50 protein-coding genes, 2 tRNA genes and 2 pseudogenes (1 of these 54 cut by a window edge) are annotated in these 56,740 nt (G+C 70.3%); 19 read left to right on the top strand and 35 right to left on the bottom strand.

The genetic code is table 11. The features are described 5' to 3' along the window. Positions 1-18 carry the end of a rod-determining factor RdfA gene (gene rdfA / locus DJ69_RS01665; protein ID WP_099254010.1) on the top strand. Its footprint begins 609 nt before the window's first position, so the window shows 18 of its 627 coding nt (coding positions 610-627); the start codon falls outside the window, past its left edge; the stop codon is at positions 16-18. A 580-nt stretch (positions 19-598) separates the two neighbouring features. Here the strand turns inward: rdfA and DJ69_RS19145 are convergent. From DJ69_RS19145 to DJ69_RS01650, 3 genes and pseudogenes are all read right to left on the bottom strand, one after another. Further along, positions 599-1,011: pseudogene (locus DJ69_RS19145) on the bottom strand (alkaline phosphatase PhoX); the annotation flags it as partial. A 175-nt stretch (positions 1,012-1,186) separates the two neighbouring features. Next, positions 1,187-1,261, bottom strand: a tRNA-Glu gene (locus tag DJ69_RS01655). A 121-nt stretch (positions 1,262-1,382) separates the two neighbouring features. Next, complete coding sequence (locus tag DJ69_RS01650) at positions 1,383-2,447, bottom strand: M28 family peptidase (RefSeq protein ID WP_099254009.1); 1,065 nt, start codon at positions 2,445-2,447, stop codon at positions 1,383-1,385. A 114-nt stretch (positions 2,448-2,561) separates the two neighbouring features. Here DJ69_RS01650 and DJ69_RS01645 point away from each other — a divergent pair, with 114 nt between their 5' ends. After that, on the top strand, positions 2,562-3,698 hold the full coding sequence (locus DJ69_RS01645) for a zinc-dependent metalloprotease (protein ID WP_099254008.1): 1,137 nt from the start codon (positions 2,562-2,564) through the stop codon (positions 3,696-3,698). A gap of 13 nt (positions 3,699-3,711) precedes the next feature. On the opposite strand, the gene DJ69_RS01640 is transcribed toward DJ69_RS01645, so the two are convergent. Continuing rightward, the gene (locus DJ69_RS01640) at positions 3,712-4,206 is read right to left on the bottom strand and encodes a CBS domain-containing protein (RefSeq protein WP_099254007.1); all 495 of its coding nucleotides are present in this window, start codon (positions 4,204-4,206) and stop codon (positions 3,712-3,714) included. Between the two features lie 134 nt (positions 4,207-4,340). Continuing rightward, positions 4,341-4,494 (bottom strand) — tRNA-Met (locus tag DJ69_RS01635). A 194-nt stretch (positions 4,495-4,688) separates the two neighbouring features. Here DJ69_RS01635 and DJ69_RS01630 point away from each other — a divergent pair. Then, positions 4,689-6,065 (top strand): DUF7115 domain-containing protein, encoded by a 1,377-nt coding sequence (locus DJ69_RS01630; RefSeq protein ID WP_099254006.1) that lies wholly within the window; start codon positions 4,689-4,691, stop codon positions 6,063-6,065. Positions 6,066-6,149: 84 nt separating this feature from the next. Next, positions 6,150-7,361: a mechanosensitive ion channel family protein gene (locus DJ69_RS01625; protein ID WP_245851443.1), complete on the top strand. Its 1,212-nt coding sequence runs from the start codon at positions 6,150-6,152 to the stop codon at positions 7,359-7,361. 22 nt (positions 7,362-7,383) lie between these two features. Here the strand turns inward: DJ69_RS01625 and mutL are convergent, their stop codons facing one another. Both mutL and mutS read right to left on the bottom strand, forming a co-directional pair. Continuing rightward, positions 7,384-9,084: a DNA mismatch repair endonuclease MutL gene (mutL, locus tag DJ69_RS01620; protein ID WP_099254005.1), complete on the bottom strand. Its 1,701-nt coding sequence runs from the start codon at positions 9,082-9,084 to the stop codon at positions 7,384-7,386. After that, a complete protein-coding gene (gene mutS, locus DJ69_RS01615; protein ID WP_099254004.1) occupies positions 9,074-11,929 on the bottom strand; it encodes a DNA mismatch repair protein MutS in 2,856 nt (951 codons plus the stop codon). Before mutS ends, mutL begins: the two co-directional genes overlap by 11 nt. 94 nt (positions 11,930-12,023) lie before the next feature. Between mutS and DJ69_RS01610 the strand changes: the two genes are divergently transcribed. Continuing rightward, complete coding sequence (locus DJ69_RS01610; RefSeq protein WP_245851440.1) at positions 12,024-12,749, top strand: hypothetical protein; 726 nt, start codon at positions 12,024-12,026, stop codon at positions 12,747-12,749. A 101-nt stretch (positions 12,750-12,850) separates the two neighbouring features. Continuing rightward, entirely contained in the window at positions 12,851-13,414 is a 564-nt protein-coding gene (locus DJ69_RS01605) for a J domain-containing protein (RefSeq protein WP_099254003.1), read from the top strand. 27 nt (positions 13,415-13,441) lie between these two features. Here the strand turns inward: DJ69_RS01605 and mobA are convergent, their stop codons facing one another. Beyond that, positions 13,442-14,131 (bottom strand): molybdenum cofactor guanylyltransferase, encoded by a 690-nt coding sequence (gene mobA / locus DJ69_RS01600; RefSeq protein ID WP_099254002.1) that lies wholly within the window; start codon positions 14,129-14,131, stop codon positions 13,442-13,444. A gap of 145 nt (positions 14,132-14,276) precedes the next feature. Between mobA and pdxS the strand changes: the two genes are divergently transcribed. The 8 genes from pdxS (at position 14,277) to DJ69_RS01560 (ending at position 21,397) form a co-directional block, all read left to right on the top strand. Further along, a complete protein-coding gene (gene pdxS, locus DJ69_RS01595; RefSeq protein WP_099254001.1) occupies positions 14,277-15,185 on the top strand; it encodes a pyridoxal 5'-phosphate synthase lyase subunit PdxS in 909 nt (302 codons plus the stop codon). 143 nt (positions 15,186-15,328) lie between these two features. Continuing rightward, a complete protein-coding gene (locus DJ69_RS01590; protein WP_099254000.1) occupies positions 15,329-15,922 on the top strand; it encodes a DJ-1/PfpI family protein in 594 nt (197 codons plus the stop codon). Between the two features lie 22 nt (positions 15,923-15,944). After that, positions 15,945-16,733: an Nmad3 family putative nucleotide modification protein gene (locus DJ69_RS01585; RefSeq protein WP_099253999.1), complete on the top strand. Its 789-nt coding sequence runs from the start codon at positions 15,945-15,947 to the stop codon at positions 16,731-16,733. Between the two features lie 246 nt (positions 16,734-16,979). Then, entirely contained in the window at positions 16,980-17,933 is a 954-nt protein-coding gene (locus DJ69_RS01580; RefSeq protein WP_099253998.1) for an ABC transporter substrate-binding protein, read from the top strand. A 3-nt stretch (positions 17,934-17,936) separates the two neighbouring features. Beyond that, a complete protein-coding gene (locus DJ69_RS01575; protein WP_099253997.1) occupies positions 17,937-18,800 on the top strand; it encodes an ABC transporter ATP-binding protein in 864 nt (287 codons plus the stop codon). Beyond that, positions 18,797-20,113, top strand: a complete 1,317-nt coding sequence (locus tag DJ69_RS01570; protein WP_099253996.1) for an ABC transporter substrate-binding protein — start codon at positions 18,797-18,799, stop codon at positions 20,111-20,113. Before DJ69_RS01575 ends, DJ69_RS01570 begins: the two co-directional genes overlap by 4 nt. Then, complete coding sequence (locus DJ69_RS01565; RefSeq protein WP_099253995.1) at positions 20,079-20,858, top strand: ABC transporter permease; 780 nt, start codon at positions 20,079-20,081, stop codon at positions 20,856-20,858. Before DJ69_RS01570 ends, DJ69_RS01565 begins: the two co-directional genes overlap by 35 nt. Before the next feature lie 125 nt (positions 20,859-20,983). Then, the gene (locus tag DJ69_RS01560; protein WP_099253994.1) at positions 20,984-21,397 is read left to right on the top strand and encodes a DoxX family protein; all 414 of its coding nucleotides are present in this window, start codon (positions 20,984-20,986) and stop codon (positions 21,395-21,397) included. 20 nt (positions 21,398-21,417) lie between these two features. On the opposite strand, the gene DJ69_RS01555 is transcribed toward DJ69_RS01560, so the two are convergent. The 5 genes from DJ69_RS01555 to DJ69_RS01535 all read right to left on the bottom strand — a co-directional run bounded on the left by DJ69_RS01555 (position 21,418) and on the right by DJ69_RS01535 (position 25,499). Continuing rightward, complete coding sequence (locus tag DJ69_RS01555; RefSeq protein ID WP_099253993.1) at positions 21,418-22,494, bottom strand: CNNM domain-containing protein; 1,077 nt, start codon at positions 22,492-22,494, stop codon at positions 21,418-21,420. 88 nt (positions 22,495-22,582) lie between these two features. Then, positions 22,583-23,905: a histidine--tRNA ligase gene (hisS, locus tag DJ69_RS01550; RefSeq protein ID WP_099253992.1), complete on the bottom strand. Its 1,323-nt coding sequence runs from the start codon at positions 23,903-23,905 to the stop codon at positions 22,583-22,585. Between the two features lie 86 nt (positions 23,906-23,991). Then, complete coding sequence (locus tag DJ69_RS01545; RefSeq protein WP_099253991.1) at positions 23,992-24,447, bottom strand: DUF892 family protein; 456 nt, start codon at positions 24,445-24,447, stop codon at positions 23,992-23,994. 104 nt (positions 24,448-24,551) lie between these two features. After that, the gene (locus tag DJ69_RS01540; RefSeq protein ID WP_099253990.1) at positions 24,552-25,145 is read right to left on the bottom strand and encodes a DUF7411 family protein; all 594 of its coding nucleotides are present in this window, start codon (positions 25,143-25,145) and stop codon (positions 24,552-24,554) included. Beyond that, a complete protein-coding gene (locus DJ69_RS01535) occupies positions 25,146-25,499 on the bottom strand; it encodes a DNA-binding protein (protein WP_099253989.1) in 354 nt (117 codons plus the stop codon). A gap of 123 nt (positions 25,500-25,622) precedes the next feature. Here DJ69_RS01535 and DJ69_RS01530 point away from each other — a divergent pair, with 123 nt between their 5' ends. Next, on the top strand, positions 25,623-26,729 hold the full coding sequence (locus DJ69_RS01530) for a 60S ribosomal export protein NMD3 (RefSeq protein WP_099253988.1): 1,107 nt from the start codon (positions 25,623-25,625) through the stop codon (positions 26,727-26,729). A 90-nt stretch (positions 26,730-26,819) separates the two neighbouring features. On the opposite strand, the gene DJ69_RS01525 is transcribed toward DJ69_RS01530, so the two are convergent. Next, positions 26,820-27,011 carry a UPF0175 family protein gene (locus tag DJ69_RS01525; RefSeq protein ID WP_099254016.1) on the bottom strand — a complete coding sequence of 64 codons (192 nt, stop codon included), beginning with the start codon at positions 27,009-27,011 and terminating at the stop codon, positions 26,820-26,822. A 377-nt stretch (positions 27,012-27,388) separates the two neighbouring features. Next, positions 27,389-29,302 (bottom strand): helicase C-terminal domain-containing protein, encoded by a 1,914-nt coding sequence (locus DJ69_RS01520; RefSeq protein WP_099253987.1) that lies wholly within the window; start codon positions 29,300-29,302, stop codon positions 27,389-27,391. Positions 29,303-29,405: 103 nt separating this feature from the next. On the opposite strand from DJ69_RS01520, the gene DJ69_RS01515 reads away from it, so the two are divergent. Then, positions 29,406-31,475 (top strand): AMP-dependent synthetase/ligase, encoded by a 2,070-nt coding sequence (locus tag DJ69_RS01515; protein WP_099253986.1) that lies wholly within the window; start codon positions 29,406-29,408, stop codon positions 31,473-31,475. Positions 31,476-31,523: 48 nt separating this feature from the next. Here the strand turns inward: DJ69_RS01515 and DJ69_RS01510 are convergent, their stop codons facing one another. The 10 genes from DJ69_RS01510 to DJ69_RS01465 form a co-directional block, all read right to left on the bottom strand. Further along, on the bottom strand, positions 31,524-32,834 hold the full coding sequence (locus tag DJ69_RS01510) for a tRNA (N(6)-L-threonylcarbamoyladenosine(37)-C(2))-methylthiotransferase (protein WP_099253985.1): 1,311 nt from the start codon (positions 32,832-32,834) through the stop codon (positions 31,524-31,526). Between the two features lie 112 nt (positions 32,835-32,946). Further along, entirely contained in the window at positions 32,947-33,264 is a 318-nt protein-coding gene (locus tag DJ69_RS01505; RefSeq protein ID WP_099253984.1) for a helix-turn-helix domain-containing protein, read from the bottom strand. 107 nt (positions 33,265-33,371) lie between these two features. After that, a complete protein-coding gene (locus DJ69_RS01500; RefSeq protein ID WP_099253983.1) occupies positions 33,372-35,918 on the bottom strand; it encodes a hybrid sensor histidine kinase/response regulator in 2,547 nt (848 codons plus the stop codon). Between the two features lie 113 nt (positions 35,919-36,031). After that, positions 36,032-36,901 carry a succinate--CoA ligase subunit alpha gene (gene sucD / locus DJ69_RS01495; protein ID WP_099253982.1) on the bottom strand — a complete coding sequence of 290 codons (870 nt, stop codon included), beginning with the start codon at positions 36,899-36,901 and terminating at the stop codon, positions 36,032-36,034. Then, a complete protein-coding gene (gene sucC, locus DJ69_RS01490) occupies positions 36,898-38,043 on the bottom strand; it encodes an ADP-forming succinate--CoA ligase subunit beta (RefSeq protein WP_099253981.1) in 1,146 nt (381 codons plus the stop codon). The genes sucD and sucC overlap by 4 nt, the downstream gene beginning before the upstream one ends. A 143-nt stretch (positions 38,044-38,186) precedes the next feature. Next, complete coding sequence (locus tag DJ69_RS01485; RefSeq protein WP_099253980.1) at positions 38,187-39,596, bottom strand: class II fumarate hydratase; 1,410 nt, start codon at positions 39,594-39,596, stop codon at positions 38,187-38,189. Positions 39,597-39,796: 200 nt separating this feature from the next. Beyond that, positions 39,797-40,120, bottom strand: coding sequence for a BolA family protein (locus tag DJ69_RS01480; protein WP_099253979.1), 324 nt, complete (start codon positions 40,118-40,120; stop codon positions 39,797-39,799). A gap of 96 nt (positions 40,121-40,216) precedes the next feature. Continuing rightward, positions 40,217-41,200 (bottom strand): DUF4382 domain-containing protein, encoded by a 984-nt coding sequence (locus DJ69_RS01475; RefSeq protein WP_099253978.1) that lies wholly within the window; start codon positions 41,198-41,200, stop codon positions 40,217-40,219. Between the two features lie 268 nt (positions 41,201-41,468). Continuing rightward, positions 41,469-42,569 carry a copper-containing nitrite reductase gene (nirK, locus tag DJ69_RS01470; RefSeq protein ID WP_099253977.1) on the bottom strand — a complete coding sequence of 367 codons (1,101 nt, stop codon included), beginning with the start codon at positions 42,567-42,569 and terminating at the stop codon, positions 41,469-41,471. 195 nt (positions 42,570-42,764) lie between these two features. Further along, positions 42,765-43,424 (bottom strand): helix-turn-helix domain-containing protein, encoded by a 660-nt coding sequence (locus tag DJ69_RS01465; protein WP_099253976.1) that lies wholly within the window; start codon positions 43,422-43,424, stop codon positions 42,765-42,767. Between the two features lie 368 nt (positions 43,425-43,792). Between DJ69_RS01465 and DJ69_RS01460 the strand changes: the two genes are divergently transcribed. After that, positions 43,793-46,375 (top strand): heavy metal translocating P-type ATPase, encoded by a 2,583-nt coding sequence (locus DJ69_RS01460; RefSeq protein ID WP_099253975.1) that lies wholly within the window; start codon positions 43,793-43,795, stop codon positions 46,373-46,375. 53 nt (positions 46,376-46,428) lie between these two features. On the opposite strand, the gene DJ69_RS01455 is transcribed toward DJ69_RS01460, so the two are convergent. From DJ69_RS01455 to DJ69_RS01430, 7 genes are all read right to left on the bottom strand, one after another. Next, positions 46,429-47,118: a hypothetical protein gene (locus tag DJ69_RS01455; RefSeq protein WP_099253974.1), complete on the bottom strand. Its 690-nt coding sequence runs from the start codon at positions 47,116-47,118 to the stop codon at positions 46,429-46,431. 85 nt (positions 47,119-47,203) lie between these two features. Continuing rightward, the gene (locus tag DJ69_RS01450; protein WP_099253973.1) at positions 47,204-48,928 is read right to left on the bottom strand and encodes a cytochrome c oxidase subunit I; all 1,725 of its coding nucleotides are present in this window, start codon (positions 48,926-48,928) and stop codon (positions 47,204-47,206) included. 1 nt (position 48,929) lies between these two features. Continuing rightward, positions 48,930-49,472, bottom strand: a complete 543-nt coding sequence (locus DJ69_RS01445; RefSeq protein ID WP_099253972.1) for a cupredoxin domain-containing protein — start codon at positions 49,470-49,472, stop codon at positions 48,930-48,932. Between the two features lie 7 nt (positions 49,473-49,479). Beyond that, positions 49,480-49,635, bottom strand: a complete 156-nt coding sequence (locus DJ69_RS18150) for a hypothetical protein (protein ID WP_180271691.1) — start codon at positions 49,633-49,635, stop codon at positions 49,480-49,482. Positions 49,636-49,776: 141 nt separating this feature from the next. After that, positions 49,777-51,138 (bottom strand): heme o synthase, encoded by a 1,362-nt coding sequence (locus tag DJ69_RS01440; RefSeq protein WP_099253971.1) that lies wholly within the window; start codon positions 51,136-51,138, stop codon positions 49,777-49,779. A gap of 135 nt (positions 51,139-51,273) precedes the next feature. Beyond that, entirely contained in the window at positions 51,274-52,599 is a 1,326-nt protein-coding gene (locus DJ69_RS01435; protein WP_099253970.1) for a 5'-deoxyadenosine deaminase, read from the bottom strand. An 88-nt stretch (positions 52,600-52,687) separates the two neighbouring features. Further along, complete coding sequence (locus DJ69_RS01430; RefSeq protein ID WP_099253969.1) at positions 52,688-53,086, bottom strand: SHOCT domain-containing protein; 399 nt, start codon at positions 53,084-53,086, stop codon at positions 52,688-52,690. A 119-nt stretch (positions 53,087-53,205) separates the two neighbouring features. Between DJ69_RS01430 and DJ69_RS01425 the strand changes: the two genes are divergently transcribed. Further along, the gene (locus tag DJ69_RS01425) at positions 53,206-53,853 is read left to right on the top strand and encodes a non-canonical purine NTP pyrophosphatase (protein ID WP_099253968.1); all 648 of its coding nucleotides are present in this window, start codon (positions 53,206-53,208) and stop codon (positions 53,851-53,853) included. Positions 53,854-53,869: 16 nt separating this feature from the next. On the opposite strand, the gene DJ69_RS01420 is transcribed toward DJ69_RS01425, so the two are convergent. The 3 genes from DJ69_RS01420 to DJ69_RS18145 form a co-directional block, all read right to left on the bottom strand. Then, positions 53,870-55,210 carry an aminotransferase class III-fold pyridoxal phosphate-dependent enzyme gene (locus DJ69_RS01420; protein ID WP_099253967.1) on the bottom strand — a complete coding sequence of 447 codons (1,341 nt, stop codon included), beginning with the start codon at positions 55,208-55,210 and terminating at the stop codon, positions 53,870-53,872. 233 nt (positions 55,211-55,443) lie between these two features. Beyond that, positions 55,444-55,719 carry a PadR family transcriptional regulator gene (locus DJ69_RS01415; protein WP_004046948.1) on the bottom strand — a complete coding sequence of 92 codons (276 nt, stop codon included), beginning with the start codon at positions 55,717-55,719 and terminating at the stop codon, positions 55,444-55,446. A 373-nt stretch (positions 55,720-56,092) separates the two neighbouring features. After that, on the bottom strand, positions 56,093-56,239 hold the full coding sequence (locus tag DJ69_RS18145; protein ID WP_180271692.1) for a hypothetical protein: 147 nt from the start codon (positions 56,237-56,239) through the stop codon (positions 56,093-56,095). Between the two features lie 197 nt (positions 56,240-56,436). Between DJ69_RS18145 and DJ69_RS01410 the strand changes: the two are divergent. Continuing rightward, positions 56,437-56,740 (top strand): annotated as a pseudogene (locus DJ69_RS01410) (DNA primase catalytic subunit PriS); the annotation flags it as partial.

Here is a 56,740-nt window from a genome sequence, read left to right as displayed (position 1 = left end):
GGCGACGGCGACGAGTGAGTCGGCGATCGGTTCGCCGGATCGGGAGTTCGGCGCTGACTGCGTCAAGCTATCATCTTCACATATAGTATATAAATCTTATAGGTATCGCCACAGAAGGTGGCATCGAACCGCGCACCGCAGCCGTCGACTCCCCCTGCCCCGCCAGGTGAACCGTCGTTCGAGATCGACCGCGTCGGGTCACGCCGCGCATCGCGATCCATCTTCCGTATCCGAATTGCTCTCGGGAGTCGAACTGTCCAACTCATGGAGTGGAACGGTGATGGTGGGCCGGTGACGCGTCGGACGGGTCGTCGGAGCCGCGTCCCGACGGATCGCCGCTCCGCCACGGCGAACCGCCGGTCGCGACCTGCGTCTGTTCCCGTCAGTCTCGTCGCTGGGCGCCGGCGGCTGCTACGATTCCGGTGGCGATCAGGGGCAGGACCGGCGAGCGCGGCACGTCGTTCGCCGTGGACTCGGCGCCGGCCCCGTCCGCCGCGGAGCCACCGGTCGACTGGTCGGCGTCGCTTCCGGCGCCGCTTTCGGCGACCGTCACCGTGCCCGGCTGCGTGGCGGGGGTGAAGGCGCTCCCGTCGTCCGCGTCCTGGCTGATGAAGACCCGCGAGATGCAGCCGGGACTGTTCACCCAGTTGGTGAACAGGTACTCCTCGGTTCCCTCCTCGTCCGTCGCGACGAACCGGTTACAGTCGGGGTTCGTCGCCGCGGCGCCGTACTGCGTCCCCGCGAAGTCGTCCTGGTTGATGTCGGTGCCGTCCGGGGTCTGCGCGACGCCGAGCAGCTCCTCGCCGCCGTCGATCGGCTCGCGCCCCCGAACGAGGGTCTCGTAGTCGCCGGCCTTGGACCGAACCCGGCGCTGTTTCGCTTGGGTGTCGGGGATCCCGACCTCCGGGAAGTCGTCGTTGTTCCCGTCACCTCCGCTCCGAAGGCCGCCGTCGAGAGGCGCTTGAGATCCCCTTTGCCGCTCGGGACACCGGGCGTCTCACCCTCCGGTATATTTGAAACCTATTGTGGGTATATACCGCTCGGATCGACAACAGAGACGGGCGGCCGCCGTGCGGTCCCTCGGATCACGCGGGTTACCGACGCTCCAACTCGCATCGACCTCCGGCAAGCGGCGTCGGTGATCGCGGTATCAGTTCACACGCACAGAACGACGACGGCAAAAGGATGCTCCGGCTGGGATTCGAACCCAGGTCATCACCGTGAGAGGGTGATATGATTGGCCGGACTACACCACCAGAGCGCGCGTCCGTTCGACGCAATTACCGGTATGGCAGGATATTGTAAAACAGTTCCGTTTCAACCCCGCCGTGCCCCGGTTTACCGTGCCCAGTTGTCTCGCTGCCGCCGGCGTGACGCGTCGCTCACACGTCCACTGCGAAGGGGGCGGCGTCGACGGCACCGTCGGCGATCGCGGCGAGGAGATCGGCCACGGCGTCGAGGTCGCTCGTGTCGATCACCTCCACCGGCGTGTGCATGTACCGGTTCGGGATCGAGATGTTGAGCGACGGGACCCCCCCGCGGGCGGTGTAGAAGGCGTCGGCGTCGGTGCCGGTCCGCGACCCGGCCGCCTGTAGCTGAACGTCGATGCCGTCGGCGCCGGCGGCGTCGCGCGCGAGATCGACGAGGACCGGGTGATTCGCGCTCCCGCGACCGATCACGGGGCCGGCGCCGAGTTCGACCGGCCCCCGGTGTTCGCTGTCGACGTCTGGATTGTCGGTGGCGTGGGTGACGTCGACGGCGACGAACGCGTCCACCGCGTCGAGGTCGACGCCGACCATCTGGGCCCCTCTCAGTCCGACCTCTTCTTGCACCGTGGAGACGGCGTAGACGGTCGCCTCGGCGTCGCGCTCCGCCGCCCGCCGGAGCCCCTCCGCGGCCGCCCACGTGCCGGTTCGGTTGTCGATCCCGCGGGCGGCGATCCGGTCGCCGACGAGCTCTTGAACCTCGGTCGAGAAGGTGACGGGGTCCCCGATCTCGACGTGTTCGCGGGCCGCCTCGGCGTCGGCCGCGCCGATGTCGACGAACTGCTCGGCGATCTCCTCGTATTCGTCCTCCGAGCGGTCGCGCAGGTGGATCGCGGTCTGCCCGATCACGCCCTGGACGGGCTCGTCGGCGTGGACGGTGACGTGCTGGCCCTTCGAGACGGTGCGGTCGGAGCCGCCGATCCGGGCGATCCGGAGGAAGCCGTCGTCGAGCACGTCGCGGACGATGAAGCCGATCTCGTCGGCGTGACCCGTCAGCGCGATGGTGGGCGCGTCGGGATCGCCCTCGTGGACGGCGACGGCGTTGCCGTAGGCGTCGACGGAGACCTCGTCGGCGAACCCGCGGACGTAGTCGGTCCAGACTCGCTGGCTCGGCGTCTCGAAGCCGGACGGGCTGGCGGTCGCGAGCAGATCGTCGAGGAACGCTCTGTGTGCGTCGCGCATACGCTCGCTGATCCGGGGAGTCGCAAGAAACCGCCGATACCGGGCAGCGCGACGGGCTCGCTCTCCCCTCGCAACCGACACAAGGGACTTGAGGCGCGCCCCCCTCCGGTCCGTATGGACATCCTCCGAAGCCTCCGGACCGTCTCCGAGGCCAGCGGGCCGGGCGTCGTCGACTGGGAGCGGGCCGCGGCGGCCGCGAAGGCGAGCACCGATCCGGGCTCGCTCGCGCTCACCGACGCGGATCGCGCGGGGTACGCGACCGACGTATGCGACGCGCGCTCCCGGCTTCGCGAGGTCGCCGGGATCGAGTTCGACGTGCCCGACATGATCGAGGTGCAGCACCGGCACCACTGGATCGACGCCAGCGTCGACACGTTTCGGAACGTGATGGCGCCGATCGAGGCGGCCGCGACCGGGCGCGACGACGCGTCGGTCGGCTCACCGACTTCGCCGACCGGTGGTATCTCCGAGTCGACCGGCGGGATCGTCGAGCCGACCGGAGGACCCGCAGGGGTGCCGGGCGGCGACCTCACGCGCGGGTTCGCCCGGGACCTCTCGCGGATCGCCAACACCGGGTCCATGGCGTTCACGCTCGGGTTCTTAGCGCGGAACGTGCTCGGCCAGTACGACCCGCTCCTGTTGGCCGACGAGCCCGACGCCGACCACGGGCTCTACTTCGTCCACCCGAACATCGTCGCGGTCGCGGCGTCGCTCGACGTCGATTTCCCGCGGTTCCGGCGCTGGATCGCCTTCCACGAGGTGACGCACGCGGCGGAGTTCGGCGCGGCGCCGTGGCTCCCCGAGTACCTCGAATCGCGGGTCGAGCGCGGGATCGAGGGGTTCGCCGGCGGTGAGGAGGGAGTCGCCGGCAGTGACGGGCTGACCGCGGGCGGCCTGCCGGTCGACGCGCTCGACACCGGGCCGTTCGCGGAGCTACAGGCGGCGATGACGGCGGTCGAGGGGTACGCCGAGGTGTTGATGGACCGCGCGTTCGACGGCGAGTACGCCGACCTCCGTCGGAAGCTCGACGAGCGCCGGGGCGGGGGCGGCCCGGTTCAGCGACTCGCGCGCCGGCTCCTCGGGCTGGGCCTGAAGCACCGGCAGTACGAGCGGGGCGCCGCCTTCTTCCGCGCGGTCGCCGACGTCCGCGGGATCGAGGCGGCGAGCGCGGTCTGGGAGCGCCCGGAGAACCTCCCGACCGGCGACGAGCTCGACGACCCCGCGGCGTGGCTGTCCCGGGTCGATCCCTGAACGGGCGGCGGCGTTACGTCAGGCGCTTGTCGCGGAACGCCCGGATCACGTCCTGTCGGGCGATGATGCCGACGATCGCTCCGTCATCGTCGACGACCGGCACGCGGTTGATGTTCGGGTCGTCGCCGGCGAGCAGGTCGAGCACCTCGTTCACGTCGGTGTCGGGCGAGACGGTCGCCACGTCGATGCTCATCACGTCCGAGATCGGGCGGTCGGCGTTCCGGACCATGTCGACGCCGAGATCGAGATCGCCCCACGGCGCCTTCACCTGATACGTGAGCGTGTCGACGAACGGCGGGAGGCCGATCGGGATCCACAGCGTCTCGTCGTCCGGCTCGAAGAGGTCGACGAGGTCGGATTCGGTGACGACGCCGACCAGCCCCCCCTCGTCGTCGACGACCGGGAACCCGCTGAAGTCGAACCGAGCGAACTTCTTGAACACGTCCGCCACGTCGTCGTCCGGGGCGACCGTCTTGACATCTGTCTCCATCAGGTCACGCGCTTGCATACGGTCGCCGTCGCGTCGCTCATGGGTAGGCGTTTCGACCACGCCCGCGCCGTTCGGAGACGAAGTCGGACGACGAACTCGACAGTCCTCGACGAACGGCGCGGCTCGGCGGGACGACGAGACAGAAAACTGAGTGGCCGGGGTGGGCTCCGAACCCACGATCTCCGCATGTCCCAGGTCCGAGGCTCGGCGGAGCCACGGGAAGGACGCGGACGCTTCCAAGGCGTCACCGCACCGAATCTCCGAACCCTATGAGTGCGGCGCTATGTCCAGCTAAGCCACCCGGCCTCACCTCTCCGTACCGCGATGAAACCCTTTAACCTTCCCATCCGTCGGAAGGTTGCGAACCGGTGACAGAGTCTGCGAGGTCGGCGGCGAAACCCGACCGCGACGGTCCCGTCCATCCCATCCGCAACCACCCCCGTAACCGTTGCCGACGCGGACCCCGCGGATTTATGGCCGGCGGGTCGTATCTCCGGGATATGAGCCTTCCCGAACTGCTCGCGGGGACCGTCGGCGACGAGGAGGTCGTGGCCGAGGTCCCGCTCGGGGGAGCCGACCGGCTCGCGGTCACGCCGACGCGGACGCTCGTCTATCGCGGCGACGGGCTGCTGTCGGACGAGTCGGTCTCGGAGTACTCCCACGACGTCGAGCGAATCGCGGTCTCGACGGGTCGCCGCAAGGCGAAACTCACCCTCGGCTACGGCCTCGACGGCGACGAGACCATCTCGGTGCCGGCCAAGCGCGCCGACGACGTGCTCCACCCGATCCTCGCCGGCGTCCTCTCCGCCACGGGCGTCACCGACCCCGGCGAGTCCGTCGTCCGCACCTTCCGCTTCTCCGAGCTTACCCTCGTCGTCACCAGCAACCGGCTGGTCAAACACGTCGGCTCCGCCGTCTGGGACGAGGAGTTCGAGGAGTTCGCCTACGACGACATCACCGACCTCGACTTCGAGGAGGGAACGGTCGCCACCGCGGTCGTGTTGACGCACGGCGGGCGTTCCGAGCGGTTCAAAGCGCCCAACGAGTCGGCTCGCGCGGTCCGCGAGACGCTCGTCGACGCCCTCTGCTCGTACTACGGCGTCGACAGCCTGGAGGAGTTCCGCGTGACCGTCGCCGACGAGGACGACGACGGCGCGGCCGCGGACGCCGCGGGAGACAGCGGCAGCACCACCGACTTCGGCGAGGGCCCCGATCCGCTGTCGGCGTCGCCGGTCGCCGACGCGGAGGCGGAAGCGGAACCGGGGACCGAGGCCCCGTCGGATCCGAGCCCCGTTTCGGAGGCCGAGCCCGACGCGACGACACGCTCCGAGCCGGAGCCCGTCGCCGGAAGCGAGACGGCGGCCGGCGAGGCCCGGACGCGCGACGGGGAGCCGGCGCGGGGCGAGGCGTCGAGGCGCAGTGAGCGTTCGTCCTCGCCCGTCGAGGACCCCGCGGATGCGCCGAGCGCGGAGTCGGTCGAGGAGCCGGTCGCCGGCCACGCCGTCGACTCGGACCCGCTCGGCGACGATCCGCTCGCCGACGACCCGATCGCGGATTCCGAGCCGGAGCCGGTCGTCGACGCCGACCCGGCGGCGCGGTCAGAGGCCGGCTTCGCGAGCGACGCCGCGGGGGAGGCCACCGCGGAGGAGATCGCGGCGACCGACACCGTCGAAACGGGGGACACGCCCGAGACGGCCGAGACGACCGAGGCAGACGCCTTCGACGGCTCACCGTTCGAGAGCGCCGGCGTCGAGGGTGAGGACCTCGCGACGGAGGTGGCCGAGCTGCGTCACACCGTCGAACAGCAGTCCGAGCGCCTCGACAGGCAGTCCGCGCTCATCGAACAGCTCATCGAGGAGCTCCGCCGCGGTCGCTGACGCTGACGCCGGCGCCTGCGCCCAGTTCTCTCGATCGATAGCTGTCGGAGACAATTTTTAACCGCGAAGGGAAACCGTCGGACAGTGACCGCACAACTGACGCGACTCGACGCGCTGTTGGGGAGCGTCGCGAGCACGGAGGCTCGCGTCGCCGTGACCGCCGGGATTCTGCTTGCGACGCTCGCCGTCGGCTGGCTGCTCCTCCCTCGGGCCGTTCGGACCGGCGAACGAGTGACGACGCGCTGGCTGGAGCGGTTCCTCGACGGGCGCGGCGAGAGTTCGCTCGAGACGATGCGGGAGGCGCTCCCGACGTCGTTCGCGCTGCGCCTGCTCGTCGGCCTCTTCCAGCTCGCGCTGTTCGCGCTCGCGGCCGTCGCGATTCTGGCGCTGTGGGGCCAGTTCGCGGTCGTCGTCGCGGTGCTCCCGGTCGCGGAGAACGCCTTGACGATCGGCGCGCGGGCGTTCCTCTCCGCGATGCTCCTCGGCACCGCCTACGTCGCGAGCGACGTGTTAGACGAGTACGTCGAGGACCTCTCGGCCGACAGCGACCGCATCACCGCTCACCAGGAGCAGCTGCTCAGCCGGATCATGCAGGTCGGCGTGCTGGTGATCGCCGGGGTAACCGTCCTCGGCATCTGGGGCGTGAACCTCGGCGGCCTCCTCGTCGGCGCCGGGTTCCTCGGGATCGTGCTCGGGATGGCGGCCCGCCAGACCCTCGGGTCGCTGATCGCGGGCTTCGTGCTGATGTTCGCGCGCCCCTTCGAGATCGGCGACTGGGTGGAGATCGGCGACGAGGAGGGGTTCGTCACCGAGATCACGATCATGAACACGCACATGGGGAACTTCGACGGCGAGTACGTCGTCGTGCCCAACGACCTCGTCACCAACCAGGCGATCACGAACCGGAGCCGCGAGGGGCGCCTCCGGATCCACATGGAGGTCGGGATCGGCTACGACGACGACCCCGACGAAGCCAGCGAGATCGCCGAGGAGGTGCTGACCGAGATCGAGACCATCGCCAACAACCCGAAACCGTACGTGATCCCCTCCGGGTTCGGCGACTCCGCGATCCTCCTCGACCTCCGGTTCTGGATCGAGCCGCCGACGCCGCAGGCGCGCTGGCGCTCGAAGGCGACGGCCGTCGGGCTGATACAGGACCGCTTCGCGGACGCCGGGATCTCCATCCCGTACCCGCAGCGGACCGTGTCGTACCCGCCGGGAACGCCGGAGACGGGCGAGACCGTCGAGCGCGCGGCTCGCCGCAACGACGGGCACCCGAGCGACCGCCCCACCTAGCGCGGACGGGGACAGCGACCCCTCACCGGTCCCGACCGAACCCCGCCGCGAACGTCGACTCGGTCACCGAGAGGACGGTCGGCCGCCCGTGCGGACACGCGTACGGGCGGTCGCACTCGCCGAGCCGGTCGAGCAGCGACCGCAGTTCCCCCGCGTCGAGCGCGCCGATCTCTCCCCGCTTCAGCGACGGGTGACACGCGAGGTCGGCGAGCAGCGCGTCCCGCGCGTCTCGCGGCGGCTCCCCGTCCGAGAGCGTCGCGAGCGCGTCCCGGAACGCGGCCGCGTCGGCCGCTCTCCCGAACGGCGCCGGGACGGTCCGGAGCCGGACGGTCCCGCCGCCGAACGGCTCCGTCTCGAACCCGAGCGCGGAGAGGGCGTCGGCGTGCGCCTCCGCGGCCGCCGCCTCGTCGGCCGACAGCGACACGGTCGCCGCCGGGTCGAGGGCGGCGGTCGGCACCGCCTCGCCGTCGAACGCCCGGGCGAGCCGCTCGTAGTTCACGCGCTCGTGGGCGGCGTGGCCGTCGATGACGAGCAGCTCGTCGCCGGCCTCGGCGAGGAGGTACAGGTCGCGGAACGTCCCGATCGGCGTCGCGTCCGCGAAGGCCGCCGGGCGCTCCCCCTCGTCGCCGCCGCCGGGCTCCAGCGCCCCGTCGAGTCCGGTGTCCACCTCTGCCTTCCGCCGGAGGTCGGCGCCCGTGAGCGCGTCGGCGACGACCGACTTGACGGCGTCCGCGACCGCGTCGGCGTCTCGGAGCCCGACCTCCCGCTTCGCCGGGTGAACGTTCGGGTCCACGCGGGCCGGCGACAGCGAGACGTCCACGGCGGCCACCGGCTCGCGGCCGTCCGGGATCAGCCGGCCGTACCCGGCCCGGACCGCGGCCGCGAGCCGGTCGTTCCGGACGGGGCGCCCGTTCACCGAGATCCGGACGTGATCGCGCGAGGAACGGGTCACCGAGGGGTACGCGAGGGCGCCGCCGACCTCGATCGAGCCGGATTCGTCTCCCCCCGCCGCGTCCTCGACGCTCGCCGCGATCTCCGTCGAGCGGCTCGCGGTCTCGCGGTCGTACACGCCGAGCAACGCCTCCGTGATGCCGGATCCGGGGGTCGAGAGGGTCCGCGACCCACCGTGGTCGAGCGTGAACGCCACCGTAGGGTTCGCCAGCGCGTAGTCGGCGACCAGCGATGAGACCCGCGCGAACTCGGCCGCCGGTCCCGCGAGCGACTCCCGGCGCGCGGGCCGGGTCGCGAACAGGTCCTCGACCACGACGGTCGTGCCGCGAGCGCGCCCGGCGTCGGCGACGGTCGGATCCGCGGCACCGTCGTCGCTCTCCGTTCCGTCGACGACCACCCGCGTTCCGACCGCGTCGCCGTCGCTCGTGACGAGTTCGAGCCGCGCCGCCTCGGCGATCGCGGCCAGCGCCTCGCCGCGGAAGCCGAGCGAGCCGACGCCGACCGGGTCGCCGCCGGGCGCGAGCTTGCTCGTCGCGTGGCGATCGACCGCGAGCCGGGCGTCCTCGCGGCTCATTCCCCGGCCGTCGTCGGCCACCCGGACGCGGTCGGTGCCGTCGCTCTCCACCGCGATCTCGACCCGCGACGCGCCGGCGTCGAGCGCGTTGTCGATCAGTTCGCCGACGACCCGAGCGGGGCGGGTAACTACCTCCCCGGCGGCGATCCGGTCGACGGTGGCGGGGTCGAGCCGACGGACGCGGTCCTCACCCGTCATCGTCGACTCGCGACTGGAGGTCGTGGAGGGCGTTCAGCGCCTCGATCGGCGTCATCCGGGCGAGGTCGAGGTCGCGGAGAGCGGCGGCCAGATCGGGGTCGGACTCGGCTGACGACGGTTCCGAACCGCCCTTCCGTCCGGGGTCCGCGTCGCCGGCGGCGGTTCCGGTGTCGCCGCCCCCGTCCGCGGCGTCGTCGCCCTCGTCCTCCGCGAGGAACTCCCGGAGCGAGGCGTCGCCCTCCTCGTCGTCGGACGAGTCCTCGGTGTCGTCCCAGTTTCCGATGTCGGCCGAGTCCTCGGTGTCGGTCGACCCACCGGGGTCGGTCGACCCCTCGGCGTCGGCTGCCTCCCCGGTCTCCGCGCTCACGAGATCGCGGGAGCGATTCACGACCGGAGTCGGAACGCCGGCGAGCTCGGCGACCTCCACGCCGTACGAGGAGGAGGAGGCGCCGGGGACGACCCGGTGGAGGAACGTCACGTCGCCGCCCTCGCGGGTCGCCGTGAAGTGGAGATTGAAGGCGCGCTCCCGCTCCGCCGCGAGGTCGGTCAGGTCGTGGTAGTGGGTGGCGAACAGGGCGGTCGCGCCGAGTTCGTCGTGGATGAACTCGGCGGCGGCGCGGGCGATGGCCCGCCCGTCGGTCGTGGCGGTGCCGCGGCCAACCTCGTCGAGGAGGACGAGCGAGTCCGGGCCGGCGTCGTGGAGGATCTCCGTCAGCTCGCTCATCTCGCGCATGAACGTCGACTGGCCGCCGGCGATGTCGTCGGAGGCGCCGACGCGGGTGAACAGTCGGTCGAAGACGGGGAGCGAGGCCGCCTGCGCGGGGACGAACGAGCCGGTCTGCGCGAGCACGACCGCGAGCGCCACCGACCGCATGTACGTCGACTTCCCGCTCATGTTCGGCCCCGTGATCACCCCGATCGACCCGCGCGGGAGGTCCGCGTCGTTCGGGACGAACGACTCCTCGGCGCGCTCGACGACCGGGTGGCGCCCCCCCTCGATCTCGACCCCCGCGTCGGGGTCGCCGACGATCGTCGGGCGGACGTAGTCGTGCTCGACGGCGACGCTCGCCAGCGAGCGGAGCGCGTCGATCTCGGCGATGGCGTCCGCGAGCCCCTGTATCCGCTCCGTCTCGCTCGCGACGCGCTCGCGCACGTCGACGAACAGCTCGTACTCGAGGGCGTCCGCGCGCTCCGCGGCGCCGACGATCTCCTCCTCGCGCTCCTTCAGCTCGGGGGTGTAGTAGCGCTCGCTGTTCTTCAGCGTCTGCCGGCGGCGGTAGTCGTCGGGGACGCGATCGAGGTTGGCGTCGGTCACCTCGATGTAGTAGCCGTGGACCTGATTGTGGCCGACCGACAGCGAGTCGATGCCGGTGCGCTCGCGCTCGCTCGCCTCGAGCTCCGCGACCCACTCGCGCCCCTCGCGCTCGGTGGCCCGGAGGTCGTCGAGGTCGTCGTCGAACCCCTCGCGGACGACGCCGCCCTCGGTGATCTCCGGCGGGGGGTTCGCGGCGATCGCCTCGTCTATCAGCTCGCGGACCTCAGTCAGTTCGTCGAGCCGGTCGCGGAGGTCGCGGAGGTGGTCGGTGCGGGGGCGGTCGGCGTCCGCGTCGGCGTCGCCATCCGCCCCCGCCAGCGTCGCCTTCAGCGCCGGCACGACCGCCAGCGTCGCGTGCAGCGAGCGCAGGTCGCGCGCGTCGGCGCGCCCTCGGGAGATCCGCCCGACGAGGCGTTCGAGGTCGTAGGCCGCCCCGAGCGCGTCGGCGAGTCCCTCGCGAACGAGCGTGCGGTCGGCCAGCTCGCCGACGGCGTCGTGGCGGCTCCGGATCGCGTCGGCGTCCACGAGCGGGCGCCGGAGCCACCGTTCGAGGCACCGGCGGCCGAGCGCGCAGCTGGTCTCGTCGAGCGCGTCGAAGAGGGTGTCGCTGGCGCCCAACCCCCGGTTCTCGAACAGTTCGAGGCTGCGCTGGGCGGCCGCGTCGAGCCGGAGGCGGTCGCGCGGGTCGTACCGCCGGATCCGGGTGACGTACGAGAGCGGGCCGTCGTCGCCCTGCGTGTACTCGGCGTACGCGAGGACGGCGCCGGCGGCGCGGAGCTCGGCGTTCCCCTCGAACCGGCGGTCGGGGGCGGGGAGGTACGGCTCCAGCCGCTCGATCGCGGCCCGCCGCTCGAAGACGGCGTCGTCGTACGCGTGGGTCGTCCACCCCCGCTCGGCGTCGGCCGGCTCGAAGGCGGGGGCGTCCGGCCCGGCGATCAGCTCCGCGGGGGCGACCCGGTCGAGCTCCTCCGCGACCGCGTCGCGGTCGCCCGACGTGACGAGGCACTCGCCGGTGGAGACGTCGACGGCGGCGAGGCCGACGGCGTCCGGCTCGGCGCCGGTCCCGCCGTCACCCTCCCCGGCCGCCACCGCCGCCACGTAGTTCGTCGTCCCGGCGTCCAGCAGCTCGTCCTCGACGACGGTGCCGGGCGTGATCACCTCGGTGACGGCCCGGTCGACGAGCCCCGACGCCTGCTCGGCGTCCTCGACCTGGTCGCCGAGGGCGACGCGGTACCCCGCGTCGAGCAGCGATTCGAGATAGGGGGCGGCGTTGTCGATGGGCACGCCCGCCATCGGGTAGTCGCCCGTCGAGTCGGAGCGCTCCGTCAGCGTCACCTCGCAGACGCGGGCGACCGCCTCGGCAGCCTCGCAGAACGCCTCGTAGAAGTCGCCGACCTGGAACAGCACGAGGGCGTCCTCGTGGGCCGCACACAGGTCGGCGTACTGCGAGAGCATCGGCGTCAGCTCCTCGCGGGCGTCGGCGATCCCCGGCGGGAGCCCGGTCACCGTCTCGCGGTCCGCAGTCGGCATACCACGAGTCCGGTCGCCCGCGGGCATAAGCGGTGCGGAGCCGGGCGGCGGTGTCGCCCGGACAACTAAGTCGATCGCTGAATAGTGTCAACGCATGTCACTTTCGTCGGAGCCGTTCGCGCTGGCGGTGCTCGCGGTGAACACCCTCGTCGGAGCCGTGTTGGTCGTCAGCGCGTACGGCCTCAAGGACCACGTGCTCGGATGGATCAGCTGGCTCGGCGGCGCGATCGTCGGCGGGTTCGTCGGCTGGGTGGTGGTCCCCGAGCTCACGGCGGCCCCGCCGGCCGGCGGGGAACGGCTGCTCCTCGCCGGGGCGGCCGTGCTGATCGGCACCGTGCTCGGTCGAGTGCTGATCCCGCTGGCGGCGCGGTTTGCGGTGTCGATCGCGGCGTTCGTCTTCGCGACCCTCGCCGTGCTGGTGTTGACCGCCGGCGAATCGCTCCTCCGGCAGTTCTACCGCCCCGGAGCGTCCGGGGCCGACGCGGTCGCGGTGGACGCGGCGATCGAGTCGTCGCTGCTCTCACAGCCCGCGTTTCAGCGGTTCCTCCTGATCGCGGTGGTCGTCGGTGCGGTCGCCGGACTCCTCGCGCTACGGTACTACGACTCAATCATCACGCTGTCGCTCGTCGCGTTGGGCGCCGGGCTCGTGGCGACGACCGTCCCCGTCTGGCGAGCCGTCGCCGCCGGCGAGCCCGTGGCGTTCGTCGAGCAGGCGACGCTCTCGAACCCCGCGTTCGCGGCGCTGTTCGTCGCCGGGATCGCGGTCCAGTACGTCCGCCACTCCGTGGACGGCCTCGGCGGGAGCGACACCCTCGCCTGAGCGATCGCCCCCGTGCGATCGAACACGCCGTTGCCCGATATCCGCCCGGAGCGCTCGCCTTCCGCCCGAGCGCTTACAACGATGGAGCCCTGAGGGAGACCGTGACGAACCGCGCGATCGTCGTCGGCATGGCAGCGACGTTCATCGGCCTGACGGCCCTCCTGCTCGTCGCCGGAGTCGTCGTCTCCCCCGTCCTGTTGGCGGTCGCCGTTCCGTTCGCCGTCGTCTCGTACTTCCTCTGGTACCACGCCAGCGGCCGGCTCCGCGACCGCGTCCAACGCGAGGCCGCGCAGGTGGGGCCCGGAGAGCGCGCACGGGCCCGACAGCGCGCACGGGCCGCCGAACACCGTCGATCCGCGTACCGCTCGGCCGGCGCGACGGACGGCGGGTTCGGTCGCGGAGCGGCGGGCGGCACCGGCGGTCGCGGAGCTCGATCCGGAGCCGGCGGCGCCGACGGTCGCGACCCCCGCGACCGCGCTCCGTCGGCGAGCGGGATGTCCGAGCGCGAGGCGTACGCGACGCTCGGGGTCGACCGGACCGCCGACAGCGAGACGATTCGGTCCGCCTACCGGGAGCGGGCGAAGCGGCTCCACCCGGACGGGGAGGCGGGCGACGAGGCGGCGTTCAAGGAGCTGAACGAGGCGTACGAGCTGTTACGGGAGTGACGGCGGGCGTTCGACACCCCCGTTCGATCACCGGGCGTCGGTGTCGGTGAGGGCCTCCGAGACCACGGCCTCCGCCTCCGCGAGCTCCGTCCGCGTGTTGACGTTGGTGAACGTCCGCTCCGCGGTGCGCTCGCGGATCGCGGCGTCGCCAACCACGACGCGGTCGAGCCCGTCGATCGGCGCCAGCACTTTTCGGTCGCCCCGGGCCAGGGCGCGCTCGCAGGCGGCCGCCATCGGCTCCGCGCGGTACACCGCCTGCGTCGTCTGGAGCCAGCCGTCGTCGAGCCGGGGGATCGCGGCGTCGCGTCCCGCGGCGTCGTCGGTGAGCCCCGCGAGAAACGACGGGTCGACGAACGGCATGTCGCAGGCGACGACGGCGACGTACTCGGCGGCGGCGGTCCGGCAGGCGTTCTGGATCCCCGCGACCGGCCCCAGACCCGCCTCGTCGTCGATCGCCCAGCGGAGCGGGAGCGAGAGCCCCCCGAGCGCGCTGGCGATCGCCTCCCGCTGATCGGGGCGACAGCTGATCACGAGCTCGTCGACGATCGGGTCGCCGCCGGCGGCGCGGTCGGCACCCGGCGGAACCGGGTCGGCGTCGCCGGCGAGCCGGTCCGCGACGCGGCGGACCATGGGGACGCCCGCGAGCGGGGTGGTCGCCTTATCGCGGTCGCCGAAGCGCGTCGAGCGCCCCCCGGCGAGGATGGCTCCGGTCGTCACGGCTCGCGTCTCGCCCCCGAGGGCCTTCGCGGTTGCGATCGCTCGGGAATCCGGTCGGCGCCGACGCTCCGGGACCGACCCGACGATACCCCTCCAACTCCGGGTAAAGCGACCCGTTAAGTGGCCGGCGGCCCACCGATCGGACATGGCAGAGGCCACGGATCTGGAGGAGCTGAAGCGGGGGACCGACCTAGTCAAGCGCGGCTTCGCGCGGATGCAGAAGGGCGGCGTGATCATGGACGTCGTCACCCGCGAGCAGGCGCGGATCGCGGAGGACGCCGGCGCTGTCGCGGTGATGGCGCTCGAAGCGGTCCCGGCCGACATCCGCAAGCGCGGCGGCGTCGCGCGGATGCCCGACCCGCAGAACGTCACCGAGATCATCGAGGAGGTGTCGATCCCGGTGATGGGGAAATCCCGGATCGGCCACCGCAAGGAGGCGGATATTCTCGAGTCGCTCGGCGTCGACATGATCGACGAGTCGGAGGTGCTCACGCCCGCCGACGACGAGTACCACATCGACAAGCGGGAGTTCGCGTCGCCGTTCGTCTGCGGCGCCCGGAACCTCCCCGAGGCGCTCCGCCGCATCCGCGAGGGCGCGGCGATGATCCGAACGAAGGGCGAGGCCGGCACCGGCGACGTGAATCAGGCCGTCCAACACCAGCGCACGATCAAAAACCAGATCCGGACGCTCACCGGGCTCAACCACGAGGAGCGAGAGAAGTGGGCCCGCGAACACGGCGCCCCCCGCGATCTGGTCCACGAGACCGCCGAGGCCGGTCGACTCCCGGTCGTCAACTTCGCGGCCGGCGGCATCGCGACGCCCGCCGACGCCGCCCTGATGATGCACCACGGGTGTGACGGCATCTTCGTCGGCTCCGGTATCTTCGGCGCGGAGGACCCGGTCGAGATGGGGAACGCGATCGTCGAGGCCGTCAACAACTGGGACGACCCCGACGAACTCGCCGACATCGCCTCCGGCATCGGCAAGGGGATGAAGGGTCAGTCGAACGAGGACATGAGCGAAGAGGAGCAGCTGCAGGGCCGCGGCGTCTGAACGACGGCGCGAAAGCGTCCGCACCTCCTCGGACGCGCGTCGATCGAGCGGCTGCGTCGTGATATCGTTTGCCTCGAGCCGTGCCACCACCTGCCAGTACCGTTATGACCGATCGGGACGTAGGTGGCGGTGGTGTTGTACATATGACGGGACAACAGATACTGATGATCGTCGGGGACTTCGGCGAAGACTACGAGATCATGGTTCCGTTCCAGGCGCTGCAGGCGGTCGGCCACGAGATCCACGCCGTCTGTCCGGAGAAGGCGGACGGAGAGACGGTCAAGACCGCGATCCACGACTTCCGGGGCGACCAGACGTACTTGGAGACCCGCGGTCACGACTTCGAACTCACCCACGGATTCGACGAGATCGACCCGACGGAGTACGACGCGCTGGTGGTCCCCGGCGGGCGCGCGCCCGAGTACCTGCGGGGGTACGAGGAGGTGCTCGACGCGGTGCGGCACTTCTTCGAGGCCGACAAGCCGGTCGCGTCGATCTGTCACGGTCCGCAGATCCTCGCGGCCGCGGGCGTGCTCGACGGCTACGAGCTCACCGCCTACCCCGCGGTCAGGCCCGAGGTCGAGGCCGCCGGCTGCTCGTGGGTCGACGGCGTGACGACCGACGGGAACCTCGTCACGGGGCAGGCGTGGCCCGACCACCCCGAGTGGATCGCGCAGTTCCTCGACCTGCTCGGCACCGAGATCGAACACGGCACGCCCGCCCCCGCGGTGGACTGACGCGCCCGGATCCCCGCTTTTCGTGACCGACCCCCGCGCCGTCGCCGTCAACGTCGCCGCCAACACGAACCAACCCGGCTTCCGCGGCCCCGTCTACCCCGACGGGTCGTTCGCGTACGTGCCGATCCCGGAGTCGGCGGCGACGCTCCCGCGCGAGCGGTTCCCGGTGGACGAACCCCTCCCGACCTACGGCGACCTCGATCTCCCCTTCGCGGTGCCCGCCGACCTGCGCGAGACCCCGGTCCACATGGATCCGGAATTCCCCGGCGTCCACGGCCGCGACCGCGCGACCTACGGCGACCCCCACGGCGTGAAGGCCGGTCGGATCGCCGGCCTCGAACCGGGCGACTGGCTGTTCTTCTACGCGACGCTGTCGCTGCGCCCCCACGGGTGGGTCGGACCGGGCGAGACCGGCGGTCGCGACGCGGACGCCGGCGGCCTCGATCCCGACGACGACATCGCGCCCGACTGGGGCGCGTACCTCTTCGCCGGGATCCGCGTCGAGCGGGTGCTCGCGGTCGGTGACGGCGACCGCGCCGTCGACCGCGACGCGGCGGCCGCGCTCGCGCCGACCAACGCCCACCTGAAGCGCGACCCGTTCGACGCGCGGGTCGTCGTCGCCGGCGACCCGACGGCCTCCGGGCTCTTCGAGCGCGTCGTCCCGCTGAGCACGCCCGAGGCTGGCGCGGACGCGAACCGCCTCGTCACGGCGCTCTCCAGCGACTCCGGGAAGGGGCCGTGGTGGCGACGACCCATGTCGTTCGACGCCGACGCGACCGAAACCCTGCTGAATCGCATTGAGAAGGGCTGAGTGGCCGACTTCTCTCCAGCGACGCAGGATGAGATAAATGTTGCCGATTTCCCGAGTGCGAACGGCTCACGGTCGCTGCCGCAGAACGGGCGTGTCTCGGGACGTAGCGGGACGTTACGGTGATTCTGTCGAAGCGTCAATGAACGAGGCTCGTCGGCCGTCGCAACATTTGCGCGAAGACGGTTTCACCGCTCATGCTTGTCGGTTTCCGGAGCTATACCTTACAATAAAACCAAGAGACATTCGATGTCAGATCTCAATGTCTCCCACGAATACTTCACGTGGAGACTCGTGCAGGACGTGGCGGAGGAGAACGGGTACTTCGAGGACGAGGGCGTCGACGCCGACCTCTCGTACTTCGCGCCGGGGACGCAGGAGTTCGAGGGCGAGAACGCCTTCGACGCCGACTGGTGGGACGACATGGACGAGGACGGCGGCACCCACGGCGTCTGCGAGTGGAACGCGGTGCAGGAGGTCTCCGAGACCGACCGCGACATCGTCGGCTCCTACAGCGAGTGGGACCGCGTCGTCTTCGTCGACGCCGCCGACGACGCGGAGACGATCGACGACCTGCGCGGCCGCTCCGTCGGGATCAACAAGTACGCCACCTCGTTCTACTCGATGCGGGAGATGCTGGAGAACGAGGGGTTCGAGGACGACGAGATCGTCCTCGAACACGTTGGCGAGGCCGAGGACCGCTTCGACGCGGTGAAGGACGGCGAGGTCGACTCCATCGCGGTGCTGGAGCCGTTCGTCACCCTCGGCCGCTACGACGAGGAGCTGAAGGAGGTGTTCGACGGCCCGTGCCGCGCCGCCATCACGACGCGCGAGCAGCCCGACCCGGAGAAGCTGGAGGGGTTCCTCGCGGCGCTGAACCGCGCGGTCGCCGACATCAACGACGACCTCGACGGGTACACCGACCGCTACGTCGCGCTCCTCGAGGACGAGGCGGCCGACAAGGCGGCCTTCGACGACGTGAACTTCGAGCGGCTCCGCGAGGAGTTCGAGCTCCGCGAGTTCCTCCCCGTGCGCGCCCCCGACGAGGACCGGATCGGCGCGACGACGGAGTGGATGCGCGAGAAGGGATTCGTCCCGGACGACGCCGACATCGGCACCGCAGAGGAGCTCGATAACGAGGGCGTCATCCCGGACGACGAGGCCGAGTCCGAGGAAGACGAGCCCGAGGCGACGGCGGACTAACCGATGTCCCTCGAGTCCCGTCCGGCGGCGGCCGACGATGACGCTGACGGGTCCGGTGGCCGGTCCGACGCCGCGTCCCCGGTCGGCGCCGCCGCCGACGGTGCCGAGACGGTCGGTCGTCACGCCGCCGACGCGGCGCCGATCGTCGCCGGCGACCTCACGAAGCGGTACGACGACACCCTCGTCTTCGACGGGCTCGACCTCCGGGTCGCGCCCGGCGAGGTCTGCTGTCTGCTCGGCCCGTCCGGCTGCGGCAAGACGACGCTGCTGCACCTGCTCGCGGGACTCGAAGAGCCGACCGACGGCCGCGTCGAGATCGACGGCGAGGCGGTGACGGGCCCCGACTACCGGTGGGGCGTCGTCTTTCAGGACCCGCTCCTCTACCCGTGGCTCTCGGTGCGCGAGAACGTCGAGATCGGCCCGCGCCTCCGCGGCGAGACGCCCGACGCCGACCACGTCGACGAGCTGCTCGAACTGGTCGGACTCGACGGCGTCGCCGACGCCGACACGTCCGACCTGTCCGGCGGGATGGCGCAGCGCGCGTCGCTCGCGCGGACCCTCGCGAACGACCCCGACGTGCTGCTGCTGGACGAGCCGTTCTCCGCGCTCGACCAGCTGACGAAGATGGAGCTGCAGGACGAGCTGCTCCGGATCGTCGACGAGCTCGGCGTCACCGCCGTCTTCGTCACCCACGACATCGACGAGGCGGTGTACCTCGGCGACCGCGTCGCGATCATGGGGCCGGTCCCCGCCGGCATCGAACACGTCGAGCGGATCGACAGCGAGACGCGCTCGCGCGACGACGAGGCGTTCCTCGCGGAGCGCGCGGCGACCTTCGAACGCCTGGAGGCGGTGGGGCTCGAATGACGCACGAACACTCCGCAAACCGCGACGACAGCGTCGACCCCGACGTCGCGGCGAGCGCGCGCGAACTCGTCGGCGGCGCCGGCTGGCGGAACCCGTCGGAGAAGGCCCGCACGAGCGGGCTCTCGCGGCGCGAGTTCATGAAGGACTCCGGGCTGGCGTCGCTCGCGGCGGCCGGCGTCGGCTCGACCGCCGGCTGTCTCGGCGGCGGGAGCGGCGGCGGCGACGGCCCGCCGACCGCGGAGATCGGCTACCTCCCGATCACGGACGCGGCGCCCCTCCTGACGGGGTACGCCAACGACCACTTCGCCGACCACGGCGTCGACGCCGCGGAGCCAACCCTGTTCCGCGGCTGGTCGGACCTCGCGGAGGCGTTCCTCTCCGGCGAGGTGAACGTCGCGCACTTCCTCATGCCGATGACGGTGTGGATGCGCTACGGCGACGAGCTGGACGCGAACGTGCAGGTCGTCGCGTGGGACCACACGGACGGCTCCGCGCTCACCGTCCAGCAGGAGATCGACGAGTGGTCGGACCTCGGCGGCGGCACCGTCGCCGTCCCGTTCTGGTACTCGATCCACAACGTGATCCTCCAGATGGGTCTCCGCGAGCACGGGCTCACGCCCCGGACCGACTCCTCGGCGGACGCCGTGGCGGACGACGAGGTGAACCTCGTCGTGACGCCCCCGCCGGACATGCCCGCGGCGCTCGAAAACGGCTCCATCGAGGGGTACATCGTCGCCGAGCCGTTCAACGCGATCGGCGAGCTCGACGCCGGCGGCAAGATACTGCGGTTCACCGGCGACGTCTGGCGCGAGCACGCCTGCTGCGTCGTCGTGATGCGCGAGGAGCTGGTGCAGTCGCAGCCCGAGTGGACGACCGACGTGATGGGCGGGCTCGTCGACGCCCAACAGTACCTCCGCGAGAACCGGTCGGCGGCGGCGCGGCTGCTCTCCTCTGAGGGGAGCGGCCTGCTCCCGCAGGGGCCGGAGCCGATCGACCGCGCGCTCACGCACTACGACGAGCACGAGCCGTACCTCGAGTCGGGCGCGATCCGGAACGCCGACTGGGACATCGACCGCATCGGCTTCTACCCGTACCCGTACCCGTCGTACACGGAGGAGCTGATCCGCCGCATGAGCGAGACGCGCGTGGAGGGCGAGGACGCCTTCCTCGACGAGCTCGACCCCGCGACCGTCGCCGACGACCTCGTCGCGTACGACCCCGTTCGCACAGCGCTGGAAGGCACCGGCGGACCGCCGGCGTTCGACGTACCTGAAGAAGATGGCTACGAGAGACAAGAGACGATACGGTTCTGAGCTGCTCGGGGAGACCGACCGCCTGCTGCCGGCGGTCGGCCTCCTCGTCGGCCTCGCCGTCTGGTGGACGGTGACGGCGCTCGGCAGCGGCATCATCACCAACTTCGCGCCGGCGGCGACGTTCGCCGTCCTCGCGGAGCTGGTGGTGTCGCCCGAGTTCTACGACCACGTGTTCGTCAGCCTCTACCGGTTCGCGGTCGCGCTCGGCCTCTGTCTGGCGGTCGGGCTCCCGGTGGGGGTCGTCGTCGGCTACTTCGCGGCGGCCGAGCGCGCCACGACCGTGCTGTTCCAGTTCATGCGGATGATCTCGCCGCTGGCGTGGTTCCCCATCGCCATCATCGTCTTCGGCGTGGGGACCCGGTCGGCGGTGTTCGTCATGTTCATGGCCGGCCTCTGGCCGATCGTGTTGAACACCGCTCACGGGATCGGGACCATCGACGACGACTGGATCACGGTCGGCGAGTCGCTCGGCGGTGACACGCGCGCGCTGCTCCGCCGGGTCGTCGTCCCCGCGGTGATCCCGGACATGCTCACCGGGATCCGCCTCTCGATCGGGATCCTCTGGATCATCCTCGTCCCCGCGGAGATGCTCGGGGTCAACACCGGGTTGGGCTACCTCATCCTCGACGCCCGCGACCGGTTCTCTTACGCGGAGATCCCGGCGATCATGCTGGTGATCGGCTTCATCGGCTTCTGGCTCGACCTCTCCGTCCGCCGGCTCCACGCCCGGTGGAACTGGGGATAGCCGGTCTCGCTTCTCCCTCCCCCGACGCCGTCGCGCGCGCCGGTTCTGCACGCCGGTTTCGCACGCCGGTTTCACACGCCGGCTTCGCACGTCGATTTATGTGTCATGCTACCGTGTGTATACGTATGACCGACGACGACCCGACACAGCCGACGGAACCGCCAGCCGACGCCGGAGACGCGCCCTCGCGGCTCGGCCGCGTCCTGCTCGGGGTCGGCCTCGCCGCGCAGGCCTCCGAGGACTTCCGCGACATGGACGACACGATCGAGTACGCCGAGTCGGCGGGAGTGCCGGCGCCCGATCTCGCCGCCCCGTTCGCGTCCGGGATGATGGTGGCCGCGGGCGTCGGGATCGCGCTCTGGCGGCTCCCGCGGATCGCGACCGGCGCGGCCGTCGCCTTCCTGACGGTGGTGACGGCGACGATGCACGACTTCTGGAACGCCGACGAGGACGACAAGAGCGGCGAGCGGCTCGCCTTCTTCGGCAACCTCGCGATGCTCGGCGGGGCGCTGGTGTTCCTGCGCGAGGCGTTCAACTGAGGCCCGCAGAGCGCGGGCCGCTACAGCTCGTCGGCGTCGAGCGGGTCCTCGAGCTGTCCCATCACCGCTTCCAGCGCGTCGGTCGCGGTGAGGAGCCCGACGGTCTCGCCGTCCCCGAGCACGAGCGCGATCTCCTGGTTCTCCGCTTGGAACCGGTCGTACGCGTCGCTCGCGTTGGCGTCGGCCGAAACCGTCATCGGCGGCGCCGCGATCTCGGCGAACGTCACGTCCCCCCGCTGGAGGGCCTCGAAGTTGGAGACGATCGAGGGGGCGTACACGATCCCCTCGAACTCCTCCGGCGACTCGCCCACGAGCGGGAAGCGGCTGTGCGGCGTGTCCCGGATCCGGTCGAAGTTCTCGGCCGGCGACGCGGCCGTCGACAGCGAGACGATCTCGCCGACTGGCGTCATGATCTCGGTCACGTCGACCTCGTCGACGGCGAGGGCGTTGAGCACTTCCTGGCGCCGCTCCTCGGGGAGTTCGACCTCCTCCATCATCGACCCGAGGCGCTTGCGGAGCTCCGCGCGCGTCTCCAACACCTCGCTTTCGGCCTCCGTCCACGACCCCGTCATCTCGACGCCGAACAGCCTGAGGGTGGCTTTCGCGACCCAGTCGCCGACCTTGATCACCGGGGAGATGAGCCACGCGAACCAGTACAGCGGCCGCGCGCCGTACTCCGCGACCTGCTTCGAGCGCTCGACGCCGAGGTACGTCGGGGTCTGTTCGCCGTGGGTGAGGTGGACCATGTTGATGATGAAAAAGCCGAGCAGCGACCCCGCGCCGGCGGACGCGAACGCCGTGTTCTCGAACAGCGGCGCGAACAGCGCGGCGAGCCCCGGCTCCGCGACGATACCGAGCGCGATGCTCGTCCCGGAGATCCACACCTGACAGGTCGTCAGGTAGAACTCCAGATCGTCCGTCATCTCCCACGCGCGCTGCAGTCCGGGGGTGTCCATCTCCGACTCGGGGTACTGTCTGAGGCGCGTCAGGCCGAACTCGATCGCCACGAAGTACGCGTTGATCAGGATGAGGGCGACGCCTGCCGCCACGCGGAGGCCGACCTCGCCCGGAGGCATCGCCGTCGACAGCGGGGTCATCGTCTTCAGGTCCCGGCGCGCGCTTGAAAAGCGTTGAGGGGGGAGTCGGCTGACGGCGGTCGGCGACGCGGCGGGACGCGCCGGGGGGTTACTCGTAGTCCTCGTACGTCGGCAGCCCCTCTTCAGGCGGGAACTCCTCGACCGGCACGGTCGTCTCGTCGCCGCTGTCCATATCCTTCACCGTGTACTCGCCGTTCTCTAGGTCGCGCTCGCCGACGACCACGACCGTCTCGGCGTTGATCGAGTCGGCGTAGCCGAGCTGGGCGCCGAACGAGCGGTCGGAGACGTCCTGTTCGACGACCACGTCGTCGCCGAGCGCGCGGAGGTCGCGGGCGAGCGCGGCGGCCTCGCCGCGCGTGTCGCCCACGCTCAGCACGTAGTAGTCGGTCGAAAGCTCCTCGTCGGGCCAGACGCCGGCGCGCTGACAGAGGAGTTTGAGGGTGGCGTGACCGGGCGCGACGCCGACCGCGGGCGTGGGCTGGCCCCCGAAGCTCTCGATGAGGTCGTCGTAACGACCGCCGCCGAAGACGGAGCGGGACACCTCGCCGGTCGAGTCGAAACACTCGAAGACGACGCCGGTGTAGTAGTCCAACCCGCGGGCGGTCGTCAGCGACACCTCGCAGAACTCCCCGGCGCCGAAGTCGTCGGCGGCGGCGAGCACGTTCCGGAGGTTCTCGACCGCCGCCTCGACCTCGTCGCCGCCGGCCTCGGCCACGGCGTCGAGGTCGTCGGCGGTTTCCACGTCCGCGATGAGGGCGTCGAACTCGCGGGCGGTCGCGCGGTCGAGCCCGGCGTCAGAGAGGAGTCCGAGGTACTCCCCGTCGCCGACCTTCGCGCGCTTGTCGACCGCGCGGATGGCGGCCGCGGTGTCGACCGCGTCGGGGTCGTCGGCGAGCGCCCGGACGAGCCCGCCGAGGATGTCGCGGTGCGAGACCCGGAACTCGAAGTCGTCGCCGGTGAGCCCCAGACTCGTGAGCGCGTCGGCGGCGACCGCGAGCACCTCGGCGTCGGCCTCGGGCGCCGAGGAGCCGAACACGTCGATGTTCGTCTGGTAGAACTCACGGAAGCGCCCCTGCTGGACCTGCTCGTAGCGCCAGAACGGGCGGGTGGAGACCCACTTGATCGGCTTCGAGAGCTCCTGGCCCTTCGCGACGACCATCCGGGCGACCGTGGGGGTGAGCTCCGGCGTCATCGAGACGCCGCGCCCGCCCTTGTCGTCGAAGGCGTACAGCTCCTCGACGATCTCCTCGCCCGACTTGTCGACGTACATCTCCGTCCGCTCCAACGCGGGCGTGGCGATCTCGCGGAAGCCGTACCGGCTCGCGGCGTCCTCGATCGCGTCCGTCACCTCGCGACGAGCCGACTGCTCGCCGGGGTAGAAGTCGCGGAATCCCTTGAGGCCGTCGTACATGCACGTCGGTTCGACGAGCGTCCGCTTGAAAGCATCCTTTCGGTGCGGGATCGCACCGGCCGGCTCCCGAGCGCCGCCCGTCCCGCCTAGTCGCGCTGGTACTCCTTCTGGAACCCGCGGAACTCGGTCCGGTGGGCCTCCTCGTCGGAGAGGAGCGTCACGGCGAGATCCTCGGTGACCGGATCGTCCGCGTCCTCCGCGGCGTCGATCAGGCTGCGGTAGGTCGCGATCGCGCCCTCCTCGGCGTCGAGGACACCGTTGATCACCGACAACACGTCGGTCGAGTCCGCGGGCGGCTGTAAGGAGTCCTGCTTGGCCGTGAACTCCGCCGACCCCGGTGGGCGCGCGTCGAGCTGTTTGAGCCGCTGCCCGAGCTGCTCGGCGTGGCCGAGCTCCTCCTGGATGTCCTGCTGGAGGCTCTCTTTGATCTCCTCGGCGCGGACGCCGTCGAGGACGATGGCGTTCGTCTGATAGTTCATCACGGTCTCGATCTCGTCGGCGTAGGCCTCTCGAAGAAGCTCGACGACTCGTTCGGATGACATACGCGAAGCAACGAGCGCGGGGTCAAAAGTCGTTCCGGCGATCCCGGCTCGGCGAGAACTCGGCGGTCCCGCCCGGAGCGACGCGCGCCGGGCGCACACGCCGGTCAGTCGTTCCGGCCGTGCACGTACGTCTGGTCGTGGTCCGGGAACACTTCGGCGACGGTCTCCTCGCCGTGTTCGCCGGCGATGAGCGTTCGCAGCTCGTCCTCGTAATCCGCCTTCGGGACCTCTTCGCTCGGCCCCTGTTGGACGTCGAACGTCTCCTCGACGAGCCGGTCGACCGCGTGGCGGCCGAACCCGGAGAGCGGGGAGATGTAGTCGATCCCGTGGCGGTCCTCCAGGCTCTGCGCCTGGGCCCGCGACACCGTGGGGACTCGGTCGTCACGGCGCGTGCCGTCGGCGATCGCGTCGACGTCGCGGCTCGCGATCGCCTCCAAGGCGTGCTCGTGAACGCGCTGGATCCCGTTCCGCGGGTAGCCGTCGTCGATCATCGTCCGGGCCGCCTCCTCGGCGACCGCTCGGTCGAGGTCGACGCGCTCGAAGGGGAACCCCAGCTCCGTGGCCGCGCGCTCGGCGTGCTTCCAGTCCTCCGTGAGCCCGAAGCTCCCGGTGACGCAGCGCACGTCGTAGAACCGGTCGAGCAGGTGAGCGGCGAGCGAGGAGTCTTTCCCCCCGCTGTACAGCAGCGCGAGCTCCATCTATCGCCGCTGGATGTCGAAGCTCTGCTGGTCGGGCTGGAGTTCTTTCAGGAGGTCGCGCATCTGGTCCTCGTCGATCTGTCCCTGAACCCGGCCGCTCTGCGCGAGCGCCGCGACCTGCTGTTTCACCTTGTCGCCGAACTCCGGCTTGGACATCGCGACCGCGTTGAGCCGCTGCCGCGCGCCGTCCGTGAGGTACTGTTTGAGCACGGCCTCCTGTTGGGCCTCGGCGCGCTCCTGTGCCTGCTGTTGGGCCTCCGCGTCGGCGCCGCCGCCCTGCTCGCGCTCGCGGAGCTCCTGCATCTTCTTCTCTCGCAGCTCTTCGAGCCGTTCGTCGTCGGGGTTTCCGCTCATACGCACCCGTTCTCGGTCCGTGCGAAAAACGATTTCGGAGGGATCGGGTCTCGCGGTGGCTCCGGCGCCCCCGAGCGGGGCGGTCCGCGCCGCTTAAACGCCTCCTCGGCGTAGCCGCCGGTAATGAGCGAGTCGCGGGAGTTCTGTCCCCGGTGTGGCGACGCCGTCCCGGAGCGGCGCGAGCCGCTTCCCGGCGACCCCCGAGGGCGGGACGCGCTGCTGTGTGACGACTGTTACTTCGAGGACTTCGAGCTGGTCGACGCGCCCGACCGGATCGAGGTGTTGGTCTGTTCGGGCTGCGGGGCCGTCCGTCGCGGCGAGTCGTGGCGCGACGTGGGCGCGCGCGACTACACCGACGTTGCCGTCGACGAAGTCGCGGAGGCCCTCGGGGTCCACGTCGCCGCCGAAGACGTCGAGTGGGGCGTCGAACCCGAGCAGGTCGATGAGAACAACGTCCGGATGCACTGCCGCTTCTCGGGGGTCGTCCGCGGGACGCTCCGTTCGGCGGAAGTGACGGTCCCCGTGAAGATCTCGCGGGGGACCTGCGACCGGTGTGGCCGCATCGCCGGCGGCTACTACGCCGGGGTCGTGCAGGTGCGCGCGGACGAGCGCGATCTGATGTCGGCCGAGCGCGCCGAGGCGCTCGACATCGCCGAGTCGTACGTCGCCGATCAGGAGGCCGACGGCGACCGCGAGGCGTTCATCACGGAGGTCAACGAGACCGACGACGGGCCGGACATCAAGCTCTCGTCGAACCGGCTCGCGCAGAACGTCGCGACGCGGATCACGGAGTCGCTCGGCGGGAGCTTCGAGTCGTACCCGACGCTCGTCACCGAGGACGGCGACGGCAACGAGGTGTACCGGGTGACGTTCGCGGTCCGCCTCCCGCGCTACGCCGAGGGCGAAATACTCGACCCGGAGGACGGCGACGGCCCCGTGCTCGTCACCAGCGTCGCCGGTCGGCTCCGCGGCGTCCGCCTCGCTACGGGCGAGGAGTACACCTCGGAGTTCGAGGACGCGGCGGCCCCGGACGCGACCCGACTCGGCCGCCGAGACGACGCGACGGAGACGACGGTGGTGACGGTGGAAGACGAGAACGCGATCCAGGTGCTCGACCCGGTCACGTACGAGGCGAAGACGGTCCCGAACCCCGCCTTCGTCGACGGCGACGAGGACTCCGTGCTCGCGTTCGAACACGGCGGCGAGGTTCACCTCGTCCCCGAGGCGTAGACGGCGCGGGCGGAAGAGCCCCGTCTGGGCGCCGCTGCCCGTCGTCGCTGCGAAAGAGAAGAAATCCGTCGTCCCGCGTGTCGCCGTCGGTCAGTCGGCGTGGGCCGGCTGCTCGTTACCGAGCGCGGCGGCGCGCTCCGACTCGGTCACTTCGATCCCGCGACGCTCCAGCTGGTCGATGAACTCTGCCTCGCTGAGACCGGCCTGTGCGGCCGCCTGAGACAGTGTCAGTGTACGTGCACCGTACAGCGTCAGCGCGGTCGACAGACCCTTTGTTGCCATATCTACCATACCGGCGTGATGGTTTATGAAGGTTACTAATCGATTGAGGTTCCTGATACACCTTATACGATATATATTGACGGTTGATCAATCCGTGGGTGTATAATGCATACTGAACGGCCCCTCATTCAGTTGGCGAGGGGAGACCGGCGCCGCTTCGGCCGCTGACCCGCGCCCGCAGGAGTTATCACGCTCTGCGGTCGTATCCGGTGTATGGACAGACAACAGCTGTTCGCGCTGTTCTTCGCGTTCCTCATGGTCAGCTCCATGGCCGCGTGGGGCGTCACGCTCCTGTAAGCGCCGAACGGAACCGGTCCGGCATCCCCCGATCCCCGTCGCTGATCGGTGTCCGCGACACCCTCCCTCACCGGTGTCTCCTAGCCGTCGCCCCAGACGTCTGAGAGCGGGTGGTCCTTCCGGCGCTCAGCGTCCGCTTCCGAGCGCGTTCGCGTCGCTCCGTCCCCCTCGCCGCTCCCGGCGGTCGACTCCGACTCCGTCCCGCCGGACGCGCTCGAACCGTTCGTACGGGAGCCGCCGCCGTGGCTCCCGCGCCCACCCGATTCGTTCCCGAGGGTCCTCCCGCGCTCGCGGGCCGCCCGGGACGGCCCGGACGGCGCGGCGTCGATGCCGGCCAGCGCCGCGTCGGGATCGAAGTCGGGCAGCGTCGGCGTCGTCATCGCGTCGATCTGGTCGCGGAACCACGGCGGCGTGTCGGCCTCCGCGCGGTCGAAGAGGTCCAACAGCGAGTCGTCGGCGAGGTACGTCGCCCCGTGGTCGTCGGGTGCGCGCACGACGCGTCCGCACGCCTGAATGACGGTCCGGAGCGCGGTCCGGTGATACCACGCCCACTGGTCGTCGGCGAGCCGGCGGGCGACCCGAGAGTCGTTGGTGTTGCGGTACGGCGCCTTACACACCACCTGCCAGCGACAGAGGTCGCCTTTCAGGTCGAGCGCCTCCTCCATCTTCACCGAGACGAACACCTCCGGGTCGTCGCTCGCCTTCCACGCCGCCAACTCCGCGTCGCGGTTCGCGCGGTCGTGTCGGCGGACCCGCGCGGCGACGCCGAACTCCCCGAGCAGCTCCGTGAGTCGACCGGCGATATCGTACGAGTGCGCGTGGATCAACCCCTTCTCGTCGGGGTGTTCCGCCATCAGTCGGACGATGAGCCGGGCGATCTTCGGCACCGTCTCGTCGCGGTGCTCGTAGGTCATCTGCCCCTGCGTCACGTCGTACAGGGGGCGGTGCGCGAGCGGGAACGTGTGCTCGACGTCGACGAGGGCGACGTTCGCGGGGTCGAGGCCGACCCCCCGGCAGAACGCCTCCTTCGAGAGGATGGTCGCGGACAGCAGCGCGAACGTGTTCCCGCGGTCCCACACGGTGTGCCGGAGGTAGCGGGCCGGATCGAGGGGTTTGATCGCGAGCGCCGACCCCTCGCCGTCGGGCTGGTCGACGACCCACGTCGTCGGCGACTCCGGGTCGCGGTAGTCCTCCAGGAACCAGCCGAGCTCGCTGATCAGCTCCTGCAGGCGGTCCCGACGCGCGACCTCCTCGCGGTCGAGCTCGGGGCGACCGGTCAGCTCGTCTTTCGCCCGCTTGGCGGTGTCCCGGAGCGACGCGGCGAACCGCGCGGTGCGGTCGAGCGCGTCCTCCTCGGGGCCGGCGTCGGCCGCCACGTCGGGGACTCCGACCTCGTCCCACACCGGGACGCGGTCGGGCGAGAGCTCGATCGTCGCGTACATCTCCGCCCACTCCGCGAGCCCGTGGGCCTCGTCGATCACGACGGTGTCGCGCTTGCGGAACACCTCCGAGCCGGCGGTCCGCATGAAGTACGCCAACGTCATTGCGGCGTAGCGGTTCCCGGAGGCGATGGCGCGGTCGGAGAAGTACGGACACCGGTGTTTCACGGAGCAGTCGAACCCCTGCTGGCGGACGCAGGGGGCGCGGTTGACCGGCGTGTCGTGTTCGCCGGGGAGGATGCAGTCGTAGTTCGATTTCCCCCGGATGACCGCCAGATCGTCGAGCAGGCCGTCCGCCTCCACGTCGTCGATCTGCGACACCTGCGGAGTGGTGTAGTAGGCGCCGGTCGCCTCGCTCGGGGCCGTCTCCTCGACGGTCGCCGACGCGCCCATGATCGCCCGCGCGAGGAGGGACTTGCCGCTGCCGGTCGGCGCGCGCACCAGGACGACATCGTTGCCGGCCGCGAACGCGTCGCGGATGTCCGCGAGCGCCCGCTCCTGTGCCCCCCGAAAGCTCGGGGCGGGGAACTCGGCGGGGATCCGATCGGGGTCCACAGAGGTCCCTCGCCCTCTCTCGGGATTAAACCCTCGCGTTCCGCCCCCCGAATGAACTCGAAACTACCCAATCGTTTATACTGTTTGGGCGGGAGTTCGTGGTATGAACTGGCGAGAGGCGGAGCGGGAGTTCGCGGACGACGTGGTCGCCCGAGAGACGCTCCCGCGCATGTTCGAACGCGCCGCAGAGCGCAACGCGGACCGGCTCGCCCAGCGGTACAAGGGCGGGATCTACGACCGGTCGTTGGTCTCCGCCGGGGTGCTTCCGCCAGCCTCCGCGGGCGAGTACGCCGACGTGACCTACGCCGAGATGCGCGCGATCGTCCGGCGGCTCGCGGCCGGCTTCCGCGAGCTCGGCGTCGACGGCGACACCCGCGTGGCGCTGTACGCGCAGACCCGGATGGAGTGGGCCCAGACCGACTTCGCGGCGCTCGCCGCTGGCGCGACCGTCACGACCGTGTACGCTTCCTCCTCGCCGGCTCAGGTCCGCTACCTGATCGAGGACCCGGAGGCGACCGTCGTCGTGGTGGAGGACCGCGAGCTGCTCGACGAGGTGCTCGCGGTCGCCGCCGACCTCGAACACGATCTCGACGCGATCGTCTCGTTCGACGACGTGGACGCGACCGATCTCGACGCGGAGCTCGGCGGCGCGGGTGCCGACGCCGACGCCGGCCTCTCCGCCGACGACGTGTACAGCCTCGGCGAGGTCCACGCCCTCGGCGACGACGCGTTCGACGAGGACGACTACCAGTCGTGGATCGACGCGGTCGACGCCGACGACCTCGCGAGCCTCATCTACACCTCCGGCACGACGGGCAAGCCGAAGGGCGTCCGGCTCACCCACGCCAACTTCCGGGAGAACGTCAACCAGTGTTACCGGCGGTTCGCGAACCGCCCGGACCGCGACCCCGACGTACCGGGGATCAGCGCCGCGTCGACGACGCTCTCGTTCCTCCCGCTCGCGCACGTCTTCGAGCGGCTCGCCGGCCACTACATGATGTTCGCGGCGGGCGCGACCGTCGGCTACGCCGAGAGCCCGGACACCCTGCGCGAGGACTTCGGGCTCGTCCGGCCGACGACGACCACGAGCGTTCCGCGCGTCTACGAGAAGCTGTACGACGCGATCCGCGAGCAGGCGGGCGAGTCGCCGGTGAAAGAGCGCATCTTCGAGTGGGCGGTCGGCGTGGGACAGGCTCACCACGAGGCCGACGACCCGGGCGCCCTGCTCGACGCGAAGCGCGCGATCGCCGACCGGCTCGTCTTCTCGTCGGTCCGCGAGGCGATCGGCGGCAACATCGACTTCTTCATCTCCGGCGGCGGGTCGCTGTCGGCGGAGCTGTGCGCGCTGTACCACGCGATGGACCTGCCCATTCTGGAGGGGTACGGACTGACTGAGACTTCTCCCGTCATCAGCGTCAACCCGCCAGAGGAGCCGAAGGTCGGCACCATCGGCCCGCCGGTGGTCGACACCGAGATCGCGATCGACGACACGGTCGTCGGCGAGGAGGTCGCGGACCTCGCGGGCGACGTGGGCGAGCTGCTCGTCCGGGGTCCGCAGGTGACCGACGGCTACTGGAACCGCCCGGACGCGACCGCGGAGGCCTTCACCGAGCCGGATCGGCTCCCGGAGGACGCCGTTCTCGCCGGGACGCCCCCCGCCGAGCGCGAGGGCGACCCCGACGAGCCGTGGTTCCGCACGGGCGACATCGTCCAGCTCCGCCCCGACGGCTACGTCGCCTTCCGCGAGCGCGCGAAGCGGCTGCTCGTGCTCTCCACCGGGAAGAACGTCGCCCCCGGCCCGATCGAAGACCGGTTCGCGGCGAACGAGTTCGTCGAGCAGTGCGTCGTGCTCGGGGACGGTCGGAAGTTCGTCTCCGCGCTGATCGTCCCGAACTTCGAGAAGGTGGCCGCGTGGGCGGACACGCGCGGCGTCGATCTCCCCGACGACCACAGGGGAATCTGCAGCGACGACCGCGTGCGCGATCGGATCCAGGAGGAGATCGACCGCGTCAACGAGGAGTTCGAGCGGTACGAGCGGATCAAGCAGTTCCGTCTCGTCGACGAGGAGTTCACCGAGGAGAACGACCTCCTCACGCCGACGATGAAGAAGAAGCGGCGCAACATCTTGGACCGCTTCGCCGACGAGGTCGAGATGATCTACGAGGAGGCCTGAGCGTACGAGGAGGTCTGCGCGTACGAGGAGACCTCACGGCGCGTCCCGTCAGTCGTCGCCCGGGACCCGACCGGCGTCGTCGGCGCCCGCGGCGTCCGAGGCCGTTTCGTCGACCGGGTCGCCGAACGCGTACACCGTGTTGTGACCGGTCACCTCCACCTCCACGAAGTCGCCCACCGCGACGCCGCGTTCGGTCGCGTTCTGGACGATGATCTGGCGGTAGGCGCCGTCGCGGCACTTCACGGAGTCGCCGGTCCCCTCCTCGACGACGAGCACCTCGAAGCGCTCGCCGACCATCGACTCGTACGCCTCGCCGACGACCTCCATCTTCAGCTCCGACATCGCCTTCGAGCGCTCTTTCTTCACGGTCCCGCCGAGCCCCTTCATGTCGGCGGCGTCGGTGCCGGGGCGCTTCGAGAAGCGAGTGACGTTGATCTTCTCCGGGCGGACCTCGGCGAGGAGGTCCATCGACCGCTCGTGGTCGGCCTCGGTCTCGGTCGGGAAGCCGACGATGAAGTCGGTCGAGAGCGTCCAGTGGTCGAGCCGGTCGTCGAACGTCTCGACGATCTCCCGGAACTTCTCGACGCGGTGTTGACGGCGCATCTCCTCGAGCACCTCGTCGGAGCCCGACTGGACCGGCGCGTGGATGAAGTCGTACAGCTCCTCGTTGTCGGCGAACACGTCGGCCAGCTCGTCGTGGATGCCGTGGATCCCGCCGGGGTTGGCCATCCCGAGCCGGACGCGAAAGTCGCCGTCGATGTCGCAGATCCGGTCGAGCAGCTCCGGGAGCTTCCGGTCGCCGTCGTCCCAGCCGTACACGCCGGTGTCCTGGCCGGTCACTCGGATCTCCTTGGCGCCCGCGTGGACCAGCGCGCGGGCTTTCTCGACGTTCTCCTCGACCGACGGGGAGTCCACCCGCCCGGTCGCGAACTTCGTGATGCAGTACGAGCAGTTGCTCATGCAGCCCCGCGCGATGGGGAGGATGCCGACGACGCCGTCGACGACGGGCTCGGCGTCGGGCGTGACCGTCGGGCACTCGCCGTTGAGCACGTACGAGGGGACCTCGTCCCAGTGGAGGATCTCGGCGTCGACGTCGGCCTCCTCGAACGCCTCGCCCTGCGCGAGCGCCATACAGCCGGTGACGACGAGCTCCGCGGTTACCTCTTCCAGCTCCTCGGCGCGCCGGAGCATGTTCCGCTCCGTCTTCTCGACGACCGTACAGGTGTTGAGGATGGCGACATCCGCGTCTTCGGGACCGTCTGCCGGGCGGTGGCCGCCGTCGCGCAGCGCCCGCTCTATCTCCCGGCTCTCGCCCCGGTTGGAACTACAGCCGTACGTTTCGATGTGATACGTCGCCATCGAGTGGGCTCACTACCGGTCGCGCGGGCAAAAACGCGACGGATCGGGGGAACGGGAGATCGAGGGAAGGGGATCGGGCGAAAACGGACCGGGAAGCGAAACGCGGTCGGCGTCAGTCCTCGGCGACCGCGGTCGCCGTCGGCGCTTCCGCGTCGGGGTCGGAGGCCGCCTCGGGATCCGAGCCGGTCGACCGCTCCGACTCGGGGACGGTGGCGTAGACGGACCGCCGGGCGTCTTTGGGACAGAGCCCCTCCTCGACGAGCCCGACCTCGGTGAGCTTCTCGACGGCGAACCGAACGGTCCGAGTCGAGAGACGCGTCTCCTCGGCGAGCCCGGTCTGGTCGAACCGGCCCTCCTCGTCGAGGACGTAGTAGACCAGTTTGGCGCTCGGCGGGAGCGGCTCGAGCAGCTCGCGGGTGCCTTCGTCCATACCCAATACGCACGGTCGAGTCGGGCATAACCGTGACCCGGGTGTGCGCAGATCTCGCACGTCCACGACCGTTTTATATACACCGTCGGTCGCAGCGCGTCCCACTGTCAGCGGTCGGTCCGGAACTCGAACCGCGCGCCGTCTTCGTCGATCACGTCCATCGACCACCCGTGGGCGGCCGCGATCTCGCGAACGATCGCGAGCCCGAACCCCGTCCCGCGCGGGTCGTTCGACGTTCCGTACTCGATCGCTTCCTCGGGATCGATCTCGAAGCCGCCCCCGTCGTCGGCGACGTAGAAGCCGTCCGCGAGCGCCCCGACGCTGACCGCGACGCTCCCTGCGTCGGCCGCCGACTCGGTGACCCCGTGTTCCACGCTGTTCGTGAACAGGTTCTCCAGCAGGGTCCGCAGGCGCTCCGGGTCGGCCTCGACGGCGAGCGTCCGCTCGGGCAGCTCCAGCGTCGCGTCCGCGGTGTCGACGCTCCGCCACGCCCGCGCGGCCGCGTCGGCGAGCGAGACGGACTCCAGTTCGTCGACGGTCCGCCCCTGTCGCGCCAGCGCGAGCAGGTCGTCGATGAGCTCCTCCATCCGGTCGTGCGCGGCCGCGATCCGTGCGAGTTCGTCGAGCGCGTCGTCGTCGTCGATTTTCGTCCGGGCGATATCCAGCCGCCCGGCGGCGACGTTGAGGGGATTCCGGAGGTCGTGGGAGACGAGTCCCGCGAACTTCTCCAACCGATCTATCTCCCGCTGCAGCTCCGCGTCGCGGTCGCGGAGCTGGGCCGTGCGACGGGCGTCGTCGAGCGCGACGGTGACGTTCGCGCCGAGCACCCGGGCCAGCTGTATCGCGGTGTCGTCGAAGAACCCCGGCTCCCGGGAGCCGAGCGGCATCACGCCATGGTCCCCGAGCGGAACGACGAGCAGGCTTCGGTGTTCGCCGTAGCCGATGGCGGTGTCGACCGCGTTCAGGTCGTCGACGACGATCGACTCCCCGGTCTCGAACGCGTCCCACAGCCGTCCGTCGCCGGGACCGAACGCGGGTCGCTCGCCGAGCGCCTCGGTCGCTTCCTCGCTGAGCGCGGTCGGCAGCAGCGCCTCCGCGTCGGGGTCGTACAGTCGGACGCCGCTGCTCGGGAACCCCAAGATGTCGACCGCGGCCCGCGCCGCCAGCGCCGCGATCTCCTCGCGGTCCCCGCCGCGGAACATCTCGCGGGTCGTCTCGTGGAGCCGCCGGAGGGTGCGCTCGATCCGCTTCTGCTCGCCGATGTCGGCGTAGACGTTGTAGATGATCGTCTCGTCCGGCCGCTCGACGGGAATGACGTTGAGGATGAAATCGCGGAGCCCGTCGGCCGTCTTCCGGCGCACCTCCCGGCGAAGCGGCTCGTCGGCGGCGATCACCGCCGCGGGGTCGATGTTCGGTTCGTCGTCCGGAACGACCTCCTCGCGGATCGTCTCGTAGTCGTTCCCCGCCTCGGAGAAGCCGAACGTCTCCTCGAACGCCCTGTTGGTGGCATCGAGCCGGCGCTCGCTTCCGTCCCCGCCCGCCGTCCTGGCGACCGGCAGCGGCAGGTCCTCGAACAGCGCGGAGAGCCTGTCGCGCTCCGCCCTGAGTGCGTGCTCCGTCTCGAGCTGTTCGAGCGCGTCGGCGGCGTGGGCGGCCAGCAGCTCGGCGAACTCCACGTCGCCGCCGTCGAACGCGGCGTACCCGTCCGAGACGGCCTGAAACACCCCGTACGCTCCGATCGGAACGCTGATCGCGGAGCGGATGTCGTCCGCCACCGGTTCGGCCAGTTCCTCCGCACCGGCGCGGGCGTCCGGATCGCCGGTCGCCGAGTCGGACTCCGCCCTGCCGCCGCTCCGTCCCGGACTCTCCGGATCTTCGAGGGCGTCCGGATCCGCGGGGTCGACGCTGAGACTGTCGACGACGATCGTCCGCTCGTCGGCGGCGGTGGCTCCGACGACCCCCTCGCCGACGGCGAACGTCCTGACTTCGTCCTCGCCGACGCTCGCCGAGCGCGCCGCGGGGACGAGTTGGTCGCCGCGGCGGTGCAGCGTGACGCAGCGGTTGAAATCCAAGATCCCCTCGGCGGCGTCGACGACGCGCTCGAACACCTCGGCGGCGTTCTCGGCCGCCGACACGTCGGTCGCGAACTCGTGGATCGCGGTGACCTTCGCGTTCACCTCCCGGAGGTCGCGCTCGGCCCGGCGGCGGCTGAGGGCGTTTTCGACGCTGTTCGCGAGCATCTCGTACCGGTCGCGGCTCACCCCTTTCTGGAGGTAGTCGGTGACGCCCGCCGAAATCGCCTCGCTCGCGATCTCCTCGCTCCCCCGTCCGGTGAACAGCACGAACGGGAGTCCGGGGTCGATCGCCCGGGCCTGTTCAAGCAGTTCGAGCCCGTGAGTCCCGGGCATGTTGTAGTCGCTGACGACGCAGTCGACCCGCTCCTCGCGGACGACGTCGAGCGCCTCGGTCGGCGAGGTCCGCGTCACCGTCTCCACCCCGTCGAGGAGGCGCTCGACGTGCGTGGCGGCGAGGTCGGCCGCGCCCGGCTCGTCGTCGACGAGAAGCACCCGCCGGGGCCCGCCCCCGGCCGGCTCCGATCCCCGGAAGGCGTCGACCTCCGGCCCGCCCCGGTTGACCGTGGGATCGGTATCCATACCCACACCTCACGCTACGAGTAATTTTACCTTTCGTTCCGGCGACCGAAGCTGAGAACGGCGCGAAAACGGGTGTGACGGAGCGGCTGCTCCGTGCGGCGCGCGGAACGGCGCTACAGGAACTCTTCGACGTGGTCGGCGACTTCCTCAGGGGTGTCGCCGACGGGAACGCCGGCCTCGTTGAGCGCGTCGATCTTCGACTGCGCCGTGCCCGTGCCGGAGCCGGAGACGATGGCGCCCGCGTGGCCCATGCGCTTGCCCGGCGGCGCGGTGCGACCGGCGATGAAGCCGGCGACCGGCGTGTCCATGTGTTCGCCGATGAAGCGGGCGGCCTGCTCCTCGTCCTCGCCGCCGATCTCGCCGCACATCACGACCGCGTCGGTGTCGGGGTCGGCCTCGAACGCCTCGAGGGCGTCGATGAAGGAGGTCCCGATGATCGGGTCCCCGCCGATGCCGATGGCGGTCGACTGGCCGAGCCCGCGCTCGGTGAGGTTGTCGACCACCTGGTAGGTGAGCGTGCCGGAGCGGGAGACGAGCCCGACGTTCCCCTCGGAGAAGATGTTGCCGGGGAGGATGCCGAGTTTCGACTCGCCGGGCGTGATGATTCCCGGGCAGTTGGGGCCGAGGAGCCGCGTGTCGGTCTCGCTCAGGCGCTTGTTCACCTTCGCCATGTCCTGGGTCGGGATCCCCTCGGTGATCGCGACCGCCAGATCGAGGTCCGTGTCGAGCGACTCGAAGATCGCGTCGGCGGCGAACGCCGGCGGCACGAAGATGACGGAGGCGTCCGCGTTCTCCGCTTCGACGGCCTCGTCGACGGTGTCGTAGACGGGGACGCCGTCGACCTCCTGGCCGCCCTTGCCGGGCACCGCGCCGGCGACGACGTTGGTGCCGTACTCGATCATCTGGCCGGCGTGGAACTTCCCTTCCCCGCCAGTGATACCCTGTACCACGACGCGCGTGTCGTCGTCGACGAAAATGCTCATTGGGTCACCTCCTCGGCGTTCTGCACCGCACGCTGGACCGCGTCCTCCAGCGTCTTCTCGACCTCCACGAGGTCCGTGTTCAGGATCTCCATCCCCTCCTCGGCGTTCGTGCCGGCGAGCCGGACGACCACCTTCTTGGGGATCTCGTCGAACTGCTCTAAGGCCTCGTTGATCCCCTTCGCGACCTCGTCGCCGCGGGTGATCCCGCCGAAGATGTTGAACACGACGGCGTCGACGTTCTCGTCGGAGAACACCATGTCGAGCGCCTGCGTGACGCGTTCGGCCTTCGCGCCGCCGCCGATGTCGAGGAAGTTGGCGGGCGCGCCGCCGTAGTAGTCGACCAGGTCGAGCGTCGTCATCACGAGACCGGCGCCGTTGCCGATGATGCCGACGTTCCCCGAGAGGCGGACGTAGTCGAAGCCGTACTCGCCGGCCTTCCGTTCGAGGTCGTCCTCGTAGGACTCCTCGGCCATCTCGGCGAGGTCGGGCTGGCGGAACAGCGCGTCCTCGTCGATGTTCATCACGGCGTCCGCGGCGACCACGTCGCGGTCGTCCGTGATCATGACGGGGTTGACCTCGATCTCGGAGGCGTCGTTCTCCTCGTAGAGGTCGTACAGCGTCGAGAGGATCGAGGCCACGTCGAGCGCCACGTCGGCGTCGACGCCCGCCTCGTAGACGACCTTACGGGCCTGATACGGGTGGAGCCCGAACGCGGGGTCGACGTGCTCGCGGGCGATCGCGTCGGGGTTCTCCTCGGCGACCTCCTCGATGTCGACGCCGCCCTCGGTCGAGACCATCAGGACCGGCTTCCCCTCGCCGCGGTCCATGGTGACGCCGACGTACAGCTCGTCGACGAAGTCGACGCCGGCCTCGACGAGGACCTGATCGACGGTGTACCCCTTGAGGTCCATCCCGAGGATCTCCTCGGCGTACTGCTCGGCCTCGTCGCGGTCGGTCGCGATCTTGATCCCGCCGGCCTTGCCGCGGCCCCCCACGTGGACCTGCGCCTTGATCGCGGCCGGGTAGCCGATCTCGTCGACCGCGTCGAGCGCTTCGTCGACGGTCGTCGCGAGCCGGGAGTCCGGTACGGGAATCCCGGCGTCGGCGAAGATACTCTTCGCTTGATGTTCGTGTAGTTTCATCCATTTCGAAGGGCGGGAGACTCCGGCTTAAATTGTGCCGATCCGGCGCGAATGACTCCTCCCGGCGCCGGCAAGCGACGCCGGAGGACCCGGCGGTCTCGATCGTTACCGGCGATCAGTCACCCACAGTCAGTCGCCGACGGTCAGTCGTCGTCGCCGAGGATGACGCGGTGGGTCATGGCTTCGGGGTCGAGCACGTCGTCGGCCTCCGCCTCGGTGAGGTACCCCTCGCTCACGGCGACCTCGCGGACGCTCTTTCCGTCCGCGAGCGCCTTCTTGGCCACTTTCGACGCCTTGTCGTAGCCGATCGCGGGGTTGAGCGCGGTCGCGAGCGCCATCGACTGCTCGACGCGCGTCTCGCAGTACTCCTCGTTGGCCTCCAGCTTCGCGACGAAGCGCTCGCCGAACGTCGCCGCGGCGTTCGAGAGCAGCTCCGCGGACTCGAGGAAGTTGTGCGCGAGGACGGGCTTGTAGAGGTTCAGGTCGATCTCGCCGCGCGCGGCGCCGGCCGAGATCGCGGCGTCGTTGCCGACGACCTGCTTGTGGACCTGATTGACCGACTCGGCGACGACCGGGTTGATCTTCCCCGGCATGATCGACGACCCGGGCTGGTTCTCGGGCTGCTCGACCTCGCCGAGCCCGTTGCGCGGCCCCGACGCGAGCAGGCGGAGGTCGTTGGCCATCTTGTTCATGCTGCCCGCGATCGTGCGGAGCGCGCCGTGAGCCTCGGCCATCGCGTCGTGGGCGGCCTGCGCCTCGAAGTGGTTGTCGGCCTCGCGGAACTCCGTCCCGGTCTCGTCGGAGATGTACTCGGCGGCGAGTTCGGGGAAGTCGGGGTGGGTGTTGAGCCCGGTGCCGACCGCGGTGCCGCCCAGCGCGAGTTCGCGGAGGTTCGACTGGACGCTCTCGGCGCGCTCGATACCCTTCGCGACCTGCGTCCGATAGCCGCCGAACTCCTGCCCGAGCCGGATCGGGGTGGCGTCCTGCAGGTGCGTCCGACCGGTCTTGACGACGCCGTCGAACTCGGTCTCCTTGGCCTCGAGCTCGGCGTGGAGCGTTTCGAGCGCGGGCACGAGGTCCTTCTCGACCGCTTCGAGGGAGGCGACGTGCATCGCCGTCGGGATCACGTCGTTGCTCGACTGCCCGTAGTTGACGTGGTCGTTCGGGTGGACGACGCGGTCGCCGATCTCCGCGCCGGCGATCTCGGCGGCGCGGTTGGCGATGACCTCGTTGGCGTTCATGTTCGAGGAGGTGCCGGAGCCGGTCTGGAACACGTCGACCGGGAACTGGTCGTCGTGCTCGCCGGCGATGACCTCGTCGGCGGCGGCGACGATCGCGTCGGCGGTGTCGTCGTCGATGAGGTCCAGATCGCGGTTGGCCTGCGCGGCGGCCTTCTTCACGACGCCGAGCGCGCGGATGAACCGGCGGCTCATCGGGATCCCCGAGATGGGGAAGTTCTCGACGGCGCGCTGGGTCTGTGCGCCCCAGTAGGCGTCCGCCGGCACCTGCATCTCTCCAAGGCTGTCCTCCTCCGTGCGGTAATCCTCACCCATGCGTGCGCGTTCCCGGGAGACCGGGTAAAAGCTACTGGAAGCGGCCGGCGTTCTCGCCGCGCGGGAAGCCGGGTCCCGCGCCGGCCCCAACTCGAACGAGACCGCCAGCGCGGCGGCCCCCGAACGGATTCCTCCGAGGGCACGACGGGGGCGTATCACACGGGTCGACGGGGTGGTCGGCGGGAAACGATCGCAGGCCCCTACGTCTTGTCGACCGGAAACAGCCCGGCCTCTCGGAGCGCCTCGTCGAGGCTCCCGTCCCCGTGTTCCGCGTACGCTTCGGGGGTGTACGTCTTGATCTCCAAGGCGTGAACCGACCGGGTCATGTGGTCGCCGACGGCGTCGTACACGCGCTGGTGCTGGTCGACGAGCGACTCCCCGTCGAAGGCGGGCGAGACGACCCACGCCGCGAAGTGAGCGTCCTCGTCCTCGTCGTCGTGGACGCGGGGGGTCGTCACGCGGGCGACGGCGTCCGGGATTCCCTCCTCGATGAGCTCGGCGATGTCCGCCGGGTCGATGGTCATACTCGCCGTCGGGGCCGCCTCGGCAAAAAGCGCCCGCATGATCGGCGTCCGTCGCGCGTTCGGTTCCGGCTCCGGGTCGTCCGGAGCGAGTCCCGTTCAGTTGTCGGTCCCGTTCGCGGTCGTTCCGTCCTCGGCGTCGCTCGGCTCGTCGTCGGTCTCGGTTCCGTCGCTCGTCGATCCGTCGTCCTCGCCGTCTTCGCTGCCGTCCGTCTCGGTCTCTCCGTTCTCACCGCCGTCGTCCTCGTCGTCCTTACCGACCTCGTTCACTTCCACGTCGCGCCCCGCCACACCGCTCCCCGAGATCACGGGTTTGAGGATGTACCCGTTGTTCCGCCCTCGTTTGACGACGTTGATGTCAAAGACGAAGCTGACGGACTCGTCGGGCGCGACCGCGAAGCCGCTCGTGATCTGGAGCTTCTCGCTCGGGAGCTTCACGTCGACTTCCTCGCCGCCGACGATCCCCTCGATCGCCGTAACCGAGTGTTCGATCTTCTCGTATTCCCCAGCCGGGATCTCGCCGTCGAACACGGCCATCGCGTCCTCCTCGATCACCTGCGTCAGATCGACGGTCGCGCCGTCGAGGTCGACGACGGTGAAGCCGCGGTCGGACCCGTCGTCGTCCTCGTCGTCGTCCGGTTCCTCGCCGCCCTCTTCGTCTCCTTCATCGTCCGCGTCACCTCCGTCTTCAACCTCCGCGGTCCCGTTCGCGGGGTCGTCGCCTTCGGTCTCGTTGCCGGTCTGTTCGCGCTCGTCGTCTTCGCCGTCCCCTCCCTCGGTCGCCTCGAAGATCCGAGCTTCGCCGAGGGTGACGTCCAACCGGTCGAAGTCGCCGATGTCGGCCGGCGCGTCGCTGATGAGGAGCCGGAAGTTACCGGTGAGCGTTTCGGCCCCATCCGAGCCGTCCGAGTCGTCGGTTCCGTCCGAGCCATCAGACGGCGCCAGTCCCCCGTCCCCGGCACAGCCGGCGAGCATCGCCGCGCTCGCGCCCGCGCCGAGCGCCACGAACTTTCGTCGACCGACGCCGTCGCTGCGATCGCCCTGAGAGTGATCCCCGTCTGTCGTCCGCGATTGGTCCGTCATACTGATTCATCGAACGCGTCCCGACGGGGTATAATGGGAAGATACTCCGTCCGAATCAGCGCCGATCAACTCGGTTTCACCACGCACATCCCTTTTTTCGGCACCGTTGAACGCTTTTCCCGCGAGGAAACGGTGAAATGTTGTACTTTCGAATGTTTCGTGCACGCCGAACAGTCTCGTGTGGACCACGCGGCTCACGAGCGGTCGGTGACCTCGGTCGGGCCGTGGGGGGGGTTCTTATCGTGGGCGGTGAGCCGTCCAGCGGCGATCACTCGCCGCCGGAATCGCCGTTGGGATTGGGGTCGTAGATGTCCGGTCTCTGCTCGCCCTGCACGTCGAGGACACCGAGAACCCCCTTGCGGACGACCCGAGTCAGCGAGTGATCGACGAGCTTGATCGGACCGGGCACCGGCGTCTTGATCTCGGCGGCGGTGACGGTGCCGGGCCTGACCGGCGTCGTCTCCACGAACCGGGCGGGGTCCGAGACGAGGTCGCCGTCCCGGTAGAGCTTGTCCCAGACGTTGCCGATCGCGTGCCACGAGCTGCTGAGGTTCGGGCCGCCGTTGGACATGAAGACCCGGATCCGCTCGTCCTGCTCGACCTGGATCCGACCGTACCCCGACTCGGTGAAGGCGTACGCCTCGCCGTTGTAGGTCACGTAGGTCGGGTCCTCGGATTTGGCGGCCTCGAGGCTGAACTTGTGGTGGCCCTCCTTGCCCGCCGCCTTGTCCGTGTAGATCTCGTGCTGGCCGAGGTAGAGCTCGCGGTCGACCTCCGGAAGCCCTCCTTTCGGCTCGACGAGGATGGCACCGAACATGCCCGCGCTGATGTGGTGGTCCATGTTCGGGACCGCACAGTGGTAGATGTGGACGCCGGGGTAGGTGGCCTTGAACTCGATCGTGGCCTCCTCGCCCGGCGCGATCGTCGTCGCGTCGGCCCCGCCGCCGGGCCCGTAGACGGCGTGGAAGTCGATGTTGTGCGGCATCTTGCTGCTCTCGGGGTTCCGCAGCGTGAGGTTCACCGTGTCGCCCCGGCGGACGCGGACCATCGGCCCCGGAACCCGACCCTCGAAGGTCATGTAGTCGAAGGTGACGCCGGGCTCGATCTCGGCGGTCAGCTCCTGCGTCTCGAGGGTCACGTCGTGCGTGCGCGGCTGGCTCCAGTCGACCGGGTCCGGCACGTCAGTCGGATCCGCGGCGATCCTGTCCACGTCGACCGACGCGGCGCCGGACGAGTCCGACGTTTGGGCCGACGTGGTCGACGCCGCGGCGTCCGTACTGTCCTCGGCACAGCCGGCGAGCGCGGCGACCCCGCCGAGGCCCGCGGCTTTCAGGAACGAGCGCCGTTCGATGTTGGGGAGTAGCGTCATTGTCTCTGCCTCCGGTTGTGGATAGACAGTTATACTCTGTATAATTGCACAATTATTCTCATTTTGTGGGCGAATTCCTGAACATCATCGCCCGATTTTACTTAAAGGATGTTCGGGGGCGAGCGGACGGCGGCCGAACCCGCTCGCTCCCCGGGGAGTCCCGGTGCGATCGCGGGTTCGGCGCGGGGGCGGGCGTCACTCGGTCGCTTCGTCGGCGTCGGCCTGCGGCGGAAGGTCCTCGGCGAACCGCTTGACGGCGACCTCTTCCGCGCGGTGGAGCGCCTCGCTGCAGGTGGACTTCGCGAATCCGGCGCAGTCGGCCAGGTCGGTGAGCGAGCAGGTTCGCGGCGTGTCGTAGTACCCCTCCTCGATCGCGCTGAGGAGCAGCTCCTGTTCGGTCTCGGTCAGGAGCTGGCTCGCCTGCAGCCGCTCCTGGACGTGCTTGACGCGGAACTCCAGGCCGAGGTCGTCGAACTGCCGGCCCAGCTCCGAGATCCGGTCGTGGGCGCCGGTGACGTCGATGATCGCGTCGCCGTCGCTGATCTCGACGGGCATCTCGAAGGGGACGCCGGATCGCTTCGCCGCGAGGAGCAGCAGCGGCGCCGAGGTTTCGAACTGCACCGTAACCTCACGGTCGGCCCGCCCCACGACCGAGGTCTCGGTGACGGACGGGTGCGACTCCATCGCCTCGAGCACCGCTTCGACCTCCGGGGCGGTTATCCACACGAGCGCGAACCCCGGGCCGTCCCCGGGGAGCCCCGCGATCACCCGAAACGTCGCCTCCGGGAACTCGCGGGACACGTCGGCCGCCCACGGGCCGTCCGGAAGCTCGACGACGAGGCGTGCCTGTGTCATCGGTCTCCTCCGCCGGCAGCCGGCGCTGGTTCGGACCGCGGTCGCGGGAGCGGGCGTCCCCTCCCCGACCGCCGGGTCGTGAGCGTGACGCGTCGTCGGTCGAGGGCGTGTTCAACCATCGTCGGACGATCTCACGTGGGGTCCGAGATTGGAAGGTGACACCGGACGTTCCCGCCCGCTGACGCGACCAGCCGAACTATTCGGGAGGCGGGCTTATACCCGTCTCAGCACGGAACGGGGCCCGCCGCTTCCGGGCCCGACGGGTCGCGGCGCCGACCGATCCCCACCCGGCCGCGTCGCCGATCGTCGGCGAAGGCCCGAACACGTTCGCGAATAGGGTCTCGTGGGTGGCCGACCGATCACGACTGATGGCCGACTGTCGGCTCTGTGATCTCCCGACCCCGGACCCGCCCGTCACGACGCCCGGCGTCGACGGCGAGTTCTGCTGTCGCGGCTGTCTGGAGGTGGCTCGCCGACTCGACGAGGCGGACGGCGGCGACGCGGCGAACGACGACGAGACGGAGGGGAGCCGGACCGAAGGAGCGGTGGCCGGAGAAGACCGTGCGCCGGCCGGAGACGACCACGCGGCGCCCGAGTCGGCGCCCCCGTCGGACGCGGCCGAGGCCTATCTGGCGGTCGACGGGATGCACTGTACCACCTGCGAGGCGTTCCTCGACCTGCGCGGCGACGATCGGGCGGGCGTGCACGCGGTCGATGCCAACTACGGGACCGAGACCGCTCGGGTCGTCTACGATCCGGAGGAGATCGCGCGCGCGGCGCTCCCGACGGCGCTCTCCGGATACGGCTACACGCTCCGGTTTCGGGACGGGTCGGCGACGGAGAGCGGTCGCGATGCGGGTACAGACGCCGGCCAGGGTGAGGCGAGCCCGGCAGACCGAACGGTCGAGCGGCTCGCGGTCGGCGGCTTCCTCGCGGTGTTGATCATGCCGTGGTACGTCCTGTCGCTGTACCCGAGCTACCTCGGCGTCGAGACCAACGTCCTCGCGATCGACACGACCACCGCCGCGGGGCGGTATCTGCCGCTGGCGTTCATCGCCCTCCTGACGACCGTCCTGCTGGCGTACACGGGGGCGCCGCTCCTCCGCGGCGCGTACGTGAGCGTCCGGGCGCGTCGGCCGAACATGGACCTGCTCGTCGCGGTGGCCGCGCTGTCCGCGTACGCGTACAGCACCCTCGCGCTCGCGACCGGCAGCACGCACCTGTACTACGACGTCACGGTCGCGGTCGTGATGGTCGTCTCGCTCGGGCGGTACTACGAGGGCCGAGTCCGCGCGCGGGCGAACGACCTCCTCGAAACCGCCACGGCCGCTCGCGTCGAGTCGGCGACGCGCGTGACCGACGCCGGCGCCGAAACCGTCCCGATCGCGGACCTCGAGCCGGGCGACCGAGTCCGGGTCACGCCCGGCGAACGCGTGCCGATCGACGGCACCGTGATCGAGGGGACCGCCGACGTCGACGAGTCCGTGCTCACCGGCGAGTCGCTGCCGGTGCGAAAGGAGCCCGGCGAGACCGTCATCGGCGGCGCGACGCTCCTCGGCGATGTCCGGGCGGCCGACGGCGGAGCGGACGAGTCGGCCGGCGCGATCGTGATGGCGGTCGGGGAGGACGCCGAGAGCACCGCGGACCGCCTCGCCGCCGCCCTCTGGGAGGTCCAGACCGCGACCCCCGGTATCCAGCGGTTCGTCGACGCGCTCGCCACGGTGTTCGTGCCGGTCGTGTTGACGATCGGGCTGCTCGTCGCCGGCTGGCGGCTCGTGACCGGCGGACCGATCGCCGGCGCGATGCTCGCCGGACTGACCGTCCTCGTTGTCTCCTGTCCGTGCGCGATGGGGCTCGCGACCCCGCTCGCCGTCTCCGGCGGGCTCCGCGACGCGCTCGATCGCGGCGTTGTCGTCACGGACGCCTCGGTGTTCGAGGTGGCTCGGGACGCCGAGACGGTCGTGTTCGACAAGACCGGGACGCTCACCGCGGGGGAGATGCGCGTCAGCGCCACGTACGGCGACGACCGGACGCTTCGGCGCGCCGCCGCGGTCGAACGCCGCGCCGACCACCCCGTCGCGGACGCGATCCGGGAGGCTGCGGCGGGCGATCAGGTGGTGACAGACGACCGCCCACCGACCGACGATCGCCCTCCGATCGACGATCGCCCACGAGAGACGCGGGTGGAGTCGTTCACCCGCCATCCCGGCGCCGGCATCTCCGGGACGCTCGCCGCCGGCGACGGCGGGGAGTCCGATTCCCGGCCCCCCGGTTCGCGCGTCGTCGTCGGGACCGCCGATCTCGTCGAACGCGAGTGCGATCCGCTCCCCGAGGATCTGCGGGAGCGCGTCGATACCGTCGCCGATCGGGGCGCCCTGCCGGTCGTGGTGGGATGGAACGGCGCCGCCCGCGGCGTGATCGCCGTCGAGGACCGCGACCGAGCCGGCTGGACGGCGGCCCTCGAAGCGTTCGCCGACCGGGAGGTGGCAGTCCTGACCGGCGACGAAGGCCCGCGGGCCGACCGGTTCCGGCACCACCCCGCGGTGGACGAGGTCTTCGCCGGCGTGCCGCCGGACGGGAAGCTCGAGGCGATCCGCGGGTTCGCCGCCGCCGGGCCCACCGTGATGGTGGGCGACGGCACCAACGACGCGCCGGCGCTCGCGGCGGCCGACCTCGGCATCGCGATGGGCGACGGGACGGCTCGCGCCGTCGAGGCCGCGGATGTCGTGATCGCCGGTGAGGACCTCCGGGCGGTCGAGACCGTGTTCGACCTCGCGGCGGGGACGCGGCGGCGCATCCGAGAGAACGTGGCGTGGGCGCTGTGTTACAACGCGGTGGCGATCCCGCTCGCGGTCGCGGGAGCGCTCAACCCCTTCTTCGCCGCCCTGGCGATGGCCGCCAGCAGCGGGATCGTCGTGACGAACTCGACGCGGTCGGTGCTCCGGGAGTGAGACGCGAGGGGTCGGCCCCGCACCACCGGAGCGGTGGGCAGTCCGACGCCCCCTCAGACCGTCCGAACGAACCGACGGAGGGTCTCGCCGTTCAGGCCCCGGAGCTCGACCACGAACTGCGCCCCGGAGGGGCCGTCGGAGAGCGACTCGCGGGGCGCCGAGACCGCGTACGGCGGCTCGCCGCTGCGGTCGATCTCCTCGCCCCCCGAGAGGAGCACCACGTGGTCGACCCCCTCGGCGGTCTCGAGTTCGCAGGTGATCGGGTCGCCGCCCGTCTCGCAGACGAGGTCCGCCGTCACGTCGCCGCCGTCGGCGCCGAAGCCGGACGAGAAGTCGAGCAGCATCACGCCCGGCGCGAGGGTTCCCACGAGCGCGACGATCACGAGGAACGTCGTGAAGTTGATCGTCGACCCGTTGCGGGCGATCCGCCTGACGGTGGGGTTCTCCGCGGTGCGGCGCAGTCGGATCACCGCCGGCACGACGAGCAGGTGCGTGAGCGGCCCCCACCCGATCAGGACGAAGCCGTACGCGATCGCGTACCGGAGCGCGATCGCCTCGGTCCAGTACGCCGTCAGGACGTTCCCGCCCATCCACAGGAAGAACCCGAGGAAGACGAGCGCGCCGCTCTTGAGCCAGCGCCAGACGGGCGTGTTCGCGTAGTACACGCTCAGGAAGTCGCGCCACGCCTGGCGTACGATACCGCCGAGTCGCGTCCGGGTCGTCGGTCGGGAAGCGTCGGTCATTCGTGGGATGTCTCGTTGTCGGTCGGGCGGCGATCGGGTCGGTCGTTCGGGCGTGAGAGCAGACGGTGGTCCGGACGGTCGGCGCCTACGCGCCGATCGCCCACAGCTGGGTCAGGAGGTACCAGTTCAACACGTAGACGGCGGCGAAGACGCCGAGGAAGATCAGACAGAGCGCGAAGGTCCCGCGGAGTTCGACCGCGTGGATCGGCTCTCCGCCGTCGGCGTGGAGCCCGCCCTCGGGCAACATCCCGCCGTCGTCGCCGGCGGGGAGCCGACCGCCGAACAGCAGCGAGCCGACCGAGACGCCGACGAACAGGACGCCGGAGAGGATGGCCAGGAGCGCGAAGACCCCGAAGATCATGAATATCGGGATCGCGGCCGAGAAGCTGAACTCCGAGCCGGGGATGTTCCTGACGGCCTCGGCGGTCCGGCGCGGCACGCCGTAGAGGATCCCGGCGTACATCAACATCAGCGTGGCGACGCTCATCGCGGCCCCGTAGGCGTACGGGATCGCGCTCGCCAGCGTGTCCGAGACGTAGTCACGGCGGAACATCGTCTTGATGACGAAGAGGACGAGCCCGAAGAACGCGAGCGTCGTCCCGAGCGCGACGGTCGCGTGGAAGTGACCGACCGTCGCGAGGGTGTTGTGCCAGGTCATGTTCACCTGCACCTGCCCCATCACGACGCCGGTGATCCCGCCGAGGAACCCGAAGAGGATGATGCTGAAGATCGTCGAGGCGAAGACGGGGTTTCGCCACGGCGCGGAGGTGAGCCAGCCGAAGAGCCCGCCGCCCTGTCCCCGCCGCCGCCGACCGGCCTCGATGCCCGCCGGGATCGCGAACGCGTGGATCATGCTCGCGAAGGCCGCCCCGTAGAAGGCGTAGGAGGTGTTCCAGATGCGCCACCCCGCGGACATACCGGGGTCGACGAGCAGGTGGTGGGCCGCCCCGAGGTTGATGAAGAAGAGGTAGAGGATGAAGGCGGTCCGCGAGACCTTCTCGGAGATCACCACCGCGCCGCCCACCACGTGCGTCAGGAAGTACCACACCGTGATCATCGCGAGCAGGTTGATCTGCTGTGTCCCGTGGCCGACGATCCAGTAGAGCTGCCGATAGATCCCCGGGTCCACCGAGGCGATGAGGTCGATCCGCCAGGCGAGCGCGTACGCGAACGCGGCGATCCCGCCGAGGATCGCCTCCACGGCGATGATCCCGGTGACGAACGCGCCGAAGGCGACGAGCGGGAGGGTTCTGCTGCTGTCGCGGGTCGCCGTCCAGATCGTCGCGAAGAACGGGACCGCCGCGATCGTGGCCCCCAGCAGGAAGAGGATCGCCGTGCCGTAGAACCACGGCGTGACGGGAAGCGGGACGTACGCCGTCAACAGCGGCGCCTCGTTGGGCGCTTCGGCCAGCCAGATGGACGCGTTCACGCCGATCGCCCCGGCCACCATCGTGACCCAACCGAGGGTCGCGAGCCGACGGAGCGGGAGCTTCCGGCCGAGCACCATCGGACCGCCGACGTAGAGGACGGCGATCTCCATGAACACCATCCAGAAGATGAGCAGGTTCCACGCGTGTATGCTCAGATGCGTGTAGTAGCTGCTCGGGTCGAGGAGGCCGACGAACTCCCAACGCGTCATCGCGACGGAGAACGCGAAGCTCCCGCCGACCGCGAGCGCGATCACCGCGGTCAGTCCGAACAGCTTCACGTAGTTCTCCACGGATCGGTGGATGTCGAGTCCGGTCACCGAACAGGTTCGGAAGCCGTCCGACCCGTAGTCGTTCCGGAAGAGGGAGGCGATCGCCGACATGCTACCCCTCCACCACCGTGAAGCGACCGTGCATCGTCCGATGGCCCTGGCCGCAGAACTCGTTACAGACGACGTGGTAGGTGCCCGGCTCGTCGAAGGTCATCGGGATCACCCACTCGGAGCCCGGGAACACCTGAAGGTTGATCTGCTTGTTCAGGTTCTCTTCCGGCCTGACCGAGAAGCCGTGCTGCACGTCGTAGGCGCCGAGGTGGATGTCGTACTCGCGTCCCGCCTCGAGGACGGCCGGGAGCCCGTCCCAGTTGAACCGCATCGCGCCGACGTACACGTCGTCGCCGGGCGGGATCAGGCCGTCGTCCGTCTCCTCGGCGGCCTCCTTGTACTCGCCGACGCGCTCCTGATACTGGTCGGGGTCGACCTCGTACGTCGTGCCGATCGGGTTCTGGTCGCCGAACTGCGTGAACCCCGCCATCCACGTGAAGATGCCGAGCGACCACGCGCCCGCGAGCCCCAGCCAGATGCTCTCGCGGCGGTGCACCGGCGTGTTCCACCAGTCGTCGTCGGGGTCGTCGAGTGGGTTGCTCATCTCTCGGTCACCTCACTGGGAGCGACAGGAGATCGAGCAGTCCCCACCCGACGTAGGCCACGAGAAAGAACACGATCGCCGCCGCGGCCAACAGCCAGATGCGATTATAGAGGCGTTGCATCGCTGGAACGTCGTCACCGTCGGATCTCGTACGGTTGCTCATCGGTCGCTCACACGGTCCGATACACAGATACGCATGGTGAGCGTTATCACGCACATGTTCGCCCGGCGGTGTTGAACCGGATCGGCGACGACCCGCTTCGGACGAGGCGAGCGCCGCGGCGGTCCGCCGCGCCGGCCCGGCTCACATCGCGAACGTCTCCACGAGGATCGCCGCGAGGACGGCCCCGAGATAGGCGTTCGAGGCGTGGAAGCTCCGATACGCGGCGGCCCGCTCCTCCCCGGCGTCCCGCTGGTCGACGTCGTACTGGCGGACCACGCTTCGCACGAACAGCGCCCCGAGCGCCGTGGTGGTGACGGCGTAGAGGACGCCGAGCCCGGTGACGCTCCCGAGCAGGACCGCGGCGATCAGGGTGACGCCGAGCCACGCGAGTATCCGTCGCCGCGCGGTCCCGACGCCCGCGACGACCGGGAGCATCGGGTAGTCGGCCCGCGCGTAGTCCTCGCGGTGAGCGATCGCGAGGTTGTAGAAGTGCGCCGGCGTCCAACAGCAGACGACGGCCGCGAGCAGGACGGCCGGGAGGCGGACGGTCCCGGTCACCGCGGCGTACCCGATCAGGGCGGGCAGGGCGCCCGACCCCCCGCCGATCACGGTGTTCCACTTGGTGGTCGGCTTCAACAGCACCGTGTAGACGTACGCGTAGTAGACGATCGCCGCCGCGGTGAGCGCGGCCGCGAGCGCGTTGACGAGGGCGAGCATGACCGCCATCGAGGCGAGGACCAGCGCGACGGCGAAGCCGACCGCGCGCCGGACGCCGACTCGATCGGTCGCGATCGGTCGGTCCGCGGTCCGCCGCATCTTCCGGTCGCGGTCGCGCTCGTAGATGTGGTTGAACGCCCCGGACGCCCCGGTCGCGAGGACGCCGCCGCCCAGGGTCGCGACGACGGTTACGCCGTCGAGCGTTGCGCCGCCCACGGCGGCCAATCCCATCCCGGCCAGCGCGAGCAGGCACAACAGCCACATCAGCCGGGGTTTTGTCAGTTCGAGATACGCCCGCCCCCGGTCCCGAAACGAGAGCCCGCCGCCGCCGGGCGCCGAGGGGTCGGCGGTCCCGTCAGGTTCGTTCGACGACGCCCGACCGGCCGAGCCGCCCAGAGACCCGTCGGCGCTCGAGACGGTCGCGGTCGCCTCGACCCTGAGCACGAGCGTGACGAGGAGCACGGCGAACACCGCGACCCCGCCCAACAGGTGGAGGCCGCCGTCGAACGGGGCGACGCCGGTCTGCCCCGCGAGCCCGACGCCCGCCTGTCCCGCGTAGGCGATCAGGACGGCGATCGTTCCGACGCGGATTCCGCGAGCGGCCGCCGTCCGCTGGGCGACGAGCGCCGTGACGGCGAGGAGCGCGCCGACGGCGACCGCGGCGACCTGGTGGATCGCGGCGACCGCGGCACCGGCGTCCGCGGCGGCAGTCGCCCCGAGCGCGACGAGCAGATACGTCCCCACGACTGACCAGACCAGAAGCGTCGTGAGCCGTGGTCGATCCATACGTCGGACTCGGCCCGCGTCCCCGCGTTCTTTCCCCCGAATATGTTCGACGCGTCGGTCCGGCGGCAGAGATGGCGCTCCGTGAGCGTCTCGGGGAGGCCGGTGCTCTCACCCCCGCCGACCCCGTCGGCGGGGTTACAGTTCGGTCGTCTCGATGCCGGCCTCCTCGACGACGCGTGTCGCGTGGCGGGTGGCGCGTTCGCGAACCGCGTCGGCGTCGATCCCGACGTGCTCGCCGTCGTCGTACCGGACTCGCCCGTCGACCATGGTGAACACCACGTCGTCGCCGTGGGCGGCGTACACCAGGTGCGAGAGCGGGTCGTGGAGCGGGGTGGCGCGGGTGCGGTCGGTGGTGATCCCGATCACGTCCGCGCGCTGTCCCTCGCGCAGCGCGCCGAGACGGTCGAAGCCGGCGGCGCGCGCGCCGCTCGCCGTCGCCATCTCCAGCACCGTCGGGGCCGGAAGCCGGGTCGGGTCGCGGGCGTCGACCTTCCCGAGGAGGCTCGCCTGCCGCATCTCGGTGAAGGGGTCGAGCGTGTTGTTGCAGGGCGGCCCGTCGTTGCCGATCGCGACCGTGACCCCGCGGTCGAGGTAGTCCTGCACCGGGGCGATCCCCGAGGCGAGCTTCATGTTCGAGGAGGGGCAGTGGGTGACGACCGTGTCGGTGTCGGCGAGGACCTCGCGCTCGGCCTCGTCGGTGTGGACGCAGTGCGCGAGCGTCACGTCCGGGCCGGTGAGCCCGACCTCGTCGAGCCAGAGGACGTTTCGCATTCCCGTCTCCTTCTCGACGGCGGCGATCTCGTCCTCGTTCTCGCTCGCGTGCGTGTGGATCGTCACGCCGTCGTGGCGGTCCGCGAGGTCGCGACAGCCGCGCAGGCACTCCTCCGTACAGGAGACGGCGAACCGCGGCGTGACCGCGTAGCGCACCCGACCGTCGGCGGCGTCGTGGTACTTGCGGATCAGCGACTCGCTCTCCGCGAGCGCGGCGTCGGTGTCTTCGATCAGGCCGTCCGGCGACTCCTTGTCCATCAGCACCTTCCCGAGCCGCGCGCGGATCCCCGTCTCGATCGCCGCCTCGAACGCCTCCGCGGCGTGGTTGACGGAGAGGTGGTCGACGACGGTCGTCGTCCCCGACTCCAGACACTCCAGGTAGCCCAGTTCGGCGGCGGCGCGTGTCGCGTCGGCGTCCATCGCGGCCTCCATCGGGAGCACGGCGTCGAACAGCCAGTCGAGCAGCGCGGCGTCGTCGGCGATCCCGCGGCCGAGCGACTGCACGGAGTGCACGTGGCCGCCGATCAGTCCGGGCGCCACGATGTCGAGGTCGCGTCGCTCGTGGTCGGGGTACGCCTCGCGGAGGGGTTCGGCCTCGCCGACCGCGGCGATCGTCTCCCCCTCGACGACGACGGCGCCGTCGGGGATCACGGTCTCGGGATCGGCGATGACGGTTCCGGCGATCAGCATGTCCGTCCGTTCCTGACGGTCGGAGCGTAAGAGGGTGTCCGTTCGGAGCGGTTCCGGAGGCCGCGCGTCCCCGGGCACCGATCACCGACTACTCGAACTCGATGTCGCGCTCTCGCTCTCGCTCGCGGTTGGGACCGTCTTCGACGCGCCCCGCCAACTCTTCGGTCTCCAGTAGCCGGTCGAGTTTCCGTTCGAACTCCTCCTCGCCGATCTCGCCGGTCGCGTACCGCTCGCGGAGCGTCGCCAGCGGGTCATCCTCGGCGGCCGAGATCGACTGCTCGGCCGGCACCTCGGCGCCGACGAGCGGGAAGTCGTCCCCCAGAAGCACCACCAGCGGGATGAGGATGAAGAACCCGAGGATGAACGTGGCGGGGATCAACGGTCCCAGTATCTCGGGGAGGAGCACGGCGAACAGCGCCGTGACCCCGAACGAGAGGATCGCGATGAGTCCGATCAGCCGCTTCTTCTCGAACGTCGGGAGGGCCATGTCGCACAAAGCCCGGTGAATCAACAAAAACGTACTGCCGCAGTTCGACGGCCGCGCCGGCGGGTCCGCGCTCGCCCGCGACCGACGGCTATTCGTTCCGGCCGCCCGCATCCCCACCCGTGCTCAGATACGTGACGACGAATCCCGGGAAGGTGCGCGAGGCGGAGCGCTACCTCCGGGACGGTTCGGTGGAGCGGCTCGACTTCGACTACCCGGAGATCCAGGCCGCGGAGCTGGGGCCGATCGCCGCGCGCGGCGCCCGCGAGGCGTACCGCCACCTCGGCGAGCCGGTCCTCGTCGACGACGCGGGGCTGTTCGTCGAGGGGCTCGACGGCTTCCCCGGCCCGTACTCCTCGTACGTCGAGGAGACGCTGGGGATCGAGCGCGTCCACGACATCGCCGCCGACCTCGACGACCGCCGGGCCGCGTTCCGCTGCGTGCTCGGCTACTGCGACGGCGGGGGGTTCGCCGCGACCCCGGATCCGGTCGACCGCGGCGACCGGGACGCGGCCGCGGCGGCGGGGCCGAGCGGAGGCGGGACCGAGCCGGACGGAAATGCGCCGACCGACCCGCTCCCGGTCAAGCTCTTCGAGGGGTACGTCCCCGGTCGGATCGTCGCGCCGCGCGGGGAGGGCGGATTCGGCTACGACCCGATCTTCGAACACGACGGCGAGACGTTCGCCGAGATGGACACCGACCGGAAGAACGCGGTGTCACACCGCGGGCGCGCGTTAGAGAAGTTCGCGGAGTGGTACGCGGACCGGTAGGCCGACGGCCCCGCGGCTACGCGGCGCCCTCGATCGCCGCGGTGAGGAGGTCGCAGCCGAGCGCGATCTCGCGTTCGGTCACGTCGAGCGGCGGAAGGACCCGGAGCACGTCGTAGCCGCACGCCAGCGTGAGCAGCCCCCGCGAGAACGCGCGCTTCAGGACCGCGTCCCGGCGCTCCTTCGAGTCGAACTGGAGCGCGAGCAGCAGCCCCTTCCCGCGCACGTCGTCGACGCCGGGGAGGTCGGCGTCGCGCATCGTCTCCTTGAACTGCCGCCCCCGGACGGTGGCGTTGTCCATCAGGTCGTGTTCGCGGATCGCGTCGAGCGTGAGCGCGCCCTGCGCCGACGCGATGATGTCTCCCGCCCCCCACGTCGACGAGAGCCGACTCTTCTCGTCCGGGAACACGTCCGACCGGGAGATCGTCGCGCCGACGCGAAGCCCCTTGGCGCTGGTGATCACGTCGGGTTCGAGCGCGTAGTGGTCCGACCCCCACCGTTCGCCGGTGCGACCGACGCCCGACTGGATCTCGTCGGCGATCAGGGTGATGTCGTGTTCGTCGGCCAGCGCGGCGATCTCGTCGGTGAACGCCTCCGAGGGGAACCGGTACCCCCCCTCTCCCTGTATCGGCTCCATGATCAGGTACGCCACGTCGTCGGGGTCGACGTGCCCACGTTCGGGGTCGAGCTTCCGCCGGAGCTGCGAGACCCCGTCGGCGAAGAAGCCGCACGAGCAGGTCTCGGCGGTGCAGGTGCGGTCGTCGCAGAACGGCACGTCGTGCACGCCGCTTATCTCCGGGAAATCGCGGCGGTACACGGATTTGGACCGATTGAGCGAGAGCGCGCCCAGCGTCCGCCCGTGGAACGCCCCGTCGAAGGTGATCGCGTGTTTCGCGCCGCCCGACTCGTCGTACGCGATCTTGATCGCGTTCTCGACCGCCTCCGCCCCCGAGTTCGAGAGGAAGACGGTGTCCATATCGTAGTGTGCGGTGACCTCCGTGAGCCGCTCCATCAGTCCGGACGCGCCCGGGACCCCGTCGCCCGGCGACTCGCCGCCGGCGACGTAGAAGTCCTGTCCCGCGATCTTCAGCGGGTCGACGAGGTCGAACTCGGCGAGCGGCTCCATGATCAGCGGGTTGTTGTAGCCGAGGGGCGCGGCGGCGACGTGACTGGTGAAGTCCATGAGAACGTTGCCGTCGACGTCGGTACAGAACGGGCCCTCGGCGGGCGCGGTGCGGTCCCAGACGAACTCGTAGACGTACGTGCTCGGCGCGGCCGACTCGTGGTGGTACTCCACCCATTCCCGCGCGCGGTCGCCCGGGAGGTCGGTCACGTCGGGCGCTGCGGTGTCGCGATCCATGCCGACGTGTGGCCCTCGGAGCGAATAAAGGAAAGGCGATACGGCCGACGTTGGAGAAACGTCCAACTCCGGGCGGAAAGCGTCCGGTCCCGGTCAAAAGATCAGCGGGGAGCGGCCGAGCGACCGGACGTGTCGGCAGATCGAAGACGGGCGGACGAACGAGAGACACGGAGGGCCGGCGAAGGCGCGAGACGAGCCGTTGTCGACCGCCGGATCCCCGTGGGGTCGGTCGATCAGTGGTCGACGTACTGCGCCTCCCACTCGGTCCGCGCGTCGATCTCGCGGCGGCCGCGGCGGGTCAGCGTGTAGTAGTTCGTGCGCCGGTCGCGTTGGCCCTTTTCGACGAGCCCCTTCTCGACGAGCGTATCGAGGTTGGGATAGAGCCGACCGTGGTGGATCTCCTTCTCGTAGTAGTCCTCGAGCTCTTCCTTGATGGCGAGTCCGTGGGGCTCGTCCAAGCCGGCGATCACGTAGAGCAGGTCACGCTGGAAACCTGTGAGGTCGTACATACAACGATCTACACATACCTATCGTGAATAAATAAATATACCGTTATATGGAGCGCCTATCTCTCCGTCACCCCGTGTAGTCGACGGATTTCACGGGATCCGTTCTGTCAGCGGAGCAACCGTCATCTCGACATTGCGCCCCTGAGCCGTCACACACTCGTTTCTACTCCGTTATGTGTTCGGGTTCTGAGACGGTCACGGTCGTCGCCGACGGCGCTGCGGCTCGTCGGTGTTATCGTCGGAAAGAGGCACGCCCGACGCGGAAAAAAGCCGCGTCAGGCCTGCCGATTGGTCCCCGCTGACGCTTCGGCCCTCCAGACGAAGCGTCACCTGAACGTACAGGGTACCGACTGATAAACCTAACGAGCGCGCGCTACATGTGTTCTTCTTCTAACACCCAGCCGAGCGCGCGCTTGTAGTGGGCGAACAGCTCCTCGACGCCGCGGTGGTTCATCTCCTCGTCGTCCAACTGCTCGCGGAGGAACTCGTACTGCTCGCGAACCTCGTCTTCGGAACGCATGGGCTCGGGTACGCTCCCTGCCGGCATAGTGTTGTGGCCGAGGGCGAGCCCTTCGTGAGATCTCGACGCGGTTCCGATCGGTTCCGTCCGGTCGGAAGCGGGTTCGACGGGTCGACGCCGAACGTCCGAGGCCCCGGCCTCGTCGGTCGCCCGCGAACGATACGTTGATACGTCGACCGCGGGTACGAGGTGAGACGATGGACGACCGGACGCGCGAGTACCTCAAGGGCCGGTTCGGCGACTACTACCGCCGGGCCTCGCCGGCGCTCCCGCCGGACGCGAACCTCCGCGAGTGGGGCCACATCCCGTGGACTCGCGGGTCGGGAACGACGATGCTCCGTCACCAGTCGCTGTACGACCTGGGCGACGTGGACACGTTCTTCGCGGACAACGCGCCCCGGCACGCGTACTTCTCGGCCGCCCGCTACGACGATCCCGGTGCGTCGACGATGTCGCAGAAGGGGTGGCGCTCCGCCGACCTCGTCTTCGACCTCGACGCCG

It is taken from the genome of Halorubrum persicum, assembly GCF_002727125.1.
In the GTDB taxonomy this organism is placed as follows: Archaea; Halobacteriota; Halobacteria; order Halobacteriales; family Haloferacaceae; genus Halorubrum; species Halorubrum persicum.
Note: the sequence above shows the minus strand (reverse complement) of the source record. Positions and strands in the feature narration are given on the sequence as shown.

Bases quoted from the DNA above. Each gene is read 5' to 3' on its own strand.
- DJ69_RS01480 (WP_099253979.1), bottom strand. From the start codon at position 40,120: ATGACCATCGACCCGGCGGACATCGCCGAGCTCATCGAGGAGGGAATC.
- DJ69_RS01545 (WP_099253991.1), bottom strand. From the start codon at position 24,447: ATGTCATCCGAACGAGTCGTCGAGCTTCTTCGAGAGGCCTACGCCGAC.
- DJ69_RS01420 (WP_099253967.1), bottom strand. From the start codon at position 55,210: ATGGATCGCGACACCGCAGCGCCCGACGTGACCGACCTCCCGGGCGAC.
- sucD (WP_099253982.1), bottom strand. From the start codon at position 36,901: ATGAGCATTTTCGTCGACGACGACACGCGCGTCGTGGTACAGGGTATC.
- DJ69_RS01560 (WP_099253994.1), top strand. From the start codon at position 20,984: ATGACCGACGACGACCCGACACAGCCGACGGAACCGCCAGCCGACGCC.
- DJ69_RS01510 (WP_099253985.1), bottom strand. From the start codon at position 32,834: ATGGCGACGTATCACATCGAAACGTACGGCTGTAGTTCCAACCGGGGC.
- DJ69_RS01630 (WP_099254006.1), top strand. From the start codon at position 4,689: ATGAGCCTTCCCGAACTGCTCGCGGGGACCGTCGGCGACGAGGAGGTC.
- DJ69_RS01555 (WP_099253993.1), bottom strand. From the start codon at position 22,494: ATGACCCCGCTGTCGACGGCGATGCCTCCGGGCGAGGTCGGCCTCCGC.
- sucC (WP_099253981.1), bottom strand. From the start codon at position 38,043: ATGAAACTACACGAACATCAAGCGAAGAGTATCTTCGCCGACGCCGGG.
- DJ69_RS01525 (WP_099254016.1), bottom strand. From the start codon at position 27,011: ATGGCAACAAAGGGTCTGTCGACCGCGCTGACGCTGTACGGTGCACGT.
- mutS (WP_099254004.1), bottom strand. From the start codon at position 11,929: ATGCCGACTGCGGACCGCGAGACGGTGACCGGGCTCCCGCCGGGGATC.
- DJ69_RS01515 (WP_099253986.1), top strand. From the start codon at position 29,406: ATGAACTGGCGAGAGGCGGAGCGGGAGTTCGCGGACGACGTGGTCGCC.
- DJ69_RS01570 (WP_099253996.1), top strand. From the start codon at position 18,797: ATGACGCACGAACACTCCGCAAACCGCGACGACAGCGTCGACCCCGAC.
- DJ69_RS01580 (WP_099253998.1), top strand. From the start codon at position 16,980: ATGTCAGATCTCAATGTCTCCCACGAATACTTCACGTGGAGACTCGTG.
- DJ69_RS01645 (WP_099254008.1), top strand. From the start codon at position 2,562: ATGGACATCCTCCGAAGCCTCCGGACCGTCTCCGAGGCCAGCGGGCCG.
- DJ69_RS01415 (WP_004046948.1), bottom strand. From the start codon at position 55,719: ATGTACGACCTCACAGGTTTCCAGCGTGACCTGCTCTACGTGATCGCC.
- DJ69_RS01430 (WP_099253969.1), bottom strand. From the start codon at position 53,086: ATGGCCCTCCCGACGTTCGAGAAGAAGCGGCTGATCGGACTCATCGCG.
- DJ69_RS01540 (WP_099253990.1), bottom strand. From the start codon at position 25,145: ATGGAGCTCGCGCTGCTGTACAGCGGGGGGAAAGACTCCTCGCTCGCC.
- DJ69_RS01535 (WP_099253989.1), bottom strand. From the start codon at position 25,499: ATGAGCGGAAACCCCGACGACGAACGGCTCGAAGAGCTGCGAGAGAAG.
- DJ69_RS01500 (WP_099253983.1), bottom strand. From the start codon at position 35,918: ATGGATACCGATCCCACGGTCAACCGGGGCGGGCCGGAGGTCGACGCC.
- DJ69_RS01465 (WP_099253976.1), bottom strand. From the start codon at position 43,424: ATGACACAGGCACGCCTCGTCGTCGAGCTTCCGGACGGCCCGTGGGCG.
- DJ69_RS01475 (WP_099253978.1), bottom strand. From the start codon at position 41,200: ATGACGGACCAATCGCGGACGACAGACGGGGATCACTCTCAGGGCGAT.
- DJ69_RS18150 (WP_180271691.1), bottom strand. From the start codon at position 49,635: ATGAGCAACCGTACGAGATCCGACGGTGACGACGTTCCAGCGATGCAA.
- DJ69_RS01460 (WP_099253975.1), top strand. From the start codon at position 43,793: ATGGCCGACTGTCGGCTCTGTGATCTCCCGACCCCGGACCCGCCCGTC.
- nirK (WP_099253977.1), bottom strand. From the start codon at position 42,569: ATGACGCTACTCCCCAACATCGAACGGCGCTCGTTCCTGAAAGCCGCG.
- DJ69_RS01530 (WP_099253988.1), top strand. From the start codon at position 25,623: ATGAGCGAGTCGCGGGAGTTCTGTCCCCGGTGTGGCGACGCCGTCCCG.
- hisS (WP_099253992.1), bottom strand. From the start codon at position 23,905: ATGTACGACGGCCTCAAGGGATTCCGCGACTTCTACCCCGGCGAGCAG.
- DJ69_RS01440 (WP_099253971.1), bottom strand. From the start codon at position 51,138: ATGGATCGACCACGGCTCACGACGCTTCTGGTCTGGTCAGTCGTGGGG.
- DJ69_RS01640 (WP_099254007.1), bottom strand. From the start codon at position 4,206: ATGCAAGCGCGTGACCTGATGGAGACAGATGTCAAGACGGTCGCCCCG.
- DJ69_RS01565 (WP_099253995.1), top strand. From the start codon at position 20,079: ATGGCTACGAGAGACAAGAGACGATACGGTTCTGAGCTGCTCGGGGAG.
- DJ69_RS01445 (WP_099253972.1), bottom strand. From the start codon at position 49,472: ATGAGCAACCCACTCGACGACCCCGACGACGACTGGTGGAACACGCCG.
- DJ69_RS01455 (WP_099253974.1), bottom strand. From the start codon at position 47,118: ATGACCGACGCTTCCCGACCGACGACCCGGACGCGACTCGGCGGTATC.
- DJ69_RS01485 (WP_099253980.1), bottom strand. From the start codon at position 39,596: ATGGGTGAGGATTACCGCACGGAGGAGGACAGCCTTGGAGAGATGCAG.
- DJ69_RS01575 (WP_099253997.1), top strand. From the start codon at position 17,937: ATGTCCCTCGAGTCCCGTCCGGCGGCGGCCGACGATGACGCTGACGGG.
- DJ69_RS01435 (WP_099253970.1), bottom strand. From the start codon at position 52,599: ATGCTGATCGCCGGAACCGTCATCGCCGATCCCGAGACCGTGATCCCC.
- DJ69_RS01610 (WP_245851440.1), top strand. From the start codon at position 12,024: ATGTCACTTTCGTCGGAGCCGTTCGCGCTGGCGGTGCTCGCGGTGAAC.
- DJ69_RS01450 (WP_099253973.1), bottom strand. From the start codon at position 48,928: ATGTCGGCGATCGCCTCCCTCTTCCGGAACGACTACGGGTCGGACGGC.
- DJ69_RS01505 (WP_099253984.1), bottom strand. From the start codon at position 33,264: ATGGACGAAGGCACCCGCGAGCTGCTCGAGCCGCTCCCGCCGAGCGCC.
- mutL (WP_099254005.1), bottom strand. From the start codon at position 9,084: ATGACGGGTGAGGACCGCGTCCGTCGGCTCGACCCCGCCACCGTCGAC.
- DJ69_RS01590 (WP_099254000.1), top strand. From the start codon at position 15,329: ATGACGGGACAACAGATACTGATGATCGTCGGGGACTTCGGCGAAGAC.
- pdxS (WP_099254001.1), top strand. From the start codon at position 14,277: ATGGCAGAGGCCACGGATCTGGAGGAGCTGAAGCGGGGGACCGACCTA.
- DJ69_RS18145 (WP_180271692.1), bottom strand. From the start codon at position 56,239: ATGCGTTCCGAAGACGAGGTTCGCGAGCAGTACGAGTTCCTCCGCGAG.
- DJ69_RS01650 (WP_099254009.1), bottom strand. From the start codon at position 2,447: ATGCGCGACGCACACAGAGCGTTCCTCGACGATCTGCTCGCGACCGCC.